This window comes from Marinicella rhabdoformis (assembly GCF_009671245.1).
Classification (GTDB): Bacteria; Pseudomonadota; Gammaproteobacteria; order Xanthomonadales; family Marinicellaceae; genus Marinicella; species Marinicella rhabdoformis.
On the sequence record NZ_VTFS01000001.1, the window covers coordinates 1 to 57,671 of the forward strand.

Genomic DNA, 57,671 nt, shown 5'->3' on the forward strand with positions numbered 1-57,671 from the left:
TCAACCTGATGGCACATGGTCTTGTACTTTGGTCGGCCCTCCTGCTGACGGTGAAGATGTAACCGCTGTTCAAGAAGATGAAGCAGGCAACACCTCTCCTCCAGTCACAGTTCCAGGTGGCATTGATACACAATCACCTGATGCCCCAGTGATTACCTCACCTACTGATGGTGATGTCACTAACAACAACACACCTACAGTCACTGGTACTGCAGAGCCTTTTGCTGACATTGTTGTAACTGGTCCAAATGGTGAAACTTGTACAACACAAGCTGATCAAAACGGTGATTGGTCTTGCGTGATAGCACCCGCTTTAACTGACGGTTCTAATGTCATCAGTGTCGTGGCTACAGATGCAGCGAACAACGAANCCTGATGGCACATGGTCTTGTACTTTGGTCGGCCCTCCTGCTGACGGTGAAGATGTAACCGCTGTTCAAGAAGATGAAGCAGGCAACACCTCTCCTCCAGTCACAGTTCCAGGTGGCATTGATACACAATCACCTGATGCCCCAGTGATTACCTCACCTACTGATGGTGATATCACTAACAACAACACACCTACAGTCACTGGTACCGCAGAGCCTTTTGCTGACATTGTTGTAACTGGTCCAAATGGTGAAACTTGTACTACACAAGCTGATCAAAACGGTGATTGGACTTGCGTGATAGCACCCGCTTTAACTGACGGTTCTAATGTCATCAGTGTCGTGGCTACAGATGCAGCGAACAACGAATCTGCACCTGCCACTGTAACCATAACGGTTGATACAATTGCACCTGATGCACCTGTCATCATCACACCAACCAATGGCGCACCGGTAACAGGTACGGGTGAACCTGGTGCCACTGTAACGGTTACCACACCGGGTGGTTCTACTTGTACAGCTGAAGTTCAACCTGATGGCACATGGTCTTGTACTTTGGTCGGCCCTCCTGCTGACGGTGAAGATGTAACCGCTGTTCAAGAAGATGAAGCAGGCAACACCTCTCCTCCAGTCACAGTTCCAGGTGGCATTGATACACAAGCACCTGCTGCTCCAGTAATCACATCTCCCGTTGATGGTGTAACCACCAATAACAACAGTCCATTAATCACGGGTACTGGTGAAGTAGGTTCTACCATCACGGTCTCAGGTCCTAATGGTGAAAGCTGTGAAACCTTGGTAAATGGTAATGGCGAATGGTCCTGTACCTTAGACACAGCACTTCAAAATGGCCAAAACACCATCACAGCAGTGGCTTCTGATGATGCAAACAATGAGTCGGCTGAAGACAGTGTCACCATAAATATCCAAAGTGGCATAACTCACACTTTAGACATCAATTTTGATGGTGCTGAATTGGTGACTACTGAAATGGGTGGTACCGACACATTCACAGTGGCACTCACATTAACGCCTACAGCTGATGTCACTGTTAATTTAAGCAGCTCCAATACTGATGAAGGCACGGTTGCGCCAAGCAGCTTAACGTTCACAACAGCTAACTGGAACATCGCACAAACTGTGACTGTGACCGGTGTTGATGACACAGACTACGACCTTGATCAAGATTATCAAATCATCACCAGTGCATTGGTTTCTGGCGACAGTAATTACAATGGCGTAAACCCTGCGGATATTGATGCAGTGAACATTGATGATGACGAATCACCAGATGTCAGTGCATTCTTGACTAACTGTGTGGCGGGCATTCAACCCAATCATCCTCTGACTTACTTCTTAACGGTTCGCAACGAAGGTAACAAGGACATCTCAGCGGCTGCGGTCACTGCCATGTTGGGCGATAAAGTAACTGAAGCCAGCTGGGTTTGTGAAGCGTTCGGAGGCGCATCGTGTGGATCAGCCATGGGTACTGGTGACATCAATGCCAATGTGGATTTAGTTGTCGGTTCTCACGCCGTATTCACCATGAGCACTATGGTATCAGGCCAGTTACTTGATTTTATTGATTCAACAGCTGCCATTGCCATGCCGCAAGGCGAAACTGATGTTGACCCATCTAACAATGATGGCGCTGACAGTGACTTGATTTATCAATTCATCTTCAAGAATGGTTTTGATTGTGCTGCACCTGGCACACATCAAGACACCAGTAACTTGTTGATGCAAATTTTAAATCAATAAACTGAGGTTTATAATTAAAAAAGCCGACATGGATTTCCATGTCGGCTTTTTTTGTGGATAATGACATGTATGTAAAAGCGACTAAAAAAATGGACACTCTCAACACATACGCAGATTTTTTAACCTATTTTATGTCTTTAATTGTGCTCGGCATAGCCATTAAGTACCGATACATTTCACCATCTAAAAAGGAACCCATAACCCTTATGGGCAAGCAGTTTGGGCGTAATCAAGTGACTGGTTTTGCCACCATAGTTTTCATGGGTGTCGTGATTCAGCTGGTTTCTAACACAGTAGGTGCTATGAGAGATGGGTCCATTCTTCAAGAGCCTGTGATGATGGGAAGTTTTGCAGCGTCTTTTGCTTTATTGGTGACTGCAAAAAAATAGCATGCCAAGCCTGCTTCTGTGAATAAAATGCTGAGCCAAGGTTTGCCCCGGACTCATTGATAAGCAAGTTTAAAAAAGTTTAATGCGATTAATCAATTTCAAACCCTGATTCAAAAATCAAATCATCAACAGGTAAATTGACTTTGAGAATAAAAATACCACTGTTGATGTCAGAAATAATCACCATGCCATTGTCAAAAAAAGGATAGACATTCCATGCACCTTGAAAGCTTTGGTTTGAATCTAGTTTGGGAACGGTATCAAAATAAGCCACCTCTTCCATCTCTGCTTTTGATAAATCTTTCAGTCTTAAAACACGCAAACCCCGTGAATAATTGGCCTGATATGTATGATTACCGACAATGTATTGGTTGTGATCGATACTGGCGCCACCTGCTTCATGAAAACCTTTAAAGACAGGTTGATCTAAATTCGTCATGTCCATAACCAAAGTTCTGGTATTTAAATCATCTCTGCGTTCATCCAGCTCATCATCTATCACAAAATATTTTTGATCTTCGGTAAACCAGCCCTGATGAGTGTATTGAGACCCTGTATAACCTGTCCTTGATACCAATGTAGGCGTACTTTTTACGGACACATCAACAACGGTCACAGTGTCCTCATTACTGGCTATGCAAATCTCTTTTCCATGATAATCTGTATCAGGACCTGAATAATTCAAGCATTGGGCATCATGGGTATAACCATCAGCTGAAAAACATCCTGCAAAAGTGGGGTTTGATGGTGTATTGATGTCAACCATATGCAAACCACCGTCACAGGTATTACCTCCGGTCAAATAAGCGAATCCTGAATCTTCATTAATCACAATATTATGGGCTTCTTGAAAACCACTTTGTTTGTATACTGACGCTGCGGAAAATGTCACAGGCATGTTTTGGGCATTTAACAGCTGTGAAAGGTCAAATACTTGCATGCCATGATCACCAATGATATCTGCCACTATATAGGCATAGCCATTGTATGTTTTGATGTCACGCCAAGTGCTTGACAAACCTGCTTCACTGGGCAATTGACCAATGTATTGAGGGCTTTGTGGATTTGTGATTTCAATAAATGAAGTGCCGTTTGATCGGCCGACCAAAGCAAAATAACGACCTGAAGCTTCATCTTTCCAGCCCCAAGAGTCAGACCCTTGGCCACCACCTATTGCAGGTAAATCTAAATGCCCAACCAAATCAATATTTTGACAAGGGAAACCATCAGCCAATCCATTAACACATTGGGTGGTCCCTTTGAATTGATAGCCTGTATAAGGTTGGTTATGAGCGGCGTGCATCATTTGGGCAAAATCCCAGTCCGGGTATTTCTTACCTAATATGGCAGAACGGGCTGGCGTTTGACAGGCTTCCGCAGGAAAATCAGCCAACAAAATGGCAATGATTAAAAAAATTATAATTTTCACTTACCTACTCCAGATTTCACCACTTCACCTGATTTAATCACTGTACTGATGTTTTCCATTTGTTTGATGTCATCAAGCGGGTTGTTGTCAACGACAACCATATCGGCATAAAAGCCTAGGGCAATTTGGCCTAACTGGTCAGATTGGCCTAATAATTTAGCCGCATTGACAGTGCCTGCTTGCAGTGCTTTTTTCTCAGACAAACCAGCTTTGACCATCAAAGCAAACTCTTCACCATTGCGACCATGTTCTGAAACGCCGCTGTCTGTACCTAAAGCAAAATTCACCCCGGCTTTGTGTGCTTTTTCAAATGAACCTGCAATAATAGGTCCAATAGTCGCCGCTTTCTTGGCAATCACCGCAGGAAAAAAGCCCTCAATTTTAGATTTTTCTGTCACCCAATCACCAGCAATCAAAGTAGGAACAAGGTATGTCCCATGCTTTTTCATGGCGGAAATCACTTCATCATCTAAATACGTACCATGCTCAATACTAGACACGCCTGCTTTAATGGCTCTTAACATCCCCGCCTTGCCATGGGCGTGCGCAGCAACTTTGAAACCATAATCCTTGGCAGTGGCAATGACGGCTGCCAATTCTTTTTCAGTAAATTGTGCATTGTCTCCGCTGGCCGCTTGACTCAATACACCACCTGTTGCCGTGATTTTGATCAAATCAGCACCGTCTTGATACCTTTGGCGAACGGCCCTTATGGCATCGGCTTCACCATTAACCACACCATGTTCTGGGGTAGGATGAGGAAACAAATGATCTCGGTAACCGTTACTTGGATCGGCATGACCACCGGTTGTACCCAATGATTTAGCAGCAGTATAGATTCTTGGCCCTTTGACCTTCCCTGCTTTGATGGCTTTTTTCAATGCCACCGTTACATTGAAGCTGTCACCCAAATCACGGACAGTTGTAAATCCTGCATTCAAAGTTCGCTCAGCAAATTGCACTGCATTCAAAGTCACATCAGCTTCATTCAATTGGTATTTTTCTAAATAGGTGTTCGGATTGTGCTCAAAAGACAAATGGGTGTGCATGTCCATCAAACCAGGCAAACAATATTGATTGCGATAATCCAAATCAATTTCTGCTTGGCTGTCGTATTTCTCCACTTTAACAAAACGATCACCCTCAATTTCAACCAAACGATTGGGCAACATTTTGCCCGATTCCGCTTCAAATATGTGTCCACATAATATGGTGGTGGCATCAACTTGCGTTGAAAGTGCGGCCATCAAAGCCAAGGTCAGTGTTATTTTCATGGGTATTCCTCTTTTTATTTTATTGAGTTTTTTATATTTTGTATTAAATGGCAGTGAGAATTATAACTGATTCATTATTGCCTCTATTTCTTCAATGGTTTTGGGTGCGTTTTCACTGAGGATTTTGGGACCTTTTTTGGTCACTTGTATGTCATCTTCGATGCGGATGCCTATGCCTTTCCAAGCATCAGGTGCTTTGGTGTTTTGGCCAATATATACACCAGGCTCAACAGTCAGCACCATGTTTTCTTCTAATTCTATCCACAGATCATCAACACGGTAATCACCACAATCATGCACATCCAAACCAAGCCAATGGCCAGTCATGTGCATATAATATTGCGCATACAGTCTTTCTTCCAAGACTTGATCTAATGAACCTTTAAGGATTTTCAAGTCTAACAAACCTTGGCTCAATGTCTTAACAGCAGCATCATGAGGTGCATGCCAATGTTTACCTACTTGCACTTGCTCAATGGCATCATATTGAGATTGCAAAACCACTTGGTATAAATCTTTTTGACGCGCTGAAAATTTACCATTGGCTGGGAATGTTCGGGTGATGTCGGAGGCATAAAAGTCATATTCAGCACCGGCATCAATCAGCACCATGTCACCGTCTTTGATGGCTTGGTTGTTGTTGATGTAATGCAAAATACAGGCATTGTCACCACTGCCTATGATGGGCGGGTAACTGGGGTGTGATTGATTTTTGACCAATTCATGCATGAATTCAGCCTGCAAGTCATATTCATGTTTGCCGGGCTGACAAGCTTGCATCATTCGAATGTGCGCCCTGCTGGCCAAATCAGCAGATTTTTTCATGCATTTGATTTCTTCGTTGCTTTTATACAAACGCATGTCATGAATGGCGTGACTGATGGACATCAGTTCTTCAGGCACGGGTGACTTGTGCCATTTCCTTGATTCAATTGACTTCATCCATTGACTGATTTTTTGATCAAATGCAGCATCTTCACCGAGTTTGAACATGATTTTTTCTCGCCCTTGCATCAGCTGCGGCATCATTTGATCTATTTGCTTAATATCAAAAGCCGCATCAAATCCCAAATCATCTTCAACGCCTTTAGTTCCTAGCATGGGCCCATCCCAAATAATTTTTAAAGGATCTGCTTCACGACAAAACATCAAATGATCACCAAACTCAGAACCTGGGCAAAGCACCAACACCGCATCTGGCTCATTGAATCCGCTGAGGTAATATAGGTCACTGTCTTGGCGGTAGCCGTAATGCACATCGCCATTGCGAAGGTACTCTGCCCTACCATTGAGGATGATGATGCTGTTTTCACCAGCAATTTTCATTAATTGTGTGCGGCGTTTTTTGAATTCTTGGGGTTTAATCATGTGTGGTGTTTTTTTATTTAATGTATTTGCTTAACGTGATGAGTTTTTCCATTGAAAGCGGCTCAAGTCAACCGCATCATTTAAACCCAAAACCACCCCTTCTTTCAACAAGCGATTGACTTGTTCTTGGTGGCTGGGCTGGTCTTTTGGAATTGAAATTTTGCCTTGGCTACTAACAATTCGATGCCAAGGCAATTGATACTTTTGACTGCATGAATGCAAAACACGAGACACTTGACGCGCACTTCGAGGACTGCCTGCCAGTTTGGCAACCTGACCGTAAGTTGCTACCTTGCCTTCTGGCACTTGGGCAATCAAGTTAATGATGGTTTCAGTTAATGTACTGAGGGGTTTCATGCCAATAGATTTCACCTAAAAGCTGATTTTACATCTATTTTCGCACACAGACAAAAAAAAAGGCGGTTCAAAGTGAATTGACCGCCTTTACATTTTACTGATGATGCTTGATCATTCTAGTTTTGCCTGATCATCTTTAACGGATGAACCACCACCAAATTTATCTTTGGTCCAGCCCACTGCTTTTTCTTTAAGCTCAACAAACTTCTTAGAACCACGTTCTAGTTTCGCTTCCCATTCAGGGTTGGGTTCTTGTCCTTCAGTCACTTTAAAGAAAACTTGCATCAAAGCCGTCATGGCGATGGGATCAATCAAAGCCGCTTTGATACCCCAAGCTGTCACTATGGCCAGCACCAAAACCCACATATTTCCGTCATAACCGGTTAAACTCATCAGGCCTGCCAATGGGGCAAAAACAATGATCAACACAATCAATGACAACACCCAAGTGATGATGGTCAGAAACAATGCGTTTTTTAAAAATGTTTTGTAATTTTGACCATACAGAACCAAAGCCTTTCTGGCATCTTCCCAAGGGTTTTCCGAGTTGTTACGGATGTAATAAGCCAAGATGACTTCGTCAACATAAGTGAGTGACATGTTAACTACACCATTAACGAATTTAACCAAACCTTGAGGCAAAAATGGCAAGAAACTCATCACTCCTGAAAAAATGCGGTTAAAAGTTTTCAGCACACCTTTAATGATTTGATCCACACCAAACAAGATTGATGATTCTTTGAAGCGTTCCTTGACCACTTCTTGGGCGTATTTAACTTGGCCTTTACCTTCTGGCATGGGCTCACCATCTAAATGCTTTACGATGACGGCGATGTGACCTGCTTTGACCATATACAGCAAATATTCACGGACATAATACAAAACACCACTGACGATAGAAAAACCACCGACCATGCCGTAAAAAATACCACCTTCCTTACTGTCACCGACACTACCAACCAGGCTGCCAATACCACCGCCTAAACCGGTTCCTAAAATATAGGCCAAGGTGATGCCCATGTATATCAAAAACCGAAACAGCACAAACTCTTTGGTTTTCCATAACGTGCCCAGTACCTGACCTAATTTAAAATCCCACATAATTCACCTCCAATTCAGGCGAATTCAATCACCTGTTTATACATTTTACTTGATTGGTCGGATACCCACTGCTTGTTTCAACTTGGCCAACAAAGGCGTTGCATAAGCACGGGCTTTTTCCGCCCCCTTAATTAATTCCTTTTCTATTATATCGGGGTTTTCCATCAGCTCGTTGTATTTTTCTCGAGGTCCTGACAATTCTGTGTTGATCATCTCAAAAAGCTGCTGTTTGGCTTCACCCCATGCGATCCCGTTCTCAAAAGCCGTACGCATTTCATTCACCTGCGATTCAGTTGCAAACGCCTTATAGATATCAAACACAAAAGAATCGTTCGGATCTTTAGGCTCCCCCGGCTCTAACAGGTTGGTTTTGATCTTCATGATGTGTTTTCTGAGCTTTTTCTCAGGCAACCACAAAGGGATGGTGTTGTTGTAACTTTTACTCATCTTTCGACCATCCAAACCTGGCAAAATCGACACCTTGTCATCAACAATGGTTTTCGGCATTTTAAAATGCTCACCAAAATGGTGGTTAAAACGGGCACCGATATCACGGGCCATTTCTAAATGTTGCGTTTGGTCTTTACCCACTGGCACTTCATCGGCATTGAACATCAGGATATCAGCTGCCATCAAAACAGGGTAACTGAACAAACCCATGGTGACACCTTTGTCAGGATCGGCTTCGCCCTGTTCCGGGTTTTCGGCTAGGTTTTCAGCCACCTGCGCTTTGTAGGCATGTGCACGGTTCATCAAACCTTTTGAAGTCATACAAGTTAACAACCAGGTTAATTCTGGAATTTCAGGAATGTCAGATTGGCGGTAGAACATGGCTTGATCTGTGTCCAAGCCCAATGCCAACCAAGTGGCTGCGATTTCTTTGGTTGATTGTGCCACGCGATCAGGTTCCCAACATTTAATCAAGGCATGAAAATCTGCCAAGAAAAAATAACTGTTGATGTCATCCAGTTTGCTTTTTTTAATGGCTGGTTTAATTGCGCCAACATAATTACCTAAATGTGGTGTGCCTGTGGTCGTTATTCCTGTCAAAACCGTGGTCATGTCCTGATTCCTTGATTCAATAAAGCGGGCTATTTTAATCCTGCCCACCACATTTGGAAAGCCCAATTTGATTTCTTCGACTGGTAAATCGCATCACAAATAAGCTAAAATGTAGCCTTTCAGACTTCTAACAGTATTTATGTCTTGGCAAGGAAACTACATCAACCCCTATGTACCACACGGAAAAAAGTGCGATAAAGTTAAGAAAATCACCGTTTCAATCCCATTCGAAGTACTGAAAATACTCACCGACGAACGCACCCGCAGACAGGTAAGCAACCTCAAGCACGCCACCAACAGTGAATTACTCTGTGAAGCATTTCTTCATGCATATACAGGTCAGCCTTTACCCACAGATGAAAATCTCAGCAAAGACAGCAGTGAATATGACGACATGCTGATTAATGCATCTAAGGAAGATTGCTAAAATTTGCCTACCTGGATTAACTAAAGCAAGGGTCGATTTTTCGTCACTGACGTATTTTTAATGATTTCAAAAAAATAGGAACTAATTGTAGGAAAAACGAGGACAGGCACTCCTTCGGAAAAACGAGGACTGTAGTGGTACAGTGAGTTGTTTCAGGCGATTGAGTTAGTTTAACGCAGTATTCTATAGAAAGGCTTTTATTGGACCATTAATAATTAACATGTTGTAGCTGAACTTTTTTGAGTTGAAGCAGTCTGATGGTTTTTTACAATATTTAAAACCATGTTCAAATCACTGTTAATATATCTTTTCCTTATCACTGCGACTCAACCTGCACATAGCAATTCAGAATTTCAAGCTGGCATTCATTATCAAGTGATGTCACCCGGCATAACCGCCGAAGACAATAAGTCTGTTATTTATGAGTTCTTTGGTTATACCTGCCCCGGCTGTTATGCCATGCAACCTGTGATGCATGAGTTAGAAGACAAAGCTGAGTTTAAATTGATTCGTGTTCCAGTAGTTTTTCATGAAACCTGGGAGCCTTTTGCCAAAACATACCATACATTAGAGTTAATGAACTTAACTGAAAAAACACATGCTGCAATTTTCAATGCCATCCACGTGAATAAAAAAGCCTTGAGAAACCTCGAACAAATAGCAGAGTGGCTGGATGCCTCTTTTGATATTGATAAACAAGAATTTTTATCAATGAGCAAATCTTTTGCGGTAGATGGCAAAATGAGACAAGCAGAGAAACTAAGAAAGTCGGTCAATGTCACCAACACCCCCACTTTAATTATCAATGGAAAATATAAACCCAATAACAGCAAATTGGGTACAAAAACCAACATCATCAAAGCATCTCAAGAACTGCTAAAAAAATAAAACACAATTCAGCGTGAACATTTTTTATTACATCACGCTGATTTATTTTTAAACACAGGCATTTTGGCCTATTGATTCTTAATCCACTTTTCCTATAATGTGGTGATGAACTTTAAAAGCATACACAGTTTCATTTTTGTTTTGTTGTTGGCACTAACGTCCAACAACCTGCATCAATGGCAACCGCACGCCGAAGATTCGGTATGTGAAGTGTGTTTACTCAGCAGCCACGATGGCGTCATCCCTGCTGAAACTGATCTTCATATTCAAATTGCTGAACTTACTGTTCATCAATGGAAAAATATTGAACACAAACACCTTGTTCAAGGTGCCTTCATTGAACCCATTCGCGGCTCACCTATAAAAAATACTTAAATTAAAGTTACTCATCACATGCACTTTATTCTGCATGTCTTTGTTTTATATGATTTTTAAGGATTTTAAATGCGTTATATTTTTTTATTGGTGCTGGCTTTTGGTGCCAAAGCACAAACTGATACTGCCGACTTGATTGGCTCATTAATTGACAAGAGTGGCGAACCACTTGCTCAAGTAACCGTCCATTTATTGGACTTGAACACCCAGACACAAACTAACAACCAAGGTGTTTTTACCTTTGAGCAATTGCCATTGGGAGAGTATGAGATTGACATTGAAATCTCCACCCAACAACATTACAACACCAGCATTCAACATGATGGCACTGAAGTAACCATCAATGTGGATGACGTGGCTTTAGATAAACTCGTGGTTTCTGCCAACCCTTTAGAGCACAACCAACTCAAAATGACCACACCTGTGAGCATTCTGGATGAAGAACAACTGGTCATGGACCGCTCTTTAAGTATTGACCAAACTTTGAACAGCATTACTGGCGTAAACTCAGGGAGTTTTGGCGCAGGTTCCGGCCAAGTGGTCATTCGTGGCCAACAAGGTCCCAGAGTAAAAGTATTACAAAACAACACAGGCTTACAAGATGCTTCCAGTGTCAGTCCTGACCATTGGATTTCTAGCGAATCATTGTTAGCAAAACAAATAGAAGTCCTCAAAGGACCTGCAACATTACTTTATGGTGGTGGTGCAGTCGGCGGCGTGGTCAATGTGATAGACAACACCATACCAACGACTGTTCCTGATGATCTGGATGGTGCGATTGAAGGCCGTTTTTCAGACAACACAATAGGCGAACAAGCCTTGACTTTTGGTTTAGATGTGCCAATGGGTGACCAATTTGCAGCACATTTCAGTGGTTTCCAAAATGAAACAGATGATTATCAAATTACTGGTGAAGCAGAATCTGAAATCCTACATGACGCTGAAGGTCATGAAGAACACGAGGAAGAGGAAGAAGAGCATGAAGAAAACCATGGTGTATTAGAAAACTCTTCAGTGGAATCTGATGGCTTTAATTTAGGCTTTTCTCACATCACCGATGCTGGCCACTGGGGCGTATCATACAGTCAATTAAATCGCAATTACGGCATTCCTGGACATGCCCATAACGACGAAGGGCATGAAGAAGAGCATCACGACGATGAAGAAGAACATGAAGATGAGCATGAGGAAGAAGTGGTTAGAATCGATTTAGAAAAACAAGTCTTTAAATTAAAAGGGTTACATCGTTTTTCTGAAGACGGTTTTTTATCTCAAATGAAAATGCACTACGCCAACAGTGATTACCAGCATGTAGAGCTAGAAGGTGATGAAGTGGGCACAGTTTTTGACAATGAAGCTGACGAATGGCGTGTAGAACTAACACATGAACATGTTATTGGGTTTACAGGTGTTTGGGGATTACAATGGAACAACCGTGACTTTTCCGCCATTGGTGAAGAAGCTTATATCTTGCCTTCGGACACACAGAACATTGGCTTGTTTTTGATTGAAGAACGCGAACTATCTCAAGGTCATTTAGAGTTTGGCGCGCGCTTTGATCGACAACAAGTTAAAACCAACCTGTTCCCCACATTGAAAGATAACGCTTTCAGTATCTCAGCAGGCGGCACTTGGGAATTGAACGACCAATGGACCATGCCCATTAATTTTGCACGTGCTCAACGTTTACCTACTGCAGAAGAATTGTTTTCGAACCAATCTGGCGCTGAAGAACTGATTCCTCATTTGGCGACTGGAACCATTGAAATAGGCAACATAGACTTGACTCACGAAACAGCCAATAATTTTGATATTGGTTTGCGTTACCGAGGTGACAAATGGCAGTTCAATGTTTCTTGGTTTTACAATAAAGTCAACGACTTCATCTTTTTGCAAGAAACTCACGAAGACCACCATGATGATGACGAGGAAGAAGAACACGAAGAATACCCTACCTTTGTCTACCAGCAACAAAATGCCACTTTCAAAGGCTTTGAAGCTGATTTGACGCTGTCAATTGATGACGCCTTCAATAACCAATGGGCTTTCCGCTTGTTTGCTGATGCCACCACTGCAAAACTAAGTAAAGGCGGCTATGTGCCGCGCATCCCAGCCAATCGCGTTGGTCTTAATGTGAATTGGTCACGTGGCCCATGGTCTGTGATGTTGGACTACACACATGTAGAACGTCAGAATGACTTGGCTGATTATGAATTACCCACAGCCAGCTATGATGACATGAGCTTAGGGATTAACTGGTTACACTTTGGTACACGAGCAGAAACGTTGGTGTTTTTAAAAGCCAACAATTTGCTAGACGAAGAAATAAGAGAACATGCCTCATTCACCAAGGATATCGCACCACTTCCTGCACGCAGTATCAGTGCCGGATTAAGGGTGAGCTTCTAAAGGCATCCTTTAAAAGAACATGGTTCAATGCTAAAATGCGCAGTCACTTTTTTGACTGCGCATTTTTAACCATGAGCGAACACCAAAACAGACGCACATTTGCCATTATTTCGCATCCTGATGCGGGTAAAACCACCATCACAGAAAAAATCCTTTTATTTGGTGGTGCGATTCAAGTTGCAGGCTCTGTAAAATCCAGAAAATCTGATAAACACGCCACATCTGACTGGATGGAGATGGAAAAAGAGCGCGGTATTTCTGTCACATCTTCTGTGATGCAGTTTCCTTACAAAGGTCGCACAGTCAACTTACTGGACACACCTGGCCATGCCGACTTCTCAGAAGATACTTACCGCACCCTGACCGCCGTTGACTCGGCTTTGATGGTCATAGATTGCGCCAAAGGTGTAGAGGAACGAACCATCAAATTGATGGAAGTTTGTCGCTTAAGAACCACCCCTATTTTTACTTTCATCAACAAGTTAGACCGCGAAGGTAAAGAACCGATTGAGCTATTAGACGAAGTAGAAGACGTACTGAAAATCAATTGTGCACCAATCACTTGGCCGATCGGGATGGGTAAACGACTCAAAGGTGTTTATCATTTTTTGAATGATGAAATCATGCTTTATGAAGCAGGTAAAAACTACGAAACACAAGAAGCCACCATCATCAAAGGTTTACATTCACCAGAGTTTGATGACGCTTTGGGTGATGTTGCTGCAGAATTTCGTGAAGAATTAGAGTTGGTTCAAGGCGCTTCTCATGAATTTGACTTAGATGCGTATTTGGCTGGCGAGTTGACCCCTGTCTTTTTTGGTTCTGCGATTAACAACTTTGGTGTTGAGCCATTACTAGACGCCTTTGTTGAAAATGCCCCTGCGCCACAACCTCGCGCGGCTGAAGAGCGAACTGTTGATCCGTCAGAAAATAAATGTACTGGTTTTATCTTCAAAATTCAGGCCAATATGGACCCCAATCACCGAGATCGCGTGGCCTTCATGCGCATCTGTTCGGGCGTGTTCAAACAAGGCATGAAGCTGAAAAACACGCGTTCCGGCAAAGACATTAAAATTCCCAATGCCCTGACTTTCTTAGCCGAACAACGTGAACACGTAGCAGAAGCACATCCAGGTGATATCATCGGCATCCATAACCATGGCACCATATCAATTGGAGACTCGTTCACTGAAGGTGAGCAGCTACAATTCACAGGCATACCCAGTTTTGCACCTGAATTATTCCGTCGTGCACGCTTGAAAGACCCACTGAAATTAAAAGCCCTACAAAAAGGATTGGCGCAATTGTCTGAAGAAGGTGCGACACAATTTTTCAAACCTTTGATCAGTAACGAATTGATTTTGGGTGCGGTTGGTGTGTTGCAGTTTGAAGTGGTCGCTTATAGATTGGAACGAGAATACAATGTGCATGCCATTTTTGAAAATGTTCAAACCCGAACCGCTTGGTGGGTTGATTCAGATAACGATAAAAAAATGCAGCAATTTCTCAATAAAAATGAAGCCAATTTGGCCCGTGATGCGCACGGTCACTTGGTTTACTTAGCACCTTCAATGGTCAACTTACAACTGGCCCAAGAACGCCATCCAGACATCCGCTTCCACAACACCACAGAAAATTTAAAAACTTAATTTAAAAACCTTGACACAAGGAGCGTATTTGTAGAAAATGCGCTTCCACTTTGTGGCTATATAGCTCAGTTGGTTAGAGCACAGCATTCATAATGCTGGGGTCCCAGGTTCAAGTCCCGGTATAGCCACCATTTCTTTTAATGGTTTCGCAAAGTGCATCACAAAATCCACACCCTGTTTAAACAATACCGTTCCAGCTGTTATAATCATTCAATGAATAAGTTAATTTTGCTGTTATTATTATCACTGACATTTGCACCTCAAGCAATTCAGGCCCAACCTGTGGAATGGCTTACTTTAGGTCAAAACGACTATTCTGAAGGATATAAAACTTTATATCGATTAAAGTTAGAAGTCCCTAAAGGGGTGCATGATGCTTATGACATTAAAAAAGGCATGCAAGTTATGCGTTTCAAGCTCACCTGGTTGCCTCCAGTAACCCAACAATCAGACGTTCATTCACATTTTAAAAACTTGTTAGAAGCCACTTTTAAATCCCCTGAAGACTTGAAGTTCAACCAGATTACATTGACCCGCTTTTATACAAAACTACCCGAAGCTCAAAGACACGACGAATGGCTTTTTGAATACTCGCCTCAAACGGGTACAAAAATATTAATTAAGGGCAAAAAAATACACAGTTTAATTGGTTCTGAAGCCAATGACGCGCTGATTCAAGCGTGGCTCCATAAATCACCTGTTGTGACTGCTAAATTAATGAAGCGCTTGTTAAAGGCACAAAAATAAATTCAGTTCAAAATTAGATTCCTTACTCTAATTGGATTTTCTATAATTATCTTTTTTAAATTTGAATGATATCTTCATGTCAGGCGTAGAAACATTATTTAATAATTTATGGCTTCAATATACAGCCATTAACCCCCAAGCCGAAGCCATACATCAGTTGTTAACTGAGCGTGGGGAAACAGTGGTTAATGACCACATTGCCATTCGGACTTTTAACACGCAAAAACTAGGTATAGATTCGATTGCACAAGTTTTTGTAGATTTGGGTTATGTCAAAAAAGATGCTTATGATTTTTCGAGCAAAAAGCTCAATGCCTTTCACTACGAACACCCAGAAAATCCCAACCACCCCAAAGTGTTCATCAGTGAATTACAAGTAGAGGCATTTTCTGAAGAAGTGCAAGAGATCATCAAAAAACTTGATGACCAGGTTGATGTGACCGCACCTTTTGAAAGTGATTTCATTTATTCTGGCCGCCCTTGGGAATTAACTTTTGATGACTACATTCGCCTGCTACAAGAAAGTGAGTATGCCGCTTGGACCGCAGCCTTTGGTTATCGAGCCAACCATTTTACTGTTTCAATCAACCACCTCACTACTTTCTTTGATATTGAATCATTGAATGACTTTATATTAAACAATGATTTTGCCATGAATGAATCTGGTGGCTTAATTAAAGGCACCCCTGAGCAACTTTTAGAACAATCGTCAACCATGGCACCTTTGGTCAATTTGGCTTTCAGCGATGCCAACCACTTGGTTCCCAGTTGCTTCTATGAGTTTGCCAAACGATATCCCATGGACTCTGGACGCTTGTATCAAGGTTTTATCGCTGCATCAGCTGATAAAATATTCGAAAGTACAGACGCCAAATAAGTTAAAACTGAAAGGACAGTTAAGCCAACTGTCCTTTCATTATTCAATCCCTTTTATTCAACCTGGCTGGCCATCAACACGAGGTTTTAACCAAATCCCGGTGTAACGAATGAAAAACAAACCAAAAGCAAGTACCCACAAGCCACCAGACAAATCAATCACAGCCTGATATGACATAAGCTTGAACGCTGGAAATAGTACACGAATAACCGTTGATGCCACCAACAAACTGAATGACCAAAATAAAACCTGAGGCGGTTGATGTAAATTCCTGCCCGTATGACCAAAACTGACCCTAGCCATCATACCCAAAGTCACCATCGCCAAGCACCCCACTGTAAACAAGTGCAAGGCCAAAAAATAGCCAAATGGTTTAAACACCGACACGGCAGTGGCAGCAAAGCCAAGCACCAAGAAACCATAAGCCACATGCAAAACCCAAACCAATGGCTTTTGCCAAATTTGGTGGTTATACCAACCCATCAACCTGGCAGCATGCAGTCCAAAACTGACCAAAGACAAAGCCAACAACAACCAAGTCCCCCATTCTGTCAACCTGAACCAGTTGATGGTCACAACAAATGCAATCATCACTGGCGGCCACAGCTTTTCAACCCAAGGATAAGATTTGGCTTTGTAATGTTCGGTTACACCATTTTGGCTGAACATAGGGAATACACGGCCGGCCATCACACCAATCAACAACAACATCAAAAACAATGCCGTGCCTGTCATTTGCATCGCATACAACGGTTGTTGTGAAAGTAACATGACATGGGTCATCAGATTCATAGTGAAAAATAAAGCCACCAAAACGATCATCTTGTAATTGCGTTTGTTACCCACTTTGACCAACGGATGGGCAACATAAAAAGTCAAAACAACGCCAAACAATACATCAACCACAGCAATAACCAGGTTAGGTACAGCAGGAACAAAAGCCACCACCCTCCCTAATAACCACAACAAAACCAGCATTTTTAAGTGCCGATGGGAGGCAGTTGGCACACCCGTCCAATTCTTAATAGCTGTGAGTAAAAATCCAGCGATCACAGCCAAACCATAGCCAAAAACCATTTCATGTGCATGCCATAAATTGATGCCGTAATAGTTCAGACCAGGAAAATGCAATCCATGCCGGATACCCAGCCACAACAGCATGGTCACAACCGCATATAAACTGGCACAAAAGAAAAAAGGGCGAAAACCCAGTTGCCATATAGCCAAGCCTTTTACAGAGGCTTTGGCATTTAAATCATTCAATGGAATATTCATGGCAGCAGTGTATGATTAATGCGAACCATTATCATTGATACAGGTCAAGATTGTTGTAATAAACAAAATTAAAGAAAAAAAATACCCGCAATACTTGTTTCAGTATGGCGGGTATTGAGTAATTATAAATAATAAATTCTTAGCTTTCTTGTTCTAATTTAGCCCATGAATCACGCATGGTGACCACTTGATTAAAAATGGGCTTGTCCTTTTCATAAGTCTTATCACGTTTGAAATAAGCATTGCGCTCAAACTGATAAGCCGCATCACTGTTTTGATCAACAATACCTGGTTCTAACATGGCATTGTGGATGATTTCCAAGGAGTCTGGATTGATGGTGTCTAAAAAGTTTTCCACTGACGCAGGCTTAGGGTGATTAAACAAACGATCATACAAACGCACTTCAATGGGTTCAGCGTGAGCCGCAGAAATCCAGTGAATGGTGCCTTTCACTTTACGACCGTCTGCTGTGCCGCCACGACTCTCAGGATCATAGGTACAGCGCAGCTCAATTACATTACCTTCAGCGTCTTTAATGGCTTCTTTGCAGGTGATGTAATAAGCATGACGCAAACGCACTTCCCTGCCCTCAGTGAGGCGGAAAAACTTGCGATTGGCATTTTCTTTGTAATCACTTTGTTCTACGTATATTTCACGGCTGAAAGGGATTTCACGCGAACCAAATGACTCATCTTGTGGGTGGTTACTGCCAGTGAGTATTTCCACTTTGTCTTCTGGGTAATTCTCAATCACCACTTTAAGCGGTCTAAGCACTCCCATCACACGTGGTGCGGTTTTGTTTAAAACATTACGGACCGAATCTTCAAGAACCGTCATTGAAATCACAGATTCTTTTTTGCTGATGCCCACATCTTTGACAAAACTTCTGATGGCTTCAGGCGGATAGCCACGGCGGCGCATTCCTGAGATGGTTGACATTCGCGGGTCATCCCAGCCATCAACCAAATTTTCTTCAACCAGTTGATTCAGCTTGCGTTTAGATGTGATGGTATAGGACACATTCAAACGCGAAAATTCAATCTGTTGCGGGTGACATTCGATGTCTACATTATCAATGACCCAATCATACAAGGGCCTATGGTCTTCGAATTCAAGCGTACACAAAGAATGCGTGATGCCCTCGATGGCATCCGACAGACAATGGGTAAAATCATACATCGGATAAATGCACCAAGCATCACCTGTGTTTATGTGGTGCATGCGCTTGATCCTGTAAAGTACAGGGTCACGCATATTGATGTTGCCAGAAAGCATGTCTATTTTGGCACGCAAAACTTTGGCACCATCAGCAAAATCACCGGCCCTCATGGCTTTAAATAAAGTTAAGTTTTCTTCAACCGAGCGGTCACGGTAAGGACTGTTTTTACCTGGTGTGGTGTAATTACCACGGTTTTCTCGAATTTCTTCTATGGATTGGTCATCGACATAAGCCACGCCTTTTTCAATTAACTGAACTGCAAAGCCATACAGTTGCTCAAAATAGTCCGAAGCATGAAAATTATTTTCGCCCCAATCAAAACCCAGCCATTTGATGTCGTTCTTGATTGATTCTGCATATTCATTGCTTTCTTTTTCAGGGTTGGTGTCATCAAAGCGTAAGTTACATGTTGCTTTATAATCTTGTGCCAAACCAAAGTTCAAACATATCGCTTTGGCATGACCCACGTGCAAATAACCATTGGGTTCCGGTGGGAATCGTGTCAGTATTTTGTTGTGCTTACCGCTGGCCAAATCAGCATCAATGATTTGAGTAATAAAATTTTCTGTGACGTTCTTGTCTGTCATGCCAAATTCTGAAAATAAATAAACCGCATATTTTGACAGTTATCATTATAAAAATCGACATTTATAAGTCATTTATAAAGCACATAATAGAATTAGAACTATTAATCATAAGTCACGAATAATTCAATCTTAAGAATACCTGTACTTGCAATTATGCTAATATATAAACGCCAATTGGGCACCATGTTGTCAATCAATCAAAAACACAATCCTGACATTAAATGCCCAACTCAAAACACATTGACAGTTGATGTCATGGCAAATTTATATTTATCGGAGGAAATAGTGAAAAAATCTTTAACGCTCATGGGGTTGTTTTGTGCATCCCTTTCGTGGTCTAGCGACAATAACATCAGTTTCATGCACCACAAATTTGACCCAATAATTAAACCGCCAGCTGGTACTCAATTCAACTCAGAAAAATCAACCGCAGTAGGTTTAAAGTTCATTCAATTTAACGGAAAAATCAAACAAAATTGGTTAACTCAATTAAAAAACCAAGGGATAAAATTGATTCAATATTACCCTGACAATACTTATTTGGTTTGGGCTTCAGGCCAACAAGTTGAATCACTTGAAAATTTAAACCATATTCGTTGGACCGGGCAATTTTTACCTGAATTTAAGTACAGTGAAAACTTGAAAGGTAAAACTGGAGTGATCAAAAACATTGACGTTCATTTTTATAACAGCGGCAACCCTCAAACAATCATCAGCAAACTGGAACAAATGGGTGCATCAGTTGCACATTACTATGCTGCTGACACCAAAGGCCAAACGTTTGACGCCATTATACAGTTAGATGCCGATTCGGTTAAAAGCATTGGACTCATACCCGAAGTCATTTGGGCTGGTTATCAAAGCGATCTACCCATCTTAGATGATGAAAGTACATCTCAAACAGTGGCAGGCAACTTTGATTTAAGTAACGTTCCCGAACTTAATTATTCTCAATGGTTAACAGATATTGGCCTAGATGGTTCAGGCGTCATTTGGTCAATAACAGATACTGGAGTGGATTATACACACAGTGACTTAAACACCAGAATCGTGGGTGGCTACAATTACCCTGGTTGCGAATTTAATGACCCTGGTGATGACCCAGCCTCTGGTGGTCATGGTACACACGTAGCAGGAATTACAGGTGGTGATGCCACCGGTGGGTTTACAGATGCCGACGGTTATCTTTATGGACTTGGTGTGGCACCAGCATACTCAATCTTTGCTCAAAACCCCATCTGTGGCAGCCAAAATAGCTGGCCACCTGCCGGCGGTTGGCAAGAACTATCAAAACAAGGTGTCTTAGGTGGTGCTGTTGGTTCAAATAACAGCTGGACTTCAGGTGAAGGTGCCAACCATGGTTATCAAGCCACAGAAAGAACCATTGATATGGCGGTTAGAGACGGTAACTTTGATACACCGGCTACAGCTGAAGAATTCATTTGGGTTTTCTCTGCAGGTAACTCAGGTCCAGGCTCTAATACTTTAACTTCTCCCAAAGAAGCTAAAAATGTGATTGTCACTGCCAGTACCGATGCCTATCGTGTATCTGGTAATGTAGATGCCATGTCAGGTTTTTCTAGTCGAGGACCTTCAGTAGATGGCAGGTATGTACCTACCATTGCTGCACCGGGCGGGTCAATTGGTTCTACCCGAAATGATGATGGAGGCTCTTGTGGAACAGCCATTGCTGGCACCAATGATTTGTATTCTTTGTGCTCAGGAACCAGTATGGCCGCACCTCATGCCTCAGGCGCTTTGGTGCTGATCACACAATGGTGGAAGCAAAATAATGCCGGTGAAAACCCCAGTGCAGCGATGGGCAAAGCTTTGCTGGTTAATACCGCTGTTGACATCAATGACGGTGTGCCTATTCCCAACTTCAATGAAGGCTGGGGGCGAATCAACTTAAAAAACTTGTTTCAAGCAGAAACCACATTCAACTTCTTAGATCAGACATATATTTTTGATAACACAGCCGAAACTTGGCAAGTGACTCGTTCAGTGGATGATCCCAATAAACCACTGAGAATTTCTGTTGCTTGGAGTGATGCAGCTGGTGCTGTTGGTGCAAATCCTGCACTGGTTAATGATTTAGACTTAGAAGTCACTACAGGTGGGCAGACTTATCTTGGTAACCAGTTCAATAATGGTACTTCGGTAGTTGGCGGTAGTGCTGACAGCATCAACAACATCGAAAATGTGTTTATTGAAAACCCGGGCAACTCTGTGACGATTAAAGTTACAGCCACTAATATAGCTGGTGATGGTGTGATATATTCAGGTGATGACACCGATCAGGATTTTGCATTTGTTTGTGGCAACTGTTCTGTTGATCCTGATTTTGAAATTGACACCACACCTTCAAATTTATCAGTGTGCTCACCTTCAGATGCAGTTTATGGCCTTGATGTGGTTGGTATCAGTGGTTACACAGATCCGGTAAATTTAAGCGCTGCTGGTACACCTGCTAATGCCACTGTTAACTTTGGATCAACCACAGTGACACCAGGAAACAGTACCACTTTAACCTTGTCAGCTATCGACATGGTGGCACCAGGTTCTTATAACTTTGATGTCCAAGGTCAGTCAACATCAGGAACCAAAGACTATCCTGTCTCACTTTCTGTTTTTGGGTCGATTCCTGGTCAAGTGACTTTAACTGACCCAGCTGATAATGAGTTGAACATTGAATTCATGCCAACTTTCTCTTGGCAAGCAATCAGTAATGCCAGTACCTACTTGATTGAGATTGATGACGACATGAATTTTGGCTCTGTGGATTATTCAATGACCACATCAGAGGTTACTCACAGCATCAATACCAACTTAAACAGTAATACCGTTTATTATTGGAGGGTCAGTGCCAGCAACACCTGTGGTGATTCCATTTATTCTGACGTATTTTCGTTCACAACTTACCCAGCCCCTGGTGATTGCTCGATAGGCAGTTCGGCGCAAGAAGTTTATGGCTATGGCTTTGAAAGTGGCCTAGACACCTGGACAGTTGGAACAAACATTCCTGCGGGACCAGACACCTGGGCTATCAACACAACAAACCCTCATACAGGAACCAATGCCATGCATGCTGAGAATGTGGGAGAAGTTGGAGACCAGATTTTGACCTCACCAGAAATCAGCATCCCTAATGACTTGAACAACCTGACCATGCAATTCTGGAACAACCAAATCATCGAAGATGGCAGTGGCCAATGTTTCGATGGTGGTTTGCTGTTCGTTTCTACGGATGGTGGAAATAATTTTGACCAGGTGACTGATGATAAATTAATAACCGACCCCTATGACTTTACACTCAGTGGTCAATACAGCAACCCCTATGGCGGTTCAAACGCGTGGTGTGGTGACCCCCAGGATTGGCTAAACTCTGTTGTTGATATCAATGACTATTCTGGACAAAATGTGATTTTCAGGTTCCATTTAGCTACAGATTCATCTGTAAATCATGAAGGTTGGTATATTGATGACTTTAAAATCCAAGGTTGTGCTATTGATGACAATGACTTGATATTTGAAAATGGATTTGAAGTTCCTGCACCTTAACTTTTAATCTTATTTAAAAGGAGACACCTGTCTGGGTGTTTCCTTTTTTTATACCTGAAACAAAATCCCATCATCCAAACGCAAAGCAGTTAATAAACCTCCCCACACTTTACCTGTATCCAAACAGATCACATGGTTGTCTTGATAAAGGCCCAATGCTGACCAGTGACCAAATACTATTTTTTTACCCACTTTGGCTATCCGAGGATGCCGAAACCAAGGCATAAGTTTCGTATTCTGGCGCAAAGTGCCACTCTCATCTAAATTCAGACCACTTCCAGAACTTTTCAAGAACCGCATCCGTGTCATGGCATTGACAATAAACCGTACTTTCTCAACCTTATCAGTAACTTCTGACCACCTCAATGGATAGTTTCCAAACATGTTTTTAAAAAACAACTGAGGGTCTTTTTGCATTGATTTGCTTACCCTGTTGGCATGTTTATGCCATTTTTGAGGATTCCACGAAGGGTAAAAACCGGCATGAACCACCCAGCATGTTTCATATTCAAACAACAAAGGACGTTGAATCAACCAATCCATCAAAACCTGACAATCTTTGGCTTTGAAAATTTTTTCAAATTCTTTGTTATTCCCTCTTTTCTCAGGACAATGGTATCTGGCTAACAAACTCAAATCATGGTTGCCGAGTACAGAATCACAACAATGCTGATGTGCATAAACCCACCTGAGCATTTTTAATGATTGACCACCCCGGTTGACCAAGTCACCACAAAAAGTGATGCGATCTTGTGCTTCATTAAAGTCAATTGCTTTCAGCAGCCCCTTAAATGCATCAAAACAACCTTGAACGTCACCAATGATGTAATGCGCCACTCAGACCCCGAATCGTGCTCGATAGACTTTTACTTTTTGCAGGGCCTCATCATCTTCAGCTAAAAAATCCAGTAAAGATTCTAAATTAGCGATCGCAATCGTCTCTACATCAAATTCACGATGTAACTCTTGCATCGCTGAATTCATACCCTCACCACGCTCTTGTCGATCTAAAGCCACAGCAACGCCACAAGTAATGGCGTCATTTTGCCTGATCATTTCAATCGACTCACGCACCGAAGTGCCAGCTGACACCACATCATCTACAATCAAAACATTGCCCTTCAATGGTGCACCAATCAACTGTCCCCCTTCACCATGCCCCTTGGCTTCTTTGCGATTGAAACACACGGGTACATTCCTATCGAACATGTCATAAAAAGCCACACTGATGGCCGTGGCCAATGGAATGCCTTTGTACGCAGGGCCATAAAGCATGTCGAATTCAACACCAGAATCAACAATCGTTTGGGCATAAAAGCGACCCAGTTGCGCCAATGAAGCCCCGTCATCAAACAAACCCGCATTAAAAAAATAAGGGCTGACGCGGCCAGACTTTAAAGTGAATTCACCAAATTTAAGCACTTGCTTGTCCACTGCCAACTGTAAAAATTCTTGCGCTGTATCCATGATTGTTTGAGCCATAAAGAAAGAGAACATCTTGCTAAAGACGAAACATTTTTTCAAGTGTTATAATCGCCGATTTAAACGCTTGTCACTATGAAAATCATCACATTGAATGCCAATGGCATCCGCGCAGCCGAAAGGAAAGGCATGTTTGACTGGTTAAAAAAACAAGATGCAGACATTTTGTGTATCCAAGAAACCAAGGCCCAATTGCACCAACTGCCACCTGCTACCTTCATCCCACAAGGCAACCACCACTTCCAAGCCGATGCCGTCAAAAAAGGCTATTCAGGTGTTTCTATCTACAGCAAAAAGCAGCCTGTCAAAGTCGAATACGGTATCGACTTTGCTGAATTTGATTCAGAAGGCCGCTGGGTCGAAGCCACATATGATGATTTGATTGTGGTTTCATTGTACTTACCCTCAGGTTCGGCCAAAGAAGAACGCCAAGATTTTAAATACGTCTGCATGGAAAGGTTAGAACCCAAATTCAAAGCCCTACTCGCTCAAGACAAACCCTTTGTTATCTGCGGTGACTGGAACATCGCCCACAAAAAAATAGACATCAAAAACTGGCGCGGCAACCAAAAAAACTCAGGTTTCTTGCCCGAAGAACGCGAGTGGATGACCAAGTTATTTGACGAATACGGCATGGTAGATGCCTTCCGTGTGGTAGAACCTGCTGAAGAACAGTATTCATGGTGGTCAAACCGAGGCCAAGCTTGGGCCAATAACACCGGCTGGCGCATCGACTACCAAATCACCTCACCCTGCCTCAAAGACAAAGTCAAATCAGCCAACATCTACAAAGAAGAGCGTTTCTCAGACCATGCACCAGTGATCATAGAGTATGACCTTTGATTACAAGCAATAAGCCGAAAACGGTGGGTTGGCGCTGCCAACCTACTTTTTATTATTTCAATCAGATATAAAAATACAGGTATCTAGAAAAATATAACGCCAACAGCAAGCGCGCCGCTTTTTGACGTCGCCTTGGCTGTTTTTGTTATGAGTTTTTAGTTTGCATCCCACATCCAATATTTATTTCCTTTCAATGTAAATAGGTAAACCGAAACATCACCGGCATCTTTATAGCTGTTCAATTTCTTTTCTGGCAGTCTATCCCACAGCCATTCGATCTCTGATACTTCGTGCCCTTCCCCGGAAAAGGACTTCAAAAATTCGTCCTTACTTTCGAAATCTTGTTTAGATGCAATTCTCTCGAAGACAGGAAGCTCGCCGTCTACTAAAGGCCATGCAGTCTCCTGCAAAGTGGGTAGCGCTGGAGTTTTGTACATTAAAGTGACCGACTCTTCCGAGTCATCGTCGTAGTATTGGTTTGCTTCTATTTCTAAGTCGATTAACTTTCCAGACTTGAGGCAAGCTTCGCAAATACAGTCAATTTCATTGATGCCGGCGTATCCGCCAGTATCAAACCAAACTCCTACCTTGCTACAGACAGAACATGGTTGCGGACTGTCTACTAGAAATGCAAACCCCTCTGGATCTCTAAAGTATCTGAATTCCATGCTCTTACTCATAACAATTTATTAAATACACATTTTAGCTTATTAACAAGTTTTAATGACGCAGTTTATGCAGGGTTTCTTAGGGTTTTGGCAAAATTATTTACCATTTCAGACAATGTTTAATTGTTTCAAATGATTATTAAAATATTCACAAAGGGATCATTATGACTGCAGATGTACAAGAATTTGTTGGCAAACAAGAAGTCGATAAAAAAATAATAAAACCAACATCTCGTCACACCGGCGAAGGCCGGTGTCCATGCCATTGAGATGATTCTACTGGATTTTTTATTTTGGGTTTTTTAAAATTTGTACTTTATAAGCTGGATTACGGCCTTCGCCGCAATGACTAAAGTGGTGAGCGCAAATCTAAATAAAAAGGAATCTGTTCACGCGATACATCGGGATATGTTCCTCTCAACTGATGAACCGATTTGAGTAACTTAAAAGCATCCAACCATTCGTGGATGAATTGTTGCCACCTTTGTTCGGTTTTGATTTGTTTGCAGTTAGTTTCATAGACTTTTTGCCAGCTCCAGAAATCATTGAGTAGGGATTCATCAGTTGATGCTGAATCCATAACATGGGTATCTTGGTATTGGGCCAGCAGTTTTAAGCGCCAGGCTTTGATGATTTGAAAGGCTTTGGGGTGGTAATACAGCGGCTCTGATGTGCTGGCTTGGTATTTGCTGACGGCAGGTCCTGTTCCGAAAGGTACGCGGTCTGACAGTCGGGATTGAATCTTGACCACGGGTGTTTCGGGCTGCCCTATTCGACCCAGTTTGGCCAGTTTGTTCAATAGGTAAAAATCTTCACCGCCGCTTTTGACAGGAAAGCCGCGCACTTTGGCATAGGCTTCAGCAGACACAATTAAGGTGCTGCCGAGCGGAATGTAATCATATTGGCTGCCGATGAGTTTCATGCCCCACTGGTAGTAGTACATTTTAAAATCATATTGCTGCTGGTAGGTCAATAATTCCAGGTCGTCACTGACATGTTCAAACGGCAGGCTGATGCCAGTACAAACTTTGTCATCATTGTAGTCGTCACTATAATCATCGGACACATCAAAATAACCCACATCAAAGTACCCAACTGGCAGCACCACATCGGCATCGGTGCTGAATATCCAAGGTTTGATAATTTGTTTTCTTTGAATCAAAGTCAATGCCGTGTCAGCAGCAATTTTTCGAGCCAATCCCACGCCTGCTTTTGGAGAAAAGGGTTTGTCATTGTAATCGAGTATCAAACAATCCCAGGCGTTTGGCGTGATGATGAGTTGATGCGGCGCTATTGAGACTTTCTTTTGTGCTGTAGCAATCACATGCTGCTTTAAAGCTTCATTCTCTTGTTCAAATTGCTGCGACTTTTTATGGCCTTCGGGTCGGTTGATGCAAGCAATAATCAAAACCTTTTGGTCAGTTTGATTTTGCATCAAATGATCAATGGCATCAGGTGATTCACCACATATGGGCAGAATCAATACCGCTTCCCATTCAAAATCAGTTGGAAAATCAGCCAACTCAATCGCATGGCTGAATTGGCTCAGGTATGTTTTGGTGCCATCTTTTCTCAATTGAAGTCTTTTACAACAGGATTAATTGATTTTAATGAACCGCAGCACGGTAAGGCAGTTGCTTTACGATGGCAGCTTCTTCATCCAATAAAACGTCCAAACGCGCATTCACCACATCCGCATCATAGTACTGGTGCGCCAGTTTCATAAACAAAGTGTAGTGCCTGTGCTCTGCTTTTGCCAAACGCACATAGAAGTCTTTCATTTTCGGGTCTTCTAAAGCTTCACCCATCATGTGAAAACGCTCATGACCGCGGCGCTCAACAATACTGAACACCAACAACCGATCTAATAAGTACATTTCACTGTTTCGGCGTACGGTACTAAGCAATAATTTAATGTATGGGTCCTTTTCATCATTGGCCTGTTGTAAGCCTTTGTCGAGCATGATTTTAATCACTTCTCTGAAATGGGCCATCTCTTCCATGGCTAAATCTATCATGCCACGAACCAAATCCGGCTTGTCTGGGTAATGTTGAACCATCGACATCGCCAAACCAGCGGCCTTGCGTTCACAGGCGGCATGGTCTTGTAAGAAGGCATCGAAATCTGCCTTAGCCACTTCTGCCCATTCCGGCTTGGTGGCAGCCCTTAATTCAAATTCAAACATGGTTAAATCAGTCCCAACTCTAAGGCTTTAAGAACAGCCCTGGTGCGATCACGAACACCGAGCTTAGATAAGATATTTGAAACGTGGTTTTTTACGGTACCTTCAGCGACAAAAATGGAATTGGCAATTTCTTTGTTACTGTAACCACCGGCCATCAGTCGCAATATTTCTGTTTCACGGTTGGTCAATGGCTCTGGACGTTCAAAACTGACAAAGTCATTCTTCAAACCTTCAATAGACTCCAAAATACGCTCAGTGATTTGAGGTCGAACGATGGTTTTACCTTCGGCCACTTGTTTGATACCGTCTACCAGCTCTTCTAGCGGCACATCTTTCAATAAATAACCTTTGGCACCGGCTTTAACACCAGCCAAAATCAATTCTTCATCATCGAAAGTTGTCAAAATGATGGTGGGTGGTAATTGTCCTGATTTAGATAATTCATGTAATACATCCAATCCATTCATAACAGGCATGCGCATGTCTAACAACATCACATCAGGCTTCAGTTTTGGCACCATTTCTACGGCTTCTTTCCCACCTTTGGCTTCACCAATCACTTCTATGTCATCAGCAATTTCTAACAAAGCTTGTACACCTTGTCTGACTAAATTTTGGTCATCAACCAACAATACTTTTATCATTACTTATTTCTCTTTTAATGTCTGAATGAATCTCACACATATTAAACCGGGAATGTCAAAATCACATGGACACCATCATCTGATGTCATGACCACATTTCCACTGAGCATTTTAACCCGCTCTTTGATGCCTGTTAAACCATTTCCTGCATGACTGCTACCAAGACCCACACCATTGTCCTTTACTTCTAACACCACTTGTTTGTCAGTTCTGAATAATTTAACAAACAAATGACTGGCGTGGGCATGTTTCATCGTGTTGGTGATTAACTCTTGGGTACACCTTAAAATGGTTTGTGCCAATTTAGGGTCCTCAACCAGAAACTCCTCAGGAATTTCTGAGGAAACTTTCAACCTAGGCAATCCAGCCAATAATTCTCTCACAGCCTGACCCAAGTCTAAAGTACCAGACTGCCTGAATTGTCCCACCACTTCTCGCACATCAGACAATAATAAACGCGCTATAGAGTGTGCTTTTTTAACATAGGTTTGCGGTTTGCCTTCAGTCATGTGAGATGCCGCCTCCAAGTTTAAAGTCAAAGCAGTTAAATGATGTCCAATCAAATCATGCAATTCTCTTGAAATCCTAAGACGCTCATTGATGCGAGAAGAATCCGCCAAAAGTACTTGAGTGGCTTTCAGCTCAGTATTTAATAAGCGCAGTTCTTCTTTTGCATTTTGTTGTCTGAATGCCACCAAAGAAATAATAAACGAAAACGCTGAAGCTCCCAGATAAACGAAGAACAATACATATTGCACCATCGCATTGCTGTTGACTTCGCCAATGAATTGAAATTGAATCGCCAGCATTAAATTACTGGCCAGCAGAATAACTAAACTTTCTTTGATATTAAAAAACCAAGGCAACAAAACAGAAGTAATCAACGCATAAACAATACCTATCGCGCTGTTGGTGATGTAATTTATTAAAAGGATTGAGCCAATTTGAAGCAATACAGAAAGCCAAGCCTTGACTTTAAAACTGATTTGTCCAATGTTATGGGTAACTGCCCAAAAGACCAGACCAAACCCCATATGGGCACTTAAATACAGTGTAAAGGGTGCTGTGAATTGTTCAAACTGAAGGAACAGTGGAATCGACAAGCTGAGCCAAATAATCAGCCCAGCCAGTCGAATCAATTTGATGTGAGAGTAGCGGTACACCCCTATTTAAAATGTTTATTTGATTTTAAATTCATCGGGCTTCATCATCTCAATATTTTCGGTGATATTGACATCACCTTTTAACCAAAAGTAAATTTCATTGGTACGACTTAATCGGCGAACCACCAATGCAGTGTCATTTCTTGTATAAACCAAATCACCACTTTTCAATTGCTCAGCAGAATAGGCTTTGGTAACTGCTTTGTTTCTGATGTGATCGCGACGCAAAACATCTTGATCAGAAGAGACATCATCGACAGCTGTGAACACCAACGACGTTCTTTCAACCACTTCTGATTTGCTGTCATCCGCCTTGGATGATGCTGCTTTAACAACGGCTACTGCCGCTTCAGTCTTTTCATAGCGCTCTTGGGATTTGTGTTTGATGGCATGAACAGATTGATCAAATGTACCTTTCATCCAATAATAAAAAGTGCGGCTGTTCTTTTCTCGAACAATTAAAACCACATTATCTTTAATATACAGTTCATCATCTTCAGTGATGCTTCCATATGACAAAGTCCCATTCGCTTTTTTGTTTTTAGCATACCGCTTTCTTAAGTAGGTTTTAGCTGCATCACGCACTTCATCTGCACGCTCTTCTTCTGTTTCAACCTCTCCAGCTTCAGGCTCAACTTCAACAACAGCCACGGATTTAGGCTCAGGCTTAACCACTGGCTTTTGTACAGGCTTGGGTTGACTCACGGTTTTAGTCGGTTTAGGTGCATTCTTAACCACTTTATGCTCAGATTTTGGTAAAGCCATGTCTATTTCAACTTCAGCAACTGTAGGTTTACCAGCCATAAACTCATCACCAAATTCTGGACGCTCTACTGTGGTATCAATTTCCGGTTTGTCATCGATTACCACTTGTTTTTGAACCACTTGATTGTTGCCACTGCTTTTCACAGTTTGACCCATGTATTTGGCTTTTGTGGCTGTGATACTGACACTTTGGTGTAGTGAGTCTTTGAAAGTCATCATCACATTTCTTTCACCACCTTTAGAAAGGCCCGCACGAATGTTGCTGTGCCATGCTTGTGGTGCAATGACTTTCAACTGCCATTTATTATTAACAGCTTCTTTACCGATGTCTTCAAGTTTAGCTGGACGATTGGGCATTTTGTATTGCTGCTCAGTCATGCCCCATGATGGCAATTGTGCCAAAACTACAGCACTCATCAGCAACATGCTTAAGATTAATAATTTTTTCATCATTTTTCCTCAATACCCCCTGTGGTTAATTTGATTGGGTCCAATATGGCCCTTATTTCTTCTTCTGTTAAATCTGTGTTTTCTAAAGTCACATCCAACACAGAGCGTTTTTCTTTATAAGCTTGTTTGGCAATTTTTGCACCTAATTCATAGCCTATAACTGGATTCAATGCAGTCACCAAAATAGGGTTTCTACCCACATTTTCTGAAACCACATCGACGTTGACATTAAATCCTGCAATCGCCTGATCTGCCAACTGTACGCTGGCCGTTGACAATATTTGAATGCTCTGTAGCACATTATAAGCGATAACAGGTAACATCACGTTAAGTTGAAAGTTTCCAGACTGTCCACCCACAGCTACCGTGGTGTCATTACCAAAAACTTGGGCGCAAACCATAGCAACAGCTTCAGGAATCACTGGATTCACTTTGCCTGGCATGATTGAACTGCCAGGTTGTAATGAAGGCAACTCTATTTCACCTAATCCTGCCAATGGGCCTGAATTCATCCAACGCAAATCATTGGCCATTTTCATCATGGTCGTGGCCACAACTTTCAATTGACCAGACAATTCAACAATATTATCTTGTGTGCTTATGCCGTCAAACTTGTTGTCCATTGAACTGAAAGGCACGCCTGTGGTGTCCATTAATTTTTCAGCAAACAGCGCTCCAAAACGTGCATCGGCATTGATACCCGTGCCCACAGCTGTCCCACCTTGCGGCAAATCTGAAACACGAGATAATGAATCTTCTAAACGGGCAATGTTATTTTCTAAACAACTGGCCCAAGTGTTTAATTCTTGACCAAAGGTCACAGGCATGGCATCCATTAAATGGGTGCGCCCAGTTTTGACCACGTCATTCAATCCTTCAGCTTTTTCACGACACACTGAAATCAAGTGCCTTAATGAGGGAATCAATTGCTGTGTTACATTCAATGTACAACTGACAGCAATGGCCGTAGGAATGACATCATTTGAACTTTGACCCATATTCACATGGTCATTGGGGTGTATTTCTAAAGCATCTGTGGTTGCCAAATGTGAAATCACTTCATTACAATTCATGTTTGAGCTGGTTCCAGATCCAGTTTGGAACACGTCAATTGGAAAATGGCTGTCCACTTCACCTGATTGAACTTGTTCAGCAGCTGCTTCAATGGCCGCACAAACATCAGCAGGCATGTGTCCCAGAGATTTGTTGGCTTGGGCAGCAGCTGCCTTAATGAGACCCAATGCTTTGATGAATTCTCGCGGCATGTTTAAGCCACTGATAGGAAAGTTGTTTACAGCACGTTGTGTTTGTGCACCATATAAGGCGTTTGCAGGCACTTGTAATTCGCCCATGCTGTCTTTTTCTATACGGAATTTGCTCATAATTTCATTGATAAATAAATCGAGCGCAGATTATAAGTCCAACACAAGATAAAATCGAACACATTGCTTTGTTTTTTTGTGGCATCACACACAATTTCAAGAAAGCATATTACTTCATTACACACCAATAACCAGTGAAGAAAGTCACTATAATGTTGCAATAGATTTAACAACAACCGGTCTCAGTCACATGCAATCAAATTTTTAATGCGGAGTAAAACATGAGAAAAGTCATATTAATGTTGGTCATTTTGCCACTATTTGTCAGCGCGGAAGGCTATTTTCAAAAGGCTGATGATGTCACCCCCCTGCTTCCAGGCATGAGTATTCCGACATTCTCAGCTAAAAACATTAAGGGTGAAGGTGTCACCTTTTCATCAGAAAGCATCAAAAAGCCCTTCATCCTTACGTTTTATCGAGGTGGCTGGTGTCCTTACTGTAATTCCCACTTGGGTGAAATGAGACAAGTCGAAAGGCAACTAAAAGACATGGGGTTTGATGTCTTTTTTATCAGCCCAGACCAGCCCGACCACTTAATCAACAGCCTTAAAGACCAAAAACTCAAAAAGAATATTGACTACCAACTGCTCTCTGACAGCCCCATGTCAGCAGCTAAGGCATTTAAAATTGCATTTAAAAGTAGAAGCTGAAACGGTCGAAAAATATAAGAGCTGGGGCATTGACCTTGAAAAAGCTTCAGGCCACAAGCACCGCCTACTTCCTGCTCCAGCGACATTTTTGGTGGGAACAGATGGTATGATTCAATTCCAATATATCAACCCAGATTACAAAATCAGATTGGCACCAAGCATCCTAATGGCTGCAGCTCAAGATTACCTTAAACGCAAGGGCAAATAATGTATTGACCTAAAAGCGGCAGTATGATTGTTTTCAGAAGAATGAAACATTATAATGCCGCTTTCAATTTTTGGCACGAGCATGCAACTTTCTGAATTGACAGCCATCACTTCCGTAGATGGTAGATACCACAGTAAAACCAAACACTTGGGACATATTTTTTCTGAGTATGGATTGATTAAAAACCGTTTATTGGTTGAATTAAAGTGGTTGATTAAACTCAGCCAACAAGATGGTATTGACGAGGTCAGCCCATTAAGTCAAAAAGAAGTGGATTGGATCATGTCAATTTATGACAACTTCACTCCAGAAGAAGCGCAAAAAGTCAAAGACATTGAAGCCGTTACAAATCATGATGTTAAAGCGGTTGAGTACTATATTAAGGACCAACTCGACACCAATAAAAACCTGAAAATTAATAAAGAGTTTGTTCACTTTGCCTGCACCTCCGAAGACATTAACAACTTATCATATGCATTGATGCTAAAACAAGCCAGAAGTGAAGCATTCAAACCCGCTTTACAGCAAATCATCAACACCTTGGCTGACATGGCATTGGAATTGGCAGATACGCCAATGATGAGCAAAACCCATGGCCAACCTGCATCACCTTCAACAATGGGAAAAGAGTTAGCTAATGTTGTTTTTCGTTTGAAATACCAATTAAAACAATTAGATAACATCACATTGTTCGGAAAATTAAACGGCGCAGTGGGTAACTTTAACGCACACTACAGCGCTTACCCAGAATTGGACTGGCCACAAATTTCAGAAAGTTTTATCAGCGACTTGGGGTTAACATTTCACCCTTTCACTACCCAAATCGAGCCGCATGACTTTGTTGCTGAACTGTGTCATAACATGATTCGATTGAACGTCATCTTAGTGGACTTTTCACGTGATGTTTGGGGATATATCTCAAATGGTTATTTCACACAAAAAACAGTCGCAGGCGAAATTGGTTCATCGACCATGCCACACAAAGTCAACCCGATTGATTTTGAAAATGCCGAAGGCAACTTGGGCCTTGCCAATGCCACTTTGAATCACTTGGCTGAAAAACTGCCTGTTTCTCGCTGGCAACGAGATTTGACTGACTCAACTGTATTGCGTGCTTTGGGTTCAGCTTTTGGGCATTGCGCCATTGCATGGGCTTCCCTGCAAAAAGGCATGGGTAAATTGGCCATAAATAAAGAGACATTGCTTAATGACTTAGACAACAACTGGGAACTTTTGGCAGAACCGATACAAACAGTCATGCGTCGTTATGGCATAGAAAACCCTTATGAAAAACTCAAAGAATTGACCCGTGGACATAAAATTGATCAAGTACAAATGCAAGCGTTTATCGCCACATTAGACATCCCTGAGGATGCCAAAGCCCGCTTGATGAAAATGACGCCAGCCAACTATTTAGGCAACGCCATAGAACAAGCCAAGAAATTCTGAGTCTTTCCTTGAATATCAAAGACCTGTTTGCCAATCAATCCATCACCGCTGAAGAATTTCTTCAGCGGTACTGGCAAAAACAGCCGTTTCTTTTTCGCAATACTTCATTAGACTTTAGCTCACTGCCCAATCCCGTGCAGCTGTTTAAGTTGGCTAGTGAAGAAGACGTTCAGTCTCGCATCATCTACAGCGAAGACAGCAAGGGGTATCAAGCCATCTATGATGACCCAGATGCTTGGGAAGATGTGTCAAATTTCAATCCAACGCTACTGGTTTCAGACATAGAAAAGTGGAGGCCTGAGACAATGGCCATTCTTGATGCTTTTCCATTCATTAAATCATGGCGACTGGATGACTTGATGATTTCATTTGCCCCAACAGGTGCATCGGTAGGTGCTCACACAGACCACTATGATGTATTTTTAATACAAACATCAGGCACTCGCCAGTGGTCATATGATGATAAGCCATTGAAAAAAACTGAACTTGTGAAGGCAAGTGATTTGTCTATTTTAAATAACTACCAAGCCAAAACCACAGTAGAATTAAAAACCGGTGATGTTTTGTACTTACCACCTGAAATTCCACACCACGGCATTTCAACAAGTGAAGATTGCATGACCTGTTCTATCGGCATGCGCGCACCTTCTCAATCAGAAATGGTGATGGCTTTTGCTGAATTTATTGCCAACCGCTGTGATGAGACTAACAGGTTCACTGATCAAGGCAGGATGGATAGTATCTACAGCTTTGACAACAATGACATTGAAAAATTTAAGCAGACTATTTTATCTGCTTTTGGCATTAAAAATGACGATTGGGGTCAATTGTTTGGCCAGTTTTTCAGTGAATACAGACAATTGGAGACCCTAATTGAAACGCAACCAGAACACATCGGATTGTGGCAAAAAAATCCCATGGTGACTTTTTTATATCAAATTTCAGGAGATACTTGTAAGTTGTTTATCGACGGTGAAACCTTTGAATGCGCTGCTTCATTTGCTCAAATGATTTGCCATCAGCAAACCTTTGAAAGGCAAAACAATGAGGTATTTGAAAAACTAGTCGAAGCGGGATACTTACAACCCGTCACTTAAATTCAATAATAAACAACCTGATTTTTACCCATCAATTTAGCCTGAAACAATGCCCGCTCTGCTTGGCCAATTAATTTCTCATAGGAATTCATCCCAGGTGCAGCTGATGTGAAGCCAAAACTGGCAGTCAATTTCATTTCATCATCTTGATAAATAAACTGTTGATTCATGATGTGCTCACGCATTAAATTTAGAAAAGATTTCATTTCATCTTGAGTGGCATTATATAAAACAAAGCAAAACTCCTCTCCTCCCGTACGCCCCATGAAAGCATTCTCTGGCAACATCGACTCACAACGCTTGACCAAGTCAATCAAAAAATAATCACCTGCGTGGTGCCCAATTTCATCATTCAAAACCCTAAAATCATCCAAATTCATTAGCCCGAATTGCACCTCCGTATGAACAACATCATTACGCTTAAAAACCTCGGCCAACTTTTTCTCAAACCCTTTTCTGTTTGATGTTTTGGTTAAATAATCTAAATGGGTTTCCAATTTGGCCCGATTTAACTTTGACCAAACCCGCCATAAAATTAAAAACAACAGTATTAATGAGACCAAAAGTGAAATGATAAACATCAGTTGAAGGCGGTTTTGTTCATCCTTTAACTGTTCATTGTGCAGTAATACCGCATTTTGTTCGTTCAACAACCGAATGGTGTTTTCCTTTGCTCCCACAGCTTGAGCAACCATGGCATAGGCCATATTTTTTGATTTCAATTCAAACTGCTGGTTTTGTTCAATCTGACTTTTTTTATTAAGCAACTCAAATGCAGCCTGATAGTTTCCTTCCTGGTCTAGCACATTGATTAATACATCCATCGCCGTTACTTTAAAAATCACATTTCCTAAGCTGGTATATGACAATGCCAGTTTTGCATATTTTTTGGATCCAACATGGTCATCTAACAGATAAAAACCTTGGGCTAAAGTGGCATAATAAGCACTGCTTAAATATGGGTAATTCAGCTCCAACACTTTGGACTCATTTGACAAATGATTGTCCAGTTTGGCTTTAACATCAATGGCCTGATATTCGTTATTAATGAATTTAAAATAATGCCAAATGGTTTGTGAAAACTGAAGGTATAAATGCTCGTTGGCTTGTTCACAATGCATTGTAACTTCTTGCAACCTGTCTTCAGAACTGTATTGATAATTTTTTTCTGACAACGCAATGTTCAAGCGATTAAACATGATACGACAAAGGTACTCTGGCGCGTTTTCAGCCAGGTGTTCAAGTGCTAACAATTTATCTTCGGCCGAGTTATATTGAGACAGATTAACCAAAACCATGGCAGCACCAGACAAATAATATTTTAAATATTCATCTGTCATTGTTAGCTCTCTGTGTAATTTTTCACCCCGCTGCAAAGACTCGAACGCCATGACATACTCGCTTGTTACCGAATAGACCAATGCATTTTGTACGTGACCGAATAGTTCAAAAGGAGAATTTGGACATTTTTTTATGACTTGTTTGTTTTGCTTCAGTGCCTGCGCAAACTCGCCCTTATAATATGGAATTTGAGCTGATAAAAAATCAAACAAACAGCTTTGCTCATCAGACATAGCTTCTTTATCTAACTTTAAACGCTCAATACCCGCAATAAATGAAGGTATATCAGAGGTTTTTATTTCATATAAGTGATTGAGTTGATTATCAACCACATTTGATGAGGCCGTACTGAAAGGGCCCATGATAATTACCAAAATAATGAGCTGTTTTAAAACGCAAGTCTTCATATTATTTTACTGTGTATAATATTTAATTCCATTTAATTTTGTATGTGTGCAAAATGTCTTTAAGTATCTTACCACTTACAAGCGTTTTTCACTGTATCCAAAGGTGACTTTTTTATTTTTTTTACATTTTTTACCATGTAGGCTTTGACCCTGCTTTGGTTTGGGTATAATACGCGTTTCATATTAAAACTGAGAGCTCCTTTGAGTAGCTGGATTAAAGAAAAACACCAATCGGCCCCATTTTTTGGCGCCAATTCGGCTTGGTTGGAAAGTTACTACGACCAATACTTGGCAGACCCACAATCTGTGTCACCTGAATTGCAAAAATTGTTCATTTCTTTTGAGCAAGGCCAAGGTGACGTCAGACACCTGCCAATCATAGAAAAATTTGAAATGGCAGGCCGTTTACCCGCGGGTGCAGCTGTCATTTCAGGCGATGCTGCGCACCAACATAAACAAGCTGCCGTATTGCGTTTGATCAATTCATACCGAGTCAGAGGTCATCAAAAAGCCAAACTGGATCCATTAAATTATTCTAAAAGACCTGATACTCCGGACTTAGAATTGAGTTTTCATGGTTTAACTGAACAAGACTTGTCAGCCAGTTTTGATACAGGGTCAATGGTTGCACCAGATCAAATGACTTTAAAAGACATCATCAACACGCTTGAAAATGTCTATTGTCAACACGTCGGTGTAGAGTACATGCACATTGTTGACATCAAGAAACGAGAATGGTTACAGCAGCGTTTGGAAAAACACGCTGGTGAATTTCCATTCAGTGATGAAGACAAGAAAAACATGTTGCAAGAGCTGACACACGCCGAAGGCATGGAACGTTATTTGCACACTAAGTATGTTGGACAAAAACGCTTCTCTTTGGAAGGTGGTGATGCACTGATTCCGCAAATGACTTTTTTGATTAAGCATTTGGGTGCCAAACAAACCAAAGAATTGGTCATTGGTATGGCACATCGCGGTCGTTTGAACATGTTGGTCAATGTATTGGGTAAATCACCTGGCGAATTGTTTGATGAATTCGATGGCGTTAAAGCCGATGAATTAGACAATGTGAACTCTGGTGATGTGAAATACCACAAAGGCTACTCTTCAGATGTACCTACTTCAGGTGGCGATGTCCACTTGGCTTTGGCGTTCAATCCATCACATTTAGAAATCATCAACCCTGTGGTTTTGGGTTCTGCACGAGCGCGTCAAGTTCGCCGTAATGACAGCAATAAAAATGCCGTGGTGCCTCTGTTGATTCATGGCGATGCCGCCTTTGAAGGACAAGGTGTCATCATGGAATGTTTTAACATGGCGATGGTTGAAGGTTATGATGTTGGCGGTACGATTCACATCGTTATCAATAACCAAATTGGTTTTACAACAACTCATGCCTTGGATAAAAAAGCCGACCTGTACTGTACTGAAGTGGCCAAAATGGTTCAAGCACCGATATTCCATGTCAATGGCGATGATCCAGAAGCCGTTGTCTTTGCGACTAACTTAGCAGCAGATTATAGACAGGCCTTTGGACAAGACGTAGTTGTTGACCTCGTGTGTTACCGTAAACATGGACACAACGAAGCCGACGAACCATCTGCCACTCAGCCCCACATGTATAAATTGGTCAAAGCGCACAAATCACCACGTGAATTGTATGCTGACCAATTAGCACAGGCAGGCGTTGTCACAGCCGATTATGCGCGCAACTTAGTTGACGCTTACCGCGACAAAATGGATAACAAGGAAGGCATTGTTGAATTTGGCCCGACTCATAATAACGACAAATATGCCGTCGACTGGGCAGACCACATAGATGGCGATTTATCAGAGCAAGTTGACACCAACATCACTCCAGAAAACTTCAAAAGATATGCCGAAGTCATCACAAGCTTGCCTGCGGAATTAAAACCCCATCCAAGGGTCAATAAAATCAACCAAGATCGCATCAAAATGATGAATGGTGAACAGCCATTGGACTGGGGCTTTGCTGAAACCATGGCCTATGCTGGCATTCTTGATGAAGGACACCAAATTCGCATTGATGGACAAGATTCTCAACGCGGCACCTTTTTCCACAGGCATGCTGTTGTACATAATGTAGATGTCAATGACAACTACACACCATTAGAAGCTTTGCAAAAAGACGGCAATAAAATCGACATCATTAACTCAGTTCTTTCAGAAGAAGCTGTTCTGGGTTTTGAATATGGTTACGCCACATCTGAACCCAATGCGTTGGTCATTTGGGAAGCACAGTTTGGTGACTTTGCCAACGGTGCTCAGGTCGTGATTGATCAATTCATTTCTTCAGGTGAAGCCAAATGGGGTCGCTTGAGTGGCTTGGTGATGTTTTTACCTCACGGCTTTGAAGGCCAAGGACCTGAACATTCATCAGCACGGTTAGAACGCTATTTACAATTATGTGCCGTCAACAACATGCAAGTGTGCATGCCATCGACACCTGCACAAACGTTCCACATGATTCGCAGACAAATGTTGCGTAAAGCACGCAAGCCATTGATTGTCATGACACCTAAGAGCTTGTTACGTCACAAAATGGCCACGTCTAAAATGGAACAATTAACGCAAGGCGGCTTTCAAAAAGTCATACCAGATCGTCGCTGTGATGCCAAAGACGTTGAACGTGTGATCTTTTGTTCGGGCAAAGTATATTACGACTTAATTGAACAACTAGACAAAGAAGGCGTCAAAAATGTGGCTGTCAGCCGTGTTGAACAACTGTACCCCTTCCCAAGAACAGACTTGAAAAACGTATTAGATAACTACAGTAACATTAAAGATGTGATTTGGTGCCAAGAAGAGCCTATTAACCAAGGTGCTTGGTTCCAAATCAGACACCACTTACAACATTGTATTGACAACCGATTCCCACTGCATTTTGCAGGCAGAAAAGGCTCGCCCTCACCTGCTGTGGGCGCATTAAAAGTACACATGAAAGAACAACAACAATTGATTTTAGATGCCATCCATGGGGAACATGGTTCGGCAATAGACGCGGAGTAATTATAGTATGAGCATTGAAGTTAAAGTCCCGGTTTTACCTGAATCGGTAAGCGATGCAATCGTAGCCACATGGCACAAACAACCTGGTGATTTCGTCCGCCGTGACGAAAACTTGGTGGACTTAGAAACCGACAAAGTGGTTTTGGAAGTGCCTGCTCCAGCCGATGGCGTATTAAAGTCTATCTCTGCCGAATCTGGTGATGTGGTAGAAGGCAGTCAAGTATTGGCAATAGTTGAAGCAGGCGAAGTGCCTGCTGAAAGCAAAGCTGAATCCGTAGCTCCTGCTGCAACAAGCACACCTGCGGCAAACAGCAAACCTGCTGAAAGCGCTGCTGCGCCAGCCGCCGCTACTCCACAAGGAATCACCACAGGATCTGCGGGGCCTGCTGCACGTAAAATGATGCATGAAAATAACATCGATGCATCGCAAGTTTCAGGTTCGGGTCGTGGAGGTCGCATCACCAAACCAGACGTTCAATCTGTGGCCAACATGCCAATGGAAGAGCGTGTACCTATGAGCCGTTTGCGTCAAAAAATTGCTGACCGCATGATTGAAGCCCAATCAACTGCTGCCATGTTAACTTCATTCAATGAAGTGGACTTGAAAGCCGTGATGGACATCCGCAAAAAATACAAAGAAGAATTCATCAATAAGCACGGCATTAAGCTGGGCTTGATGTCGTTCTTTGTTAAAGCAGCCACTGAAGCTTTGAAAAAATTCCCTATTATCAATGCCTCAGTTGAAGGCACTGATGTGGTTTACCATAAACAACAAAACATCGGTATCGCTGTGGCAACAGATCGTGGTTTGGTTGTTCCAGTATTGAAAAACACCGACGCCATGGGCTTGGCTGACATTGATGCAGGCATCCGTGATTATGCAGTCGCTGGTAATGCAGGTAAATTAGCGATGGAAGACTTACAAGGTGGCACATTTACCATCACCAATGGTGGATCTTTTGGCTCTTTGATGTCTACACCTATTTTGAACATGCCACAAAGCGCTATTTTGGGCATGCACACCATCAAAGAACGTCCAGTCGTCGTTAATGGTGACATAGTAGTTCGTCCTATGATGTATTTGGCCTTGACCTATGATCACAGAATCATTGACGGTAAAGATGCTGTACAATTTTTAGTTCAAGTGAAAGAGTCTTTGGAAGACCCTGCACGCTTGTTATTAAACATATAAGGAGCTTATCATGACAACACAATATGACGTGGTAGTAATCGGTGGTGGACCAGCTGGCTATGTGGCAGCTATTCGCGCTGCTCAAATGGGCTTCAATACATTATGTGTTGATCGCTTTAAAGGCAAAGACGGTAAATATGCCTTGGGTGGTACCTGTTTGAATGTGGGCTGTATTCCATCAAAAGCCTTATTGGATTCATCAAAGCACTTTGATCACATGACACACAGTTACGATGTGCATGGCATCAGCTTTGAAAACCCAAAAATGGACGTGGCAACCATGATTGCCCGCAAAGACAAAATTGTTAAACAATTAACGGGTGGCATTGCTCAATTATTCAAAGCCAATAAAGTTAAATACATAGCGGGCTCTGGTAAGCTGTTGAAAGACCGTCAAGTTGAAATCACCAACGACGATGGAACGCAAGTCGTTCAAGCCAACCATGTGATTTTAGCCTCAGGCTCTGTGCCCATCTCAATTCCAAACGTAGAAATCGACAACGAACACATCGTTGACAATTCAGGCGCACTAGACATCAATGCCGTACCCGAAAGATTAGGTGTGATTGGTGGCGGTGTGATTGGACTTGAATTAGGCAGTGTTTGGAACCGCCTGGGTTCTGAAGTTAAAGTCTTCGAAGCCATGGACACATTCTTAGCTGCTTGTGACCAAGGCATGGCCAAAATGGCAGCCAGAACATTCAAGAAACAAGGATTGGACATTCACTTGTCTACCTTTGTTAAATCAGCCACCATCAAAGACGGTAAAGTTAAAGTGGTCTCTGAAAAGAACGGCGAACAAGTCACTGAAACATTTGATAAGTTATTGGTCGCTGTCGGCCGTAAAGCTGAAACGGAAGGCTTATTGGCGGACGATTGTGGTGTGACATTAACCGACCGTGGTCAAATTGACGTCAATGACGACTGTCAAACTTCTGTACCAAACGTTTGGGCCATTGGTGATGCCGTACGCGGCCCCATGCTGGCACACAAGGGTTCTGAAGAAGGTTCTGCTGTTGCTGAACGCATCGCAGGACAACATGGGCATGTAGACTTCAACACCGTTCCTTTTGTTATTTACACTGAGCCTGAGTTGGCATGGGTTGGTAAAACAGAAGAACAATTGAAAGAAGCTGGCGTTGCCTACAAAGTCGGTACATTCCCAATGGCGGCCAATGGCCGTGCCTTGGCCATGAATGAGCCTACAGGTATGGTTAAATTGTTGGCTGACGAAGAAACCGATGAATTATTGGGCGCACACATCTATTCTGCCAATGCAGCAGACTTGTTGTCTGAATGTGTGGTTACCATGGAATTCAAAGGTTGTGCTGAAGACTTGTCTCGCATCATCCACGCGCATCCTACGCTTTCTGAAGCTGTATTTGAAGCAGCGATGAACGTTGACAAACGCGCCATTCATAAAGCAAATTAAAAGTAAAACTTTCAGAGGCACCCAAGGGTGTCTCTGAATTTTTTAAATGTTTTGCTGGTCAGGTGAACTTTAAGCAATGACTGCAGTCTTTTGTTTTATAATATTTTAAATAATTATTCATGGGCAACAAGTTAACAACACAACACTGGATTTTACAGCTTTTGGCTGTTGTGCTGTTGTTCACGCAAACCGTTTTATTGGCCAACGAATCTTCAGAGCTCACCACGCCTGCTCAATCCACTGAAACAGAACAGCATGAGCATGTTGATCAACACCATGACGAACACCAGTTATCATCAACTTTGAGCGAACTGTCATTGGATGAAGACAAATGCAATGACACCCAAACCTCCTGCGATAATTGTCATCACTGTCATGGCAGCCACGTCAGTTTGATGCTCACGTTATCAGACACACTGAAAATTGAACCTTCCGCTCCCTATTTCTTATCCCCAAGCCCTACCATCAATAAAATAAGGGAAGGCATAGACCGCCCCCCTATTCACTTTTACCTGTAAGTCCCCAAAACCAAAATATTTAACTCGGCTTTAGCAGTCAGTTCGTACATCCGCTTATTTTGCATGAATTGATTTGAAGTCAACAAACAGGTAATTAAAAAATGAAACAACAAATAAAGGCGGTCATTCCAGTGACTCGCAATTGTATGCACACACTTATATTGAGCATCATGCTGTTTTCTTTGGTGTGTGTGGCATCAGCAGAAGGCTCCGAAACCACCTACAGTCCCAGTAAAAACGGTCAGTTGCTTTCTTTAAGTGAAACTCTGAAACGTATTTTACAAAACAACCCAGAACTAAAAGGCTTTGAGTTTTTAAAAAAACAATGGCAGGGTCAAAAGGAAACTGCTGAACTTAAACCGGAGCTTAGGCTTAACATTGGCGCAGACAATGTCTTTGGCACAACACCATATACAGGCATATCTCAATCTGAATTTTCTTTGTCATTAAGTTCTGTTATTGAAACCGGAAAAAAAGATATTGGCGCAGCCAGCAGTTTGAACAACAAATTCAAATCAGTGAATTCGGTCAGCAATTGGCCACTTTAGATGTACTGGCCAACGCAACACAAAACCACATCACACTGATTTCAATACAATCTCATATCAAACTGTCAGAAGCCGAACAACAATGGGCAGAAAAAAACCTAGAAATGACGCAGTCTCGTTTCAAAAAAGGGGTGGCATTTAAAGCAGAAGTGTTTCAAGCCAAAGCGACCTTAAAACAAACAGAACTCAAACAACAGCGTTTAAAAAACCAACAAAAACACTGGCAATTGAAATTAGCCAACTTATGGGGAAGTTCTGTTGCTGACTTCGAGACTGTAACAGGCGACTTAATGCACTTCAATCAGCAACTTTCATTGGATGTTTTGTTAATGAACTTAAAAAAATCACCGTATATTCAACGATTTACAGCAGAAACCAGACTCCAAGAAATCACTCGCCAACAAATCCAAGCCTCATCAAAAAGCGATTTTAACTGGGAATTAGGCATCAACCGCATACAAGAAACGCAAGACACCGCGATAATTGCTGGGTTTTCCATGCCACTGTTCAAGCAGCAAAGAAACCATGGCGTATTGTCAGCCAATGCAGCCAAAACAGCTCAAATCAATATGCAACAACAACAGCAAAAGCTGAAGCTTGAAACACAGCTCCGACAAGCTTTTCAAAACATAAACGCCACAATGTCAGAAACCAAAACATTGAAAAATGAAGTGATTCCATGGCTTAAAAAAGCCCACCAAGAAACACTGAAAGCGTACCAATTAGGACGCTACAGTTACCAAGAATTGCTCACAGTTCAAAAACAAGTATTCGACGCAGAGCGCCAATTAATCGATACCGCTGCGGCAACACACAGACACGAAACCATCATAGAACAACTGAGTGGACAATCACTCAACAACAGGAATGCCCCATGAAATCAAACATAATAAAACCCGTGACTTTAACCGTTTTTCTTATCTTCAACATGTGTTTTCAATCGGCATTTGCATCAGAAGGTCACGACGATCATGGTCACCATGGACATGATGAAGAAAAAGCAACCACCATCAACAGTGAAGTAAGCAAAAAGCAAAATTTGCAAACGGCACTGGCTTCGGCTGGAACCATAGAGCAAAAACTCAAAGTGTATGGCAGATTACAAGCAGCGCCTGAACACATGGCCGACGTCTATGCCCGCTTTCCAGGTGTGGTTAAAAAAATGACTGCCAATATTGGTGACGTGGTTAAAAAAGGCCAGACATTAGCAGTTATTGAATCTGACAACAGCTTACAAACGTATAACATAACCGCACCGATAGATGGCATGGTGCAACACCGCTACTTAAACCCTGGTGAAGTCACCGCAGACCGAATTTTATTCAAATTATTGGACAGCCAATCTTTGTGGGCTGAATTGAAAGTCTTTCATCAGCAAAGAAAACAAGTCCGTGCACAACAAAAAGTCAGCTTGCTTGATAACAATGAAAAAATTGTCAGTACAATTCACCACATGATTCCAGGGCCTGAAAATGAGCCTTATCTACTGGCACGGGTCCCCTTTGACAACAGCAACAAGCAACACACGCCGGGAGACTTGATCAGTGCCGACATCACGGTTTTTGAAAGTACAGTTGATGTACGCGTTGAAAATAAAGCCATTCAATACATGGAAGGCCAAGCCATTATTTTTATTCAAAAAGGCGATGAATACACAGCTCAATCAGTGACTCTTGGGGTAAGTGATGATGATTATACAGCCATCACATCAGGGCTGATGGCAGGACAAAGCTATGTCACTGACAACAGCTATTTAATCAAAGCCGACATAGAAAAGTCTGCGGCCGCTCATGTTCATTGATGGGGAGATAACATGATAAATTCAATAATAAAATCCTCAATAGATAGGCGCATTTTGATTGTGACTTTGGCACTGGGATTGGTGGTCTTAGGCGTTTGGAGCTATCAGAAACTGCCCATCGATGCGGTACCTGACATCACCAACGTACAAGTGCAAATCAACACGAAAGCACCCGGTTATTCTCCTTTAGAAACAGAACAGCGCATCACTTACCCCATTGAAACGGCTTTGTATGGCCTGCCACAATTGTCTTACACCAGGTCCCTTTCTCGTTATAGTTTGTCGCAAGTAACAGTGGTATTTGATGAGGGCACGGACATATATTTTGCCAGAAACCTCATCGATGAACGTCTGGGAAACATCCAAAGCAGCTTACCCAAAGGCATCGACCCAATGATGGGACCCATTGCCACAGGGCTGGGCGAAATATACATGTACACAGTCGAGGCCACAAATACAAAAGCGAAAACAGATGATCAATATTTTGATGCCATGGCATTGAGAGAGATTCAAGATTGGATCATCAAACCCCAGTTGGCACAAGTGCCTGGCGTGGTAGAAGTCAATACTTTGGGCGGCGAAGAAAAGCAGTACCATGTGTTACCCAAACCCATATTGATGCTGGAACACCAAGTGAGCTTGGACGACATTGCTGAAGCATTAAAACGCAACAACGACAACCAAGGTGCCGGCTTTTTAGAGCGCAATGGACAGCAACTTTTGGTTCGCTCTGAGGGGCAACTTAAATCCATCGAAGACATCAGTTTGGTGGTGGTAAAAACACATGGTACGGCACCTGTTCGCATCAAAGATGTGGCCGAAGTGGCCATCGGCCGTTCATTGAGGTCAGGAGCTGCCAGCAGTAACGGCCAAGAAACTGTATTGGGAACCGCCATGATGTTGATGGGCGGTAATTCACAACAAGTAGCCAAGGCATTTGCTGCCAAACTGGAAGAAATCAAACCCACTTTGCCTGAGGGCGTGACAATCAACACCGTTTATGACCGCACCGTTTTGGTCAATAAAACCATCAAAACCGTTCAAACGAACTTGATTGAAGGTGCCTTGTTGGTGATTGTCGTTTTGTTTCTGTTACTCGGTAATTTCAGAGCTGCTTTATTAACCGCCGCCGTCATTCCACTTTCCATGCTGGCAACCTTTTACGGCATGGTTCAAACTGGGGTCTCTGCTAACCTGATGAGCTTAGGTGCTTTAGATTTTGGGTTAATTGTAGATGGCGCTGTGATCATTGTTGAAAATTGTATTCGAAGACTTTCAATGGCACAAAATAAAAAACCAAACATTTTGCCATTAAATCAGCGGCTGAAAGTCGTCTATCAAGCCACAACTGAAGTAATTAAACCTGCACTGTTTGGTGTGGCCATCATCACTGTAGTCTATATCCCCATCTTCACACTCACAGGTGTTGAAGGCAAAATGTTCCATCCAATGGCGGCGACAGTGGTCATGGCATTAATTGCTGCCATGATTCTTTCTTTGACAGTTGTACCTGCACTGGTGGCCATTTTGCTCAAAAATCGTGTCAGTGAAAAGGAAAGTGTCATTGTTAAGGGTGGTAAATCTGTATACGAACCTGCTTTAAAATTGGCATTAAAGTTTAAGTATACAGTGCTTGTAATGGCCTCAGTTTTGCTTGTTTTCAGCATATGGTTGGTTACCACCATGGGTTCAGAGTTCGTGCCACAACTGGATGAAGGTGACATCACCATGCATGCCATGCGCATTCCTGGCACCAGCCTGACACAATCAACGAACATGCAAAAACTGTTGGAACAAGAACTGCTGAATGCCCCTCAAGTGGCTAAAGTGTTTTCAAAGATTGGTACAGCTGATATTGCCAATGATCCGATGCCACCGAATGTCACAGATACCTTTGTGCTACTCAAAGACCGTAGTCAATGGCCAAACCCTAAACTGAGTAAAGCTGAGTTGGTCCATCAAATTAAAGCTTTGGTGAACCAAATTCCGGGTAATAACTATGAATTCACTCAGCCCATCCAAATGCGATTCAATGAATTGATATCTGGCGTCAGATCTGACCTTGGTATCAAAGTTTTTGGTGATGACATGGCAGTCTTAAAAACAGTGGCATCAGAAATCTTGAAAGAAATCAACCAGTTGCCAGGGGCAGCCGATGCCCGCATTGAACAAGTTGATGATATTCCTGTATTAAGCATTGAACCCAACCGAACCATGTTAGCTCGGTATGGCTTGAATACCGAGGATTTACAGTCACTGCTGTCTGCCGGTATTGGCGGAAAATCTGTAGGAGTCATTTACGATGGGGACCGTCGATTTACACTGGCTATACGCTTACCTGAAGACATCAGAAATGACACCCGACAGTTAACGTCATTGCCCATTCCATTACCTCAAGGCGGTTACATACCTTTAAGTGAGGTGGCGACAATAGAACAACAAGCAACAGCGGCACAAATCAGTCGGGAAAATGGCAAACGTCGTGTGGTCATTACTGCCAATGTAAGGAACAGAGACTTGGGGTCATTTGTTGAAGAAGCGAAATCCACATTGGTAGCCAATGTTAAGGTTCCCAGTGGCTATTGGCTTGATTACGGTGGTACTTTTGAGCAACTTGAATCAGCATCACAAAGGTTAACTGTTGTGGTTCCCATCACCTTACTGATCATTTTTGGGATTCTGATTTTAGCAGTGAGCTCGGTTAAAGAAGCACTCATCATTTTCTCAGGTGTTCCTTTGGCGTTAACTGGTGGTGTTTTTGCTTTGTGGCTGCGTGATATGCCATTGTCGATTTCAGCTGGTGTGGGTTTTATTGCCTTGTCTGGTGTTGCTGTATTGAATGGCTTGGTAATGGTGGCGTTTATTCGCAAGCAATGGGAAGAAAGTGGCCACCTGATACAAGCCATCATCACTGGCGCACTGACAAGATTCAGACCCGTACTCATGACGGCTTTGGTCGCCAGCCTCGGGTTTATCCCCATGGCACTTAATACGGGTACAGGTGCAGAAGTTCAAAGGCCATTGGCCACTGTTGTTATTGGTGGCATCACATCCTCCACACTTTTAACACTGTTGGTACTGCCAATCTTGTATTTGTTGATGAACCGAAACAATCATTTGAATTAAAACAATACCAGCTTATCAAGGCATTCATTTTTGAGTGCCTTGATAAAACGGGTTTCAGATTTAAGTCAACCGAATCACTCCTTAATAACAAGCCCGAATTGTGATTTTTTTGCTGTCACACCGGTATACATCACGACCTGTTAAATCGCATTACCAACCCACCCTAAATTACTTTGTTTAACTGTACTCAAAAAATGAAGTTCATTGCATCTGGCATTGATTATTTTTTACCCTACATTATAAAAACCATTCATCTTTTGCACTTTTTGTCAACCAGATTCAAACAAACGTTTGAATTTGTTTTTATTTTATGTTATTTTAATCTCGCCTTAACAAAAGGCCAACAGATTCTTGAACCAATGGGGACGCAAGTGACATTAATAGTCACACCATAAACAAGAAAAATAACATCATATAAAGAGGGTTAGTATGAAACTACAAAACACACTGCTGTCAATCAGCGGGTCGGTACTATTATTTGCCACCACAACAGCTTCAGCAGCGCCACAAGTCAAACACTTGGCCGGGCCTGCTGAAGAAATTCAATTGATGCAAAAAGCCGCACCAGAAGCCGCTGCCATCGTATCAAAATCAGCACTGGTTCCAGTCAACCTTTCTGATTCATCAACTTGGAACAAACAGCTTTTGATCGACGGGGACAATCCTAAGGTATTACTTTTTTCTCCCAATGCAGATCAATGGGAAGTCAAAATCAAAGCCAACAACCACAACAAATCTTTAAACTTAAAGGAATTAAACTACACTGTTTCTGAAACCCTATTTGGTATGGCAGAAGAAAAGTTCCCTGCAGTTCAATATGATTTGCAAAACATGACATCAGGACGCTATCAATTCAATATCAAGAACTTGAACAAATCTAAAGGCCAAGGCGAAGGCTACTTATTATTGAGCGGCGACTCACCTTACCAACTGAGCTCGTTCACAGGAAAACATGGCTATTTAGTAGGAGAAGAAGTCACCCTATTCGCCAATGCTTTGACCAGTGACAATTCATTCACAATGGTCAAAAATGATTTACAGTTGATTCAATCAGCAAACATTCGCATCACAGCACCTGATGGAAACACCTCTTCACGCACAATGTTTGATGATGGTTTTTCAATCGACAAAGCCGCTTTTGATGGTCAATTCACGACTTCTTTTGTTGCTCAAGAACCCGGTTTGTACCGTATTCAAGTTGAAGCCCATGGCTTAACACCAAAAGGTAAACCATTTTTCAGAACCATTGAACATGTGGTTCCCGTGATAGATGACCGTTTGAAGCTGACATCTAAAGCAGCCACAGGTGAATACGTTGCAGATCATAAGATTAACCTGACTTTCAGCACCCAACAAATGAACAAAGCAATGTCAAACTCACGCTACCGTGTGATTGCTGAAGTATGGGGACAAGGTTTAAAAGGTGAAGAAAAAGCGATTACATGGCTGTCTTCTATTGTTGACACCAAAGGTGGGGAAATCAACCTGCAATTAGACGACCGTTGGTTGTTATCAGCAGGTCAAAGTCAAAATTACAGCTTGAAAAACATCAGAATCGAAGACATCAATCACTACATCAGTGTATTGGAAATTGATCAACTGAACATGCGACTGCCTGTAGTTTCTGAAAAATCAGCAAGACTATTTGATGGCCAGATTACACAATCAATGCTTTTTGGTAACAAACCGAAATCAGTCGCTAAAAACAAAGCCGCAGGTGGTAAATTGATGCTGGTTCATGGTTATTGCTCAAGCGATGTATGGGGCTCACAGCAAGGTCAATTCAGTAACAGCGTGAAATTCAGTGATTTCAACCAAAATCGCTCACATGATGCTTTTGCTCAACGCATAGATACTTTTGGTGACAACTACCCTTCATTTGGTATCGTGGCACACTCACAAGGTGGCGCAGCTGCTTTGCACTTATACAGCTACTATTGGAGCGGCTTGGATGATGCCGGTTCTGGTCGTTTGATTCAGTCTGTTGGTACACCCTATCAAGGCACACCTTTAGCGGGCAACTTGGCCTCTGTTGGTAACGTTTTTGGTGTCGGTTGTGGCTACAACTCTAACTTGACCACTTCAGGTGCCAGCTCTTGGTTAGCGGGTATTCCTACATGGGCCAGAAATGCAGTAAATTACTACACAACTTCTCCTACCACCAAATGGTGGCGTCCTGACTGGTGTCAAATTGTCACAGACCCATTCTTAAGAGACCCAGATGATGGAACCACTGAAAAACATCGTGGCCAATTATCTGGTGGCGTCAACAGAGGTCACAAAACAGGTCAATGTCACACCGATGGCATGCGTGACATGGCACAAACCAAAGACTCAGGGCGAAACAGCACCATGAGCAGCAACGCGTCGCGTTAATTAAGTTCACGCTAACCATGTGTTAGCGACTCAGTGAGAAAAGCGTCCGCAAGGGCGCTTTTTTTATACCTGAACTTAAAATCAAACGCCTCAAAGCAAGTCTTCCAAACAATACAAAAAACAGAATCTTTAAAAAAACAACTTTGAATGTCATGGTTTCTTTATGGAAAGCGTAGTAGTAAGTGAATTAACAAAGGAGACAATTCATGAAGTACTTAAGCATTTGGTGTTTAATCACCCTGTTTGCTTTTTTCAGCAACACACAAGCCGCCACATTTTACGTAGGTGATTCCACCCAGTGTAATCAAGCCAACCACTATGATAACTTACATTTGGCATTATTAGCTGCAAACAGCAATGGCAGTCAAGCCGATGAAATCAGGTTAACCAACACAGTAAGCTACCAAGGAGATACTAATGGCTCATACTCAATAGCTTTATCAAATGCAGGCCATATAACCATTGCAGGTGGTTATGGGAACTGTGGAGATCCAGTCAATACCACTCCGCCTAACATTGGGAACACAGCAGATGCTGTATTCGAAGTCAAAAATAACGCATTGGTTTCTTTAAAAAACCTTAAAATTTTGGGAAGTGACTCAAGAGGTATTATTGTTAATGAAAATGCCGCTTTATATTTAGAAAGTGTGGATGTTTCTGATAATGTGGCTGGCATTAGGGTATTGGGTGGCGCCTATGTTGAGTTAGACGAGAACACCACAGTTTTTAACAATGGGCATTTGGATGACATTCCAAAAGGCGGTGGTATTTGGTGTTTTGGTAACAACTCTGAAGTCACAATAGCTGGTAAACTAGGAAAAAAATAGTGCCATTTCAGGCGGCAATCTGTACATTGAAGATGGCTGTTACGTCACTCTTGAAGGCGGTGCAAACATCAAAGGCGGCATTTCAAACGGCATGGCTTATAGTGCACACTACGGTGGCGGCATCATGGTGCATGATGGTGGAGAATTATTTGCGGATGGTGATGAAGATCGCGTGCTGATTACTGACCATCGTGCCATCTATGACGGTGGCGGCGTTTATGTTTACGGTACAGGCAGGGCCACACTAATAAATACTTACATAGCCAGGAATATAACTGAAGACCACGGTGCTGGCTTATATGTCACCAATGGTGGCACATCAGGATATCAAGTCGTAATGGACAGGATCGAAACCTGCCCATTTATCATCAGCTGCTCGGAATTTGAAAAAAATTCATTTATCAATGAGCTGGTATACATCAACAACTCAAAAGTAAAAATCAGTCGCACTTTGTTTGACAGGAATGAACAGATCGGTGCAAACAATGAATATGCATTAATCAATGTAAGGCCCGGAGCTGTCTTGCATATGAGCCACAGTAACATGTTATCAAACGACAGTGATTACCTTTTTGTCAATACAGGAACAACTGAAGTTTCTCACCACACAGCGGCAAAAAATTATTCACAACCTTTATCAGGTGGTGCCAGTGATTCACATGTGTGGTGGTCTTCATTTGGCAACTTACGATTTGAAAACTCTATTTTTCAGGACACTCAAGGTGGATACAACGCACCAACAACTTCACCTAACATCTCAGGCAAATGTAACTTGATAGATAATAGCGTTAATTGGCCGGGTGATTCATATACCATAGGTACAGCACAATTTATTAACGTAACAGGTGGTGATACCCGCCAACTTTCCAGTTCAGAAGGCGTCGATATGTGTCAGGAGGACACTTTCGCATGGAGTACAAATCGAGACATTGAATACCAATCATCTCCCGTAAATGAAAACACCAATCCTCAAGGGTTGCCAGGAGAAGTTGGTGGTTTGTATGACGCTGGCTTTGATGAAGTTTATGACAACATAGGAACAGATGAATTCTTGTTGACTGTGCAAAAAGAAGGCTCTGGAACTGGCGTTGTGATCAGCGATCCACTGGGGATTTCTTGTGGTTCTGACTGTACTGAAGTGGTATTTAATGGTACTTTGGTTAAATTAACTGCTACCGGCACTTCAAATAGTGACTTTATCAGCTGGAGGGCCTGCCCGCTTCCAAGTGGTAACGATTGCTTTGTTACGGTCACAGAAAGTCAAACCATCTATGCAGAATTCCAGCCCGATGATTTAATTTTCAGTGATGGATTCGAGTAATTTATTGATGACTAAAAAAGAACTCAATCATTTATAGACTGAGTTCTTTTATTTTTCTCTCTATTTCTGGTAGTGACAATTCATTGTTATTAATAACATCGGCTATTTTTTTTAGCAACTTTTGAGCCCACTCACCCCGTTTCGCTTTTAGTGCATACCCAACAACCTGCAATTGCGCATCTAAATATTTAACATCTGTTTCTTGATACAAGTCTTTCAATTTATCAGTCCATAAAACAAAATATTCAAACGAGGCATCATAGTCTTTCAATTCAAAATAACTTTTGGCTACCAGCAACAATGACTGTGCTAAGTTGTTTTCATCTCCCTCAGTCCATAAATCGATGTGTTTTAAGTTATTATATATGGCTAACTCATGTTTTCCTGCTTTATACAAAACCCGGCCTAAAACGCTGTGAGAATGGTTGACCATCAATTGATGGTCAGAAAAATTTTTATTTATAAAAATTACATTTTTTGAAGCCTCTTTTGCGGCTTCTTCAAAACGGCCCAAGTTTGACAATGTCAGTGCCAAGGCTTGTTGTGTATAAAGCGTCGACCTGTGTGCCTTGCCTAATGTTTGAGATTCAATTTGATACATATCTTCCAAGATTGGCAAAGCTTTTTCAGGTTGGCCAGTGGCATTCAAAATCGTAGCAAAATTAGCCTTGGCATTCATGGTTTCAGGATGGTCCTTACCAAAAATATCCGCTAACATCTCTGTTGCTTTAGCTAGTTTCTCTATTGCCGGCTCAAATTGATTCTGATAATAATATGCCAGACCTGCATTGCTCAATGACTGTGCCAAGCCCTCACTGCGGTCACCAAAACGTTCCCTGAAAATTTGCTCAGCGATGGCCGAGCTTTTCAAAGATTCCACTAACTGCCCATCTAACCATTGAAATGCAGAAAGTGAATTATATGCACCACCCAAGCCCGGGTGGCTTTCGCCAAGAACCTTTTTATAACCTTGAATATTTTCTAAAGTCAGGGCCATGGCTGCTTTAAAATTACCCAGCCGATCATGGAATTCAACCAAATCTGAATTCAAACCCAAACTCAAAACATGAGTCAATGGCAACGGGTGGGATTTTTTAACCGACTCTATAATTTCGATAGACAGTTCGGACTCGCCTTTTAGATAGTGAATTTCTGCCAATAAAGCCTGATTGCGAATGTATTCATGTTCACTTAACTCAAACGCATCAATACGTGCTTGATAATCAAAAGCTGCATCGTATTCACCCGCTTGAGCAGCTACAACAGCCCTCACCCGCATCACCCCACTTTTTGCCGATGGTGTTGAAAAACGCTGTTCATCTGTTTTTGACAACAGGTGTTTTAAAATTTCAATCTCTCCCGATGCCAACAAGTATGCTGTCAACATTGAAATGGCTTCTTCATTTTTGGGTTGTATCAACAATCCTGCATTTAATAATTTGATTGCTTCTGGATAATAACCCAATCGTCCATTGGCTAAAGCCAGAGCCACATACAACTCAAACTTTATTGGGTCATCCATGGCCTCATCCACTTCAATTTTATTTGTTGCAGACAACAACAATTCTTTCGCTGAAATGTCTATGCCTTGTGCCGTATCAGGGTCGGTCACACTGAAAGCATCCAACATAAACTGCTTCACAGCATGGGCCTTATCAGCCTCTAATTGAATAACTTTATTCTGCACCCCCAACAATGAAACACCCACAATCAGCGTAACAAACAACAGCATTGAAGTGACGAACAAAGCCGTTCTTCGAACGACAAAACGGTTCAATCGATACCACCATGTATTTTTACTGGCCGATACAGGCCTTTTCATTTGCCAAAGTTTCAAATCTTGCCTAAAACCAGACATGTCTTGGTAACGAATTTGGCGATCAGAACTGAGCGCCTTGAGTAAAATGTTTTGTAAATCTTTGTCATCCAACCTAGACAGTAAAAGCTCGGACACATGTGATTCATCATCAACACACTTTCTAAATAATCGGTTCTCTGGAAAAGGTTGTTTACCTGTTAATAGAAATACAGCAACCGCAGCCAAAGAAAATACATCCGATGAAGTATCAATGCTTTCATTGTTAATTTGTTCAGGCGATGCAAATGCTGGCGTCAATGCAATAAAACTGCTTTGACTGTGTGAACCTTTTTCAGTGTGAGCCTCTGAATTAATTAATTGAGCGATACCAAAATCCAAAACTTTCAGGTGGCCACTCTGATTTACCACTAAATTTGAAGGCTTGACATCCAAATGAATAATCAAATTTTGATGTGCATAGTTTAGACCATCGGCTGCCTGAATCAATAAATCAACAACCCGACTCCTGTTCATGAACTTTTTCTTCACATATTCATCAATCGGTAAACCTTTGTCTAACAACTCCATCACAATGTAAGATTCACCTTGTTCCGTACTTTCTCCATGGTGAAAATCAATCACATTCGGGTGTGATAATGACGTCAATATGCGCTGTTCTTTCTGAAATTTTTGTTTTAACTCTGAACTGTGCTCGGGCAAATTGAACAGTTTAATGGCCACAGGCTTTTGCGCTATATTACTGTTACGTTGCGCCTTGAACACCACCGACATGCCACCCAAACCAATCAGTTCAATCAGTCTATAACCATCAACTTCATCTCCTTCTTTCCATACTTTCTTCATAACAGGTTGATACTGCTGACCTATTTGCGCATCAAACTGGGTATCGGAATGTTGACTGTTATTAATCAAACTTTTAACTAATCGCAAAACTTCGTAATCAATGTCTTCAAAAGTTTTCAGGTTCTCCATCGCCTCTTCAATCGTATTGAATGACAAAGATTGAAAGATTTCGTTGGCTAGCTTCAGTTTATTAATGTTCAATGTCATTCTCAATCATGGTTAACAAGAGGGATTTGGCTTGATTCCATTGCCGAATCAATTGCCGTTCAGAAAGACCAAAAATTTCAGACAATTCTTTAAATGTAAAATTAAAAATGATTTTCTGTTGTACTAATTCAGCCAAATGAGCATCTATTTCATAAAGCAAATCTATCAAGCGATCAACCTCAAACAAGTCCAAACTGACATCACTTGAACCTAAAATTTGAGAATAGCTTTGTTCAATAACCAGAGCCTTTCTTTTCAGTCTTTGTTTACTGCGGACTTGGTCAATCAAATAGCGGCGCATTGCCCTGGCCAAATAATTCAATAAATGCCGCCGATCTTGATTGTTCAGGTTTTTAACTTGAGATAATTTGAGGTAACACTCATGTGCCAAAACTGTGGCACTTATGGTGTTGTTGTTATGAAAATGAGCTAACTGCTGATGCGCAGCCACTTTGATTTCACCATATAACAACGAATAAATATAATCTAAATCTTTTTTATCAATCGAGCCTTTCTGACCCAAGATTTTTGTGATTTCACCTGCCTGCATTCACTCATTGTAGCGCAGTTCCTTTTAAACTTTAAAGTTAATAGGTTTAAAGTTAACGCCTGGATTTGTCATGTTAATTCTATATTATCAACATTAAATTATGAACCAAACGATCATACAAATAACTCAGCTATCTGTGGTTTTATTTGGGTAATAACTTTTATAATCACAGCCATTAAATAATATTCATTCAAATAAAAGGATAAATCACATGAAAGT

48 protein-coding genes and 1 tRNA gene (1 of these 49 running past the window's edge) are annotated in these 57,671 nt (G+C 41.9%); 29 read left to right on the forward strand and 20 right to left on the reverse strand.

Annotated features, from left to right (window positions below; genetic code table 11):
- The first annotated feature begins 148 nt into the window (after positions 1-148).
- The 3 genes from FET73_RS15545 to FET73_RS00015 all read left to right on the forward strand — a co-directional run bounded on the left by FET73_RS15545 (position 149) and on the right by FET73_RS00015 (position 2,518).
- Entirely contained in the window at positions 149-376 is a 228-nt protein-coding gene (locus FET73_RS15545; RefSeq protein ID WP_425481523.1) for an Ig-like domain-containing protein, read from the forward strand.
- Positions 354-2,129 carry an Ig-like domain-containing protein gene (locus tag FET73_RS00010; protein ID WP_179952020.1) on the forward strand — a complete coding sequence of 592 codons (1,776 nt, stop codon included), beginning with the start codon at positions 354-356 and terminating at the stop codon, positions 2,127-2,129. The genes FET73_RS15545 and FET73_RS00010 overlap by 23 nt, the downstream gene beginning before the upstream one ends.
- A gap of 89 nt (positions 2,130-2,218) precedes the next feature.
- The gene (locus tag FET73_RS00015) at positions 2,219-2,518 is read left to right on the forward strand and encodes a hypothetical protein (RefSeq protein ID WP_179952021.1); all 300 of its coding nucleotides are present in this window, start codon (positions 2,219-2,221) and stop codon (positions 2,516-2,518) included.
- Between the two features lie 88 nt (positions 2,519-2,606).
- On the opposite strand, the gene FET73_RS00020 is transcribed toward FET73_RS00015, so the two are convergent.
- The 6 genes from FET73_RS00020 to trpS form a co-directional block, all read right to left on the reverse strand.
- Entirely contained in the window at positions 2,607-3,947 is a 1,341-nt protein-coding gene (locus FET73_RS00020) for a choice-of-anchor B family protein (RefSeq protein WP_154221882.1), read from the reverse strand.
- Positions 3,944-5,221: a metal-dependent hydrolase family protein gene (locus tag FET73_RS00025; protein WP_154221883.1), complete on the reverse strand. Its 1,278-nt coding sequence runs from the start codon at positions 5,219-5,221 to the stop codon at positions 3,944-3,946. Before FET73_RS00025 ends, FET73_RS00020 begins: the two co-directional genes overlap by 4 nt.
- A 60-nt stretch (positions 5,222-5,281) precedes the next feature.
- Entirely contained in the window at positions 5,282-6,589 is a 1,308-nt protein-coding gene (locus tag FET73_RS00030) for an aminopeptidase P N-terminal domain-containing protein (protein WP_154221884.1), read from the reverse strand.
- 30 nt (positions 6,590-6,619) lie between these two features.
- Complete coding sequence (locus FET73_RS00035) at positions 6,620-6,946, reverse strand: MGMT family protein (RefSeq protein ID WP_154221885.1); 327 nt, start codon at positions 6,944-6,946, stop codon at positions 6,620-6,622.
- Positions 6,947-7,057: 111 nt separating this feature from the next.
- Positions 7,058-8,047 (reverse strand): hypothetical protein, encoded by a 990-nt coding sequence (locus FET73_RS00040; protein WP_154221886.1) that lies wholly within the window; start codon positions 8,045-8,047, stop codon positions 7,058-7,060.
- A gap of 45 nt (positions 8,048-8,092) precedes the next feature.
- Positions 8,093-9,109 carry a tryptophan--tRNA ligase gene (gene trpS, locus FET73_RS00045; protein WP_154221887.1) on the reverse strand — a complete coding sequence of 339 codons (1,017 nt, stop codon included), beginning with the start codon at positions 9,107-9,109 and terminating at the stop codon, positions 8,093-8,095.
- A 139-nt stretch (positions 9,110-9,248) separates the two neighbouring features.
- Between trpS and metJ the strand changes: the two genes are divergently transcribed.
- From metJ to FET73_RS00085, 8 genes are all read left to right on the forward strand, one after another.
- The gene (gene metJ, locus FET73_RS00050) at positions 9,249-9,536 is read left to right on the forward strand and encodes a met regulon transcriptional regulator MetJ (RefSeq protein ID WP_154221888.1); all 288 of its coding nucleotides are present in this window, start codon (positions 9,249-9,251) and stop codon (positions 9,534-9,536) included.
- Positions 9,537-9,818: 282 nt separating this feature from the next.
- A complete protein-coding gene (locus FET73_RS00055; RefSeq protein ID WP_154221889.1) occupies positions 9,819-10,424 on the forward strand; it encodes a thiol:disulfide interchange protein DsbA/DsbL in 606 nt (201 codons plus the stop codon).
- A 105-nt stretch (positions 10,425-10,529) separates the two neighbouring features.
- Entirely contained in the window at positions 10,530-10,799 is a 270-nt protein-coding gene (locus tag FET73_RS00060; RefSeq protein WP_154221890.1) for a hypothetical protein, read from the forward strand.
- Between the two features lie 69 nt (positions 10,800-10,868).
- Positions 10,869-13,208, forward strand: coding sequence for a TonB-dependent receptor (locus tag FET73_RS00065; protein WP_154221891.1), 2,340 nt, complete (start codon positions 10,869-10,871; stop codon positions 13,206-13,208).
- Positions 13,209-13,279: 71 nt separating this feature from the next.
- Positions 13,280-14,857, forward strand: coding sequence for a peptide chain release factor 3 (locus tag FET73_RS00070; RefSeq protein ID WP_154221892.1), 1,578 nt, complete (start codon positions 13,280-13,282; stop codon positions 14,855-14,857).
- 54 nt (positions 14,858-14,911) lie between these two features.
- Positions 14,912-14,988: transfer RNA gene (locus FET73_RS00075), tRNA-Met, on the forward strand.
- An 82-nt stretch (positions 14,989-15,070) separates the two neighbouring features.
- Positions 15,071-15,604 carry a chalcone isomerase family protein gene (locus FET73_RS00080; RefSeq protein ID WP_154221893.1) on the forward strand — a complete coding sequence of 178 codons (534 nt, stop codon included), beginning with the start codon at positions 15,071-15,073 and terminating at the stop codon, positions 15,602-15,604.
- Between the two features lie 76 nt (positions 15,605-15,680).
- Positions 15,681-16,481 carry a DUF1338 domain-containing protein gene (locus FET73_RS00085; protein ID WP_154221894.1) on the forward strand — a complete coding sequence of 267 codons (801 nt, stop codon included), beginning with the start codon at positions 15,681-15,683 and terminating at the stop codon, positions 16,479-16,481.
- Between the two features lie 57 nt (positions 16,482-16,538).
- On the opposite strand, the gene FET73_RS00090 is transcribed toward FET73_RS00085, so the two are convergent.
- Positions 16,539-17,756: an NnrS family protein gene (locus tag FET73_RS00090; RefSeq protein ID WP_154221895.1), complete on the reverse strand. Its 1,218-nt coding sequence runs from the start codon at positions 17,754-17,756 to the stop codon at positions 16,539-16,541.
- Between the two features lie 139 nt (positions 17,757-17,895).
- Positions 17,896-19,563, reverse strand: coding sequence for a glutamine--tRNA ligase/YqeY domain fusion protein (locus FET73_RS00095; protein WP_154221896.1), 1,668 nt, complete (start codon positions 19,561-19,563; stop codon positions 17,896-17,898).
- A 153-nt stretch (positions 19,564-19,716) separates the two neighbouring features.
- Between FET73_RS00095 and FET73_RS00100 the strand changes: the two genes are divergently transcribed.
- Entirely contained in the window at positions 19,717-23,124 is a 3,408-nt protein-coding gene (locus FET73_RS00100; protein ID WP_154221897.1) for a S8 family serine peptidase, read from the forward strand.
- A 48-nt stretch (positions 23,125-23,172) separates the two neighbouring features.
- On the opposite strand, the gene FET73_RS00105 is transcribed toward FET73_RS00100, so the two are convergent.
- Together FET73_RS00105 and pyrE are read right to left on the reverse strand one after the other, a co-directional pair.
- Positions 23,173-23,961, reverse strand: a complete 789-nt coding sequence (locus FET73_RS00105) for a symmetrical bis(5'-nucleosyl)-tetraphosphatase (RefSeq protein ID WP_154221898.1) — start codon at positions 23,959-23,961, stop codon at positions 23,173-23,175.
- Positions 23,962-24,606: an orotate phosphoribosyltransferase gene (pyrE, locus tag FET73_RS00110; RefSeq protein WP_425481512.1), complete on the reverse strand. Its 645-nt coding sequence runs from the start codon at positions 24,604-24,606 to the stop codon at positions 23,962-23,964.
- A gap of 75 nt (positions 24,607-24,681) precedes the next feature.
- Here pyrE and FET73_RS00115 point away from each other — a divergent pair, with 75 nt between their 5' ends.
- Positions 24,682-25,449, forward strand: coding sequence for an exodeoxyribonuclease III (locus FET73_RS00115; RefSeq protein WP_154221899.1), 768 nt, complete (start codon positions 24,682-24,684; stop codon positions 25,447-25,449).
- Positions 25,450-25,604: 155 nt separating this feature from the next.
- Here the strand turns inward: FET73_RS00115 and FET73_RS00120 are convergent, their stop codons facing one another.
- The 7 genes from FET73_RS00120 to FET73_RS00150 all read right to left on the reverse strand — a co-directional run bounded on the left by FET73_RS00120 (position 25,605) and on the right by FET73_RS00150 (position 32,707).
- On the reverse strand, positions 25,605-26,117 hold the full coding sequence (locus tag FET73_RS00120) for a CbrC family protein (RefSeq protein WP_179952022.1): 513 nt from the start codon (positions 26,115-26,117) through the stop codon (positions 25,605-25,607).
- 349 nt (positions 26,118-26,466) lie between these two features.
- Positions 26,467-27,693 carry a hypothetical protein gene (locus tag FET73_RS00125; protein ID WP_154221901.1) on the reverse strand — a complete coding sequence of 409 codons (1,227 nt, stop codon included), beginning with the start codon at positions 27,691-27,693 and terminating at the stop codon, positions 26,467-26,469.
- Positions 27,694-27,724: 31 nt separating this feature from the next.
- Positions 27,725-28,303 carry a MiaE family protein gene (locus FET73_RS00130; protein ID WP_154221902.1) on the reverse strand — a complete coding sequence of 193 codons (579 nt, stop codon included), beginning with the start codon at positions 28,301-28,303 and terminating at the stop codon, positions 27,725-27,727.
- A 2-nt stretch (positions 28,304-28,305) separates the two neighbouring features.
- Positions 28,306-28,947 (reverse strand): response regulator, encoded by a 642-nt coding sequence (locus FET73_RS00135; protein WP_154221903.1) that lies wholly within the window; start codon positions 28,945-28,947, stop codon positions 28,306-28,308.
- A gap of 41 nt (positions 28,948-28,988) precedes the next feature.
- Positions 28,989-30,110, reverse strand: a complete 1,122-nt coding sequence (locus tag FET73_RS15460) for a histidine kinase (RefSeq protein WP_154221904.1) — start codon at positions 30,108-30,110, stop codon at positions 28,989-28,991.
- Between the two features lie 15 nt (positions 30,111-30,125).
- Positions 30,126-31,325, reverse strand: coding sequence for a hypothetical protein (locus FET73_RS00145; RefSeq protein ID WP_154221905.1), 1,200 nt, complete (start codon positions 31,323-31,325; stop codon positions 30,126-30,128).
- A complete protein-coding gene (locus tag FET73_RS00150; protein ID WP_154221906.1) occupies positions 31,325-32,707 on the reverse strand; it encodes a class II fumarate hydratase in 1,383 nt (460 codons plus the stop codon). The genes FET73_RS00145 and FET73_RS00150 overlap by 1 nt, the downstream gene beginning before the upstream one ends.
- Positions 32,708-32,928: 221 nt before the next feature.
- On the opposite strand from FET73_RS00150, the gene FET73_RS00155 reads away from it, so the two are divergent.
- The 4 genes from FET73_RS00155 (at position 32,929) to FET73_RS00170 (ending at position 36,111) form a co-directional block, all read left to right on the forward strand.
- Positions 32,929-33,357, forward strand: coding sequence for a redoxin domain-containing protein (locus tag FET73_RS00155; protein WP_154221907.1), 429 nt, complete (start codon positions 32,929-32,931; stop codon positions 33,355-33,357).
- Positions 33,335-33,565 carry a hypothetical protein gene (locus FET73_RS00160; protein WP_154221908.1) on the forward strand — a complete coding sequence of 77 codons (231 nt, stop codon included), beginning with the start codon at positions 33,335-33,337 and terminating at the stop codon, positions 33,563-33,565. The genes FET73_RS00155 and FET73_RS00160 overlap by 23 nt, the downstream gene beginning before the upstream one ends.
- Positions 33,566-33,646: 81 nt before the next feature.
- Entirely contained in the window at positions 33,647-35,014 is a 1,368-nt protein-coding gene (gene purB, locus FET73_RS00165; RefSeq protein WP_154221909.1) for an adenylosuccinate lyase, read from the forward strand.
- An 8-nt stretch (positions 35,015-35,022) separates the two neighbouring features.
- Positions 35,023-36,111: a cupin domain-containing protein gene (locus FET73_RS00170; protein ID WP_179952023.1), complete on the forward strand. Its 1,089-nt coding sequence runs from the start codon at positions 35,023-35,025 to the stop codon at positions 36,109-36,111.
- A gap of 2 nt (positions 36,112-36,113) precedes the next feature.
- On the opposite strand, the gene FET73_RS00175 is transcribed toward FET73_RS00170, so the two are convergent.
- On the reverse strand, positions 36,114-37,859 hold the full coding sequence (locus FET73_RS00175) for a GGDEF domain-containing protein (RefSeq protein ID WP_154221911.1): 1,746 nt from the start codon (positions 37,857-37,859) through the stop codon (positions 36,114-36,116).
- A gap of 201 nt (positions 37,860-38,060) precedes the next feature.
- Between FET73_RS00175 and FET73_RS00180 the strand changes: the two genes are divergently transcribed.
- The 11 genes from FET73_RS00180 to FET73_RS00230 all read left to right on the forward strand — a co-directional run bounded on the left by FET73_RS00180 (position 38,061) and on the right by FET73_RS00230 (position 54,033).
- Positions 38,061-40,892 (forward strand): 2-oxoglutarate dehydrogenase E1 component, encoded by a 2,832-nt coding sequence (locus FET73_RS00180; protein ID WP_154221912.1) that lies wholly within the window; start codon positions 38,061-38,063, stop codon positions 40,890-40,892.
- Positions 40,893-40,899: 7 nt separating this feature from the next.
- Positions 40,900-42,084: a dihydrolipoyllysine-residue succinyltransferase gene (gene sucB / locus FET73_RS00185; protein WP_154221913.1), complete on the forward strand. Its 1,185-nt coding sequence runs from the start codon at positions 40,900-40,902 to the stop codon at positions 42,082-42,084.
- A 10-nt stretch (positions 42,085-42,094) separates the two neighbouring features.
- Positions 42,095-43,516, forward strand: a complete 1,422-nt coding sequence (gene lpdA, locus FET73_RS00190) for a dihydrolipoyl dehydrogenase (RefSeq protein WP_154221914.1) — start codon at positions 42,095-42,097, stop codon at positions 43,514-43,516.
- Between the two features lie 119 nt (positions 43,517-43,635).
- A complete protein-coding gene (locus FET73_RS00195) occupies positions 43,636-44,034 on the forward strand; it encodes a hypothetical protein (protein WP_154221915.1) in 399 nt (132 codons plus the stop codon).
- A 101-nt stretch (positions 44,035-44,135) separates the two neighbouring features.
- Positions 44,136-44,582 carry a hypothetical protein gene (locus tag FET73_RS00200; protein WP_154221916.1) on the forward strand — a complete coding sequence of 149 codons (447 nt, stop codon included), beginning with the start codon at positions 44,136-44,138 and terminating at the stop codon, positions 44,580-44,582.
- Positions 44,570-45,460: a TolC family protein gene (locus FET73_RS15465; RefSeq protein WP_154221917.1), complete on the forward strand. Its 891-nt coding sequence runs from the start codon at positions 44,570-44,572 to the stop codon at positions 45,458-45,460. Before FET73_RS00200 ends, FET73_RS15465 begins: the two co-directional genes overlap by 13 nt.
- Positions 45,457-46,383: an efflux RND transporter periplasmic adaptor subunit gene (locus FET73_RS00210; protein WP_154221918.1), complete on the forward strand. Its 927-nt coding sequence runs from the start codon at positions 45,457-45,459 to the stop codon at positions 46,381-46,383. Before FET73_RS15465 ends, FET73_RS00210 begins: the two co-directional genes overlap by 4 nt.
- Before the next feature lie 12 nt (positions 46,384-46,395).
- Positions 46,396-49,509, forward strand: coding sequence for an efflux RND transporter permease subunit (locus FET73_RS00215; protein WP_154221919.1), 3,114 nt, complete (start codon positions 46,396-46,398; stop codon positions 49,507-49,509).
- A 429-nt stretch (positions 49,510-49,938) separates the two neighbouring features.
- Positions 49,939-51,885 carry a choice-of-anchor X domain-containing protein gene (locus tag FET73_RS00220; protein ID WP_154221920.1) on the forward strand — a complete coding sequence of 649 codons (1,947 nt, stop codon included), beginning with the start codon at positions 49,939-49,941 and terminating at the stop codon, positions 51,883-51,885.
- A gap of 206 nt (positions 51,886-52,091) precedes the next feature.
- Positions 52,092-52,712, forward strand: coding sequence for a right-handed parallel beta-helix repeat-containing protein (locus FET73_RS00225; protein ID WP_154221921.1), 621 nt, complete (start codon positions 52,092-52,094; stop codon positions 52,710-52,712).
- Positions 52,713-52,803: 91 nt separating this feature from the next.
- Positions 52,804-54,033, forward strand: a complete 1,230-nt coding sequence (locus tag FET73_RS00230) for a hypothetical protein (RefSeq protein WP_154221922.1) — start codon at positions 52,804-52,806, stop codon at positions 54,031-54,033.
- Positions 54,034-54,064: 31 nt separating this feature from the next.
- Here the strand turns inward: FET73_RS00230 and FET73_RS00235 are convergent, their stop codons facing one another.
- Both FET73_RS00235 and FET73_RS00240 read right to left on the reverse strand, forming a co-directional pair.
- Entirely contained in the window at positions 54,065-56,896 is a 2,832-nt protein-coding gene (locus FET73_RS00235) for a serine/threonine-protein kinase (protein ID WP_179952024.1), read from the reverse strand.
- Positions 56,886-57,452, reverse strand: a complete 567-nt coding sequence (locus FET73_RS00240) for an ECF-type sigma factor (protein WP_154221924.1) — start codon at positions 57,450-57,452, stop codon at positions 56,886-56,888. Before FET73_RS00240 ends, FET73_RS00235 begins: the two co-directional genes overlap by 11 nt.
- Positions 57,453-57,663: 211 nt before the next feature.
- Between FET73_RS00240 and FET73_RS00245 the strand changes: the two genes are divergently transcribed.
- Positions 57,664-57,671 carry the start of a hypothetical protein gene (locus tag FET73_RS00245; protein ID WP_154221925.1) on the forward strand. Its footprint extends 418 nt past the window's final position, so only the first 8 of its 426 coding nucleotides appear in the window; its start codon is at positions 57,664-57,666; its stop codon lies beyond the right edge, outside the window.

Coding starts and splice junctions, on each gene's coding strand:
- FET73_RS00015 (WP_179952021.1), top strand. CDS start 2,219: ATGGACACTCTCAACACATACGCAGATTTTTTAACCTATTTTATGTCT.
- FET73_RS00025 (WP_154221883.1), bottom strand. CDS start 5,221: ATGAAAATAACACTGACCTTGGCTTTGATGGCCGCACTTTCAACGCAA.
- FET73_RS00030 (WP_154221884.1), bottom strand. CDS start 6,589: ATGATTAAACCCCAAGAATTCAAAAAACGCCGCACACAATTAATGAAA.
- FET73_RS00035 (WP_154221885.1), bottom strand. CDS start 6,946: ATGAAACCCCTCAGTACATTAACTGAAACCATCATTAACTTGATTGCC.
- FET73_RS00040 (WP_154221886.1), bottom strand. CDS start 8,047: ATGTGGGATTTTAAATTAGGTCAGGTACTGGGCACGTTATGGAAAACC.
- trpS (WP_154221887.1), bottom strand. CDS start 9,109: ATGACCACGGTTTTGACAGGAATAACGACCACAGGCACACCACATTTA.
- metJ (WP_154221888.1), top strand. CDS start 9,249: ATGTCTTGGCAAGGAAACTACATCAACCCCTATGTACCACACGGAAAA.
- FET73_RS00055 (WP_154221889.1), top strand. CDS start 9,819: ATGTTCAAATCACTGTTAATATATCTTTTCCTTATCACTGCGACTCAA.
- FET73_RS00060 (WP_154221890.1), top strand. CDS start 10,530: ATGAACTTTAAAAGCATACACAGTTTCATTTTTGTTTTGTTGTTGGCA.
- FET73_RS00065 (WP_154221891.1), top strand. CDS start 10,869: ATGCGTTATATTTTTTTATTGGTGCTGGCTTTTGGTGCCAAAGCACAA.
- FET73_RS00070 (WP_154221892.1), top strand. CDS start 13,280: ATGAGCGAACACCAAAACAGACGCACATTTGCCATTATTTCGCATCCT.
- FET73_RS00080 (WP_154221893.1), top strand. CDS start 15,071: ATGAATAAGTTAATTTTGCTGTTATTATTATCACTGACATTTGCACCT.
- FET73_RS00085 (WP_154221894.1), top strand. CDS start 15,681: ATGTCAGGCGTAGAAACATTATTTAATAATTTATGGCTTCAATATACA.
- FET73_RS00090 (WP_154221895.1), bottom strand. CDS start 17,756: ATGAATATTCCATTGAATGATTTAAATGCCAAAGCCTCTGTAAAAGGC.
- FET73_RS00095 (WP_154221896.1), bottom strand. CDS start 19,563: ATGACAGACAAGAACGTCACAGAAAATTTTATTACTCAAATCATTGAT.
- FET73_RS00100 (WP_154221897.1), top strand. CDS start 19,717: ATGCTAATATATAAACGCCAATTGGGCACCATGTTGTCAATCAATCAA.
- pyrE (WP_425481512.1), bottom strand. CDS start 24,606: ATGGCTCAAACAATCATGGATACAGCGCAAGAATTTTTACAGTTGGCA.
- FET73_RS00115 (WP_154221899.1), top strand. CDS start 24,682: ATGAAAATCATCACATTGAATGCCAATGGCATCCGCGCAGCCGAAAGG.
- FET73_RS00120 (WP_179952022.1), bottom strand. CDS start 26,117: ATGGAATTCAGATACTTTAGAGATCCAGAGGGGTTTGCATTTCTAGTA.
- FET73_RS00130 (WP_154221902.1), bottom strand. CDS start 28,303: ATGTTTGAATTTGAATTAAGGGCTGCCACCAAGCCGGAATGGGCAGAA.
- FET73_RS00135 (WP_154221903.1), bottom strand. CDS start 28,947: ATGATAAAAGTATTGTTGGTTGATGACCAAAATTTAGTCAGACAAGGT.
- FET73_RS00145 (WP_154221905.1), bottom strand. CDS start 31,325: ATGAAAAAATTATTAATCTTAAGCATGTTGCTGATGAGTGCTGTAGTT.
- FET73_RS00150 (WP_154221906.1), bottom strand. CDS start 32,707: ATGAGCAAATTCCGTATAGAAAAAGACAGCATGGGCGAATTACAAGTG.
- FET73_RS00155 (WP_154221907.1), top strand. CDS start 32,929: ATGAGAAAAGTCATATTAATGTTGGTCATTTTGCCACTATTTGTCAGC.
- purB (WP_154221909.1), top strand. CDS start 33,647: ATGCAACTTTCTGAATTGACAGCCATCACTTCCGTAGATGGTAGATAC.
- FET73_RS00175 (WP_154221911.1), bottom strand. CDS start 37,859: ATGAAGACTTGCGTTTTAAAACAGCTCATTATTTTGGTAATTATCATG.
- sucB (WP_154221913.1), top strand. CDS start 40,900: ATGAGCATTGAAGTTAAAGTCCCGGTTTTACCTGAATCGGTAAGCGAT.
- lpdA (WP_154221914.1), top strand. CDS start 42,095: ATGACAACACAATATGACGTGGTAGTAATCGGTGGTGGACCAGCTGGC.
- FET73_RS00195 (WP_154221915.1), top strand. CDS start 43,636: ATGGGCAACAAGTTAACAACACAACACTGGATTTTACAGCTTTTGGCT.
- FET73_RS00200 (WP_154221916.1), top strand. CDS start 44,136: ATGAAACAACAAATAAAGGCGGTCATTCCAGTGACTCGCAATTGTATG.
- FET73_RS00210 (WP_154221918.1), top strand. CDS start 45,457: ATGAAATCAAACATAATAAAACCCGTGACTTTAACCGTTTTTCTTATC.
- FET73_RS00215 (WP_154221919.1), top strand. CDS start 46,396: ATGATAAATTCAATAATAAAATCCTCAATAGATAGGCGCATTTTGATT.
- FET73_RS00220 (WP_154221920.1), top strand. CDS start 49,939: ATGAAACTACAAAACACACTGCTGTCAATCAGCGGGTCGGTACTATTA.
- FET73_RS00225 (WP_154221921.1), top strand. CDS start 52,092: ATGAAGTACTTAAGCATTTGGTGTTTAATCACCCTGTTTGCTTTTTTC.
- FET73_RS00230 (WP_154221922.1), top strand. CDS start 52,804: ATGGCTTATAGTGCACACTACGGTGGCGGCATCATGGTGCATGATGGT.
- FET73_RS00240 (WP_154221924.1), bottom strand. CDS start 57,452: ATGCAGGCAGGTGAAATCACAAAAATCTTGGGTCAGAAAGGCTCGATT.